The organism is Neopusillimonas maritima, from assembly GCF_003576595.1.
GTDB lineage: Bacteria > Pseudomonadota > Gammaproteobacteria > Burkholderiales > Burkholderiaceae_B > Neopusillimonas > Neopusillimonas maritima.
Window position 1 is genome coordinate 530,035 of the sequence record NZ_NQOU01000001.1, and the last position, 57,671, is coordinate 587,705.

Genomic DNA, 57,671 nt, shown 5'->3' on the forward strand with positions numbered 1-57,671 from the left:
TTCTTGAAGAAATCAAACCTTTTTCTGATTGCCGCGTGCTGGCCATGGACATGGACTCAACGCTCATTAATATTGAATGTATCGATGAAATTGCGGATATGGTTGGCCGTAAGCCGGAAGTTGCCGCGATTACAGAAGCTGCCATGCGAGGTGAAATAAAAGACTTTGCCGAAAGCCTGCGACGTCGCGTGGCTTTACTTCAGGGCGTTTCCGTTCGTGATCTGGACAAGGTGTTTGAAGAGCGGTTGCGCCTGAATGCCGGCGCCGAAAAACTTATTCAAACAGCTCAGGCGGCAGGGCTGAAAACCATGCTGGTATCCGGTGGCTTCACGCTCTATACCGAGCGCCTGAAAGAAAAGTTGGGTCTGGATTTCGCTTTTGCCAACACGCTTGAAATAGAACAGGGAAAACTCACTGGGAAGGTTCTGGGCGATATTGTTGACGCACAAGGCAAGGCAGACCACTTAACGTGGCTGGCCAAAGAGACACAAGCCGAGCCTTCACAGATCATTGCGCTGGGAGACGGGGCAAATGATTTAAAGATGCTGGCGCTATCGTATTATTCTGTTGCTTATCGTGCCAAACCCATTGTTCGGCAACAAACGCGTTTCAGTTTGAACGTAAGCGGCCTTGACGCCGTACTGAACTGGTTCAAGCACTAATTCTAGTTAGCGACGACGCAGCAGATAACGATAAACGTAACCGGGGTAAGCCATAACCAAAAAAAGGCTTAACGTAATCACGTAGAATTCCCAGTTTTGCTGAAACACATTGCCCATGCTGGCCTCAAAGGCAAAGGCCAGCAAACCAATCAGGCAATAAAAAACCAAAACTTCACACAAGCGAAGCAAAAATGGCTTAACGCCACTTTTGTGCATCCGCCGCCCTGGGTAGGCCAACACCGCCCCAAACAGCACACTCATTACGACCACGCGCAAGATCAGACCAAGAGGCCCAGCAATACTTCTGCCAATCCAGACCCATGTAATCCAGGCGAAGGCCGCTAAAACAGCAAAAAACAGCAAAGACTCCAGCCAACGAAGCGGCCCATTTGGGAATCGACCGCCGGGAGCCGCCCAAGGCACCACCAGATAAGAGCGCTCGACGAGAAACGGCAAATTCGCTGTTACCAGTGACAAGCCCACTAAAAGCACAATGGCGAGCGTAAGATCCATAGCCGGCAGCTTCCGTTAAATTGTTACGTTACGTTCAGGCAAAACGACACGCTTAAAACCCGAGCGAGCTATCGATAACCGCAACGCATAAGGCCATTAAACCACCCGGCAAAATACCCAAAACCAGAATGGCCAGGCCGTTAACCGACATTAATGTACTGGATACCGTTCCTGTCGGTACAGCGGGCGCCCCCTCCTCAGGTTCGTCGAAGTACGCTACCTTTACAACACGCAAATAGTAAAACGCCCCAATAAGCGAGAACAGTACGGCAATGACAGCAACAATCACATGACCTGCTCCGATTAAGGCCTGCAGTACGGTCAGCTTGGCATAGAATCCCGCCAGTGGAGGAATACCCGCCAATGAAAACATGGCAAGCAAAAGAATCCCGGCCAATAAAGGGCTACGCTGGTTCAACCCCTTCAAGTCGGAAATTTCTTCACACTCAAAGCCCTGGCGACTCAGCAATAAAATAATCCCGAACGAGGCAAGCGTTGTGAGCACGTACACCAACATATAAAACAACGCAGCGCCGTAAGCTTCGGTAGAGACCAGCGGTTGATCTTGAGTCACACCCGAAAGCAAGCCCAGAAACACAAAGCCCATATGCGAAATGGTTGAGTACGCCAGCATGCGTTTAAAGTTGGTTTGCACAATGGCCGTAAGATTACCAATGGCCAGCGACAATACAGCCAAAATCAGTAACATCGGCTGCCAGTCACTCGACAAACCGTGCAGGCTGTCGACCAGCAAACGCATCACAATGGCAAAAGCGGCAATTTTTGGCGCAGCGCCTACGATCAGGGTTACGGAGGTAGGTGCGCCCTGATAAACATCGGGCACCCACATATGAAATGGTACTGCCCCCAATTTAAACGCCAAACCCGCTACAACGAAAACCAGCCCGAACACCAAGGGCAGCGTTTCAGCTTGATCACTTTCGATAACCTGCGCAATGCCTGCCAAATCGAGATTACCGGTGGCACCGTATAACATCGACAAACCGTAAAGCAATATGCCGGACGCCAGCGAGCCCAACACGAAATACTTCATGGCGGATTCCGTCGATTGAATGTGGTCACGACGCAATGCTATCAGCGCATACAAAGCGAACGACATCAACTCAATGCCTAGATAGACGGTCAACAAATTACCGGCCGAAATCATCACCATTTGCCCTAACAGGGCAAACAGCGTCAGCGTGTAGAACTCCCCTCCACGCGCCATCATGTCGCGCTTTTCGGCATACTCCCGCCCATAGATAAGCGTTACGGCAACAGCAATGTAAGAAGCAATCTTAAGAAAATGCGACAGATCATCGACGACATACAAACCGCTGAATGTCGCCCCTTCAAAGCCCTGCATCCACTGATAGGCACTGACAACCGTCAGCACCCCCAAAGTGCACAGCGTCAACCCATAAGTACGTAACCGGGTCTGGCTGTCGCTGAACGCATCGATCAGCAATACGGCCATGGCCAGAATCAAGAGCAGAATCTCGGGTAATGCCATAGAGAACAGAAATTGATATTGCATAATGATTCAGGCCTACAGTTTCGAAACAGAGACATGTTGCAGCAGTGCCTCAACCGAGACATGCATGACATCGGTAAACGGCTTCGGATAAATGCCCATGTAAAGCACGGCGACCGCCATCACACCCAGAATGAGGAATTCGCGCGCATTCAGATCCGACATGCCGCGTACCTCTTCGTTGGTAATGTCACCAAAAGCCACGCGCTTGACCATCCATAATGAATACGCAGCGCCAAGAATCAACGCAGTGGCCGCCAGCAAGCCAATCCAGAAGTTGTATTCAACCGCGCCCATAATGACGGTAAATTCGCCGACAAAACCACTGGTTGCAGGCAACCCGGCATTGGCCATGGAAAACAACACAAACAAGGTGACAAAACGCGGCATGACATTCACTACACCGCCGTACGCGTCGATGCGACGTGTATGCATGCGGTCGTAAAGTACGCCAATACAAAGGAACATCGCACCTGAAACGAAACCATGCGAGATCATTTGAACAATGGCCCCTTCAACACCGGCGGTATTGAAAATGAAAAAGCCCAGGGTCACAAAGCCCATATGCGCCACCGAAGAGTACGCCACCAGTTTTTTCATGTCGTCTTGCACAATGGCGACCAGGCCAATGTATATCACTGCAATCAACGACAGTGAAATCATGAGCCAGGCGAGATCTTGCGATGCATCGGGCGCGATCGGCAGCGAAAAGCGCAAGAAACCATAAGCGCCCAGCTTCAACATGATGGCGGCCAGCACTACCGACCCCCCCGTCGGTGCTTCAACGTGCGCATCGGGTAGCCAGGTATGTACCGGCCACATCGGCACTTTCACAGCGAAGGCAGCCAGCAATGCCAGGAAGATCAGCACTTGAGGGGTATAGGCCAGCGGCAGTTGATGCCAGGTTTGAATATCGAAAGAGCCTCCCGAGGCATGCCACAAATAGATGAAAGCAACCAGTGTCAGTAATGAACCCAACAAGGTATACAGAAAAAACTTGAATGCCGCATATACCCGATTCGGACCGCCCCATGCCCCGATAATGATGTACATGGGTATCAGGGTGGCTTCGAAGAAAACATAAAACAGCAGACCGTCGAGCGCGGCAAACACACCCACCATCAAACCCGACAAAATCAGGAATGCAGCCATATACTGCGCCACTTTGCGCGTAATGACTTCCCAACCGGCCACCACCACAATAATAGTAATAAACGCGGTCAACAGCACAAACCACAGGGAGATTCCATCGATGCCGAGGTGGTAATTAACGGCAAACGTTTCAATCCATGGTGATTTTTCCACGAACTGCATGTCGGATGTGTTGTTGTTGAAACCGGCATACAAGGGCAACGTGACCAGAAAGCCCAGAACAGCACCCGCCAATGACAGCCAGCGCGTCAGGCCGGGCCGGTCGTCGCGGCCCAGCAGCAGCACCAGAAGGCCTGCCACTATGGGCACAAAAATCGACAAGGTAAGCCAAGGAAGAGAGGAAGACGCCATATCGCTAGCCATCAGTGAACCATCAGCACAAAATAGGTTAGAAACGCCAGAATGCCGATAATCATGGCAAACGCGTAGTGATAAATGTAGCCGGACTGGATATGCCGGCTAACGGCCGCCACCATGCCAACCACATGGGCACTGCCATTAACCAGCACACCATCGATGAAGCCGCGGTCACCCTTCTGCCATAAGCCCCGACCCAGGCACCGCGCGCCGCGCATAATAACCTGCTCGTTGAACCAGTCGGCATAGTATTTGTTTTCCAGCACTGTGTTCAGCCCGGAAAGCTTCGACTTGATGGCTGCCGGCACGGCAGGATTGACCATGTAGCAATACCAGCAAATAACGAAGCCTGCGACCACCAACCAGAATGGCAGCGTGATAAAACCGTGTAAACCATAAGCCAGCCAGCCGTGCCAGCCTTCAGCCAGATCCGCCATTGCTGGGTGCGACGGCAGGTTTGCAATAACACCACTAAAGTAGCCGTTGAACAACAAGGGGTCGACAAACCAGATACCCGCAATTACCGATGGAATCGCCAGCAATACCAGCGGTAGCGTTACCACCCAGGGCGACTCGTGAGGTGGGCCGCCATGATGCCCGTGATTGCCATGATCATGACTGCCATGGCCGTGGTCGCCTTGCGTGTCAAAGCGTTCTTTACCGTGAAACACCAAGAAGTAAACCCGGAAAGAATATAGCGAAGTCACCAATACGCCAATCAGGGTTGCGTAGTAGGCAAAGCCCGCGCCCCACACATTTGCCGCGCCGGCGGCTTCGATAATGTGTTCCTTCGAGTAGTAACCTGAAAAGAACGGGGTACCCACCAGGGCTAGCGTCCCCATCAGGAAAGTAATCCAGGTAATCGGCATGTATTTACGCAGGCCACCCATGTTGCGAACATCCTGATCGTGATGCATGCCGATAATGACAGAGCCCGCACCCAGGAACAGCAGCGCTTTGAAAAAAGCGTGCGTCATTAAGTGGAAAATGGCAACCGAGTATGCTGATGCACCCAGGGCAACTGTCATGTAGCCCAGCTGGGAAAGCGTGGAATAAGCGACAACGCGCTTGATGTCATTCTGGATAATCCCCAGAATACCCAGGAACAGGGCACCGATCGCACCAATGACGATGATGAATGACAAAGCCGTATCGGAAAGTTCGAATACCGGCGAAAAGCGCGCCACCATAAAAATGCCGGCCGTCACCATGGTTGCTGCATGAATCAATGCCGAAATGGGCGTGGGGCCTTCCATTGAGTCGGGCAACCAGGAGTGCAAGGGAACCTGGGCAGACTTACCCATCGCGCCAATAAACAGGCAAATACACGCCACCGTAACAAGCGACCAATCGGTGCCGGGGAACGACGTTTCCGCCAGTGAACCTGCCTGTGAGAAAACCTGGTCGTAATTCATGCTGCCGGTATAGGCAAACAGCAAGCCAATACCCAAAATAAAACCAAAATCGCCGACACGGTTAATGAGAAACGCTTTCATATTGGCGAAAATAGCGGTTGGCCGGGTATACCAGAAACCAATCAGCAAATACGACACCAAGCCCACCGCTTCCCAACCGAAGAACAGCTGCAGCATATTGTTGGCCATAACCAGCATGAGCATGGAAAAGGTGAACAATGAAATGTAGGCGAAAAAGCGCTGGTAACCCGGGTCATCTGCCATATAACCAATGGTGTAAATGTGCACCATGAGTGAAACTGACGTGACGACCACCATCATCAGGGCGGTCAGGCTATCGATTAAAAAGCCGATTTCGATAGCGGTGCCGCCAATGGCATTCCATGTGTATACGGCGCCATTAAAGGTTTCCCCATTCAGTACCTGGAACAGCACCACAACCGAGCCAATGAACGAAATAAGCACACCCAGAATGGTGATGCTATGGGCAGCCGAGCGACCCACCTGACGCCCCAGAAACCCTGTACCGAAAAGACCCGCCAATATCGCCCCCACCAATGGAGCCAAGGCAACAACAAGATATAAAGTGGTTGAACTCATAGTTATTTATTCCATCAACCGTTCAGGTGATCCAGTTCTTCAACATTGATGGTGTTCAGGTTACGGAACAACAACACCAAAATAGCCAGGCCGATCGCCGCTTCTGCGGCGGCGACGGTAAGAATGAAGAACACGAAGACCTGACCCGAGGCTTCGCCCAGCCAGGTGGAAAACGCCACAAAATTAATATTGGCCGACAATAGAATCAGCTCGATGGACATGAGCAGAATCAACAAATTACGTCGATTCACAAAAAAACCAAAAATACCGATGCAGAAAAGAATGGCTGCCAGAACCAGATAGTGGGCCAAGGTAATGGTCATTATTTTTCCCCCTGGTCGCGCGACTCATCGACCTTTTCAGTTTGAGACGGCAGGTTAACCAGACGCACCCGATCTTTGGCCCGCACTTTTACCTGCTGCGATGGATTGCTGTACTTCACATCGCGTCGACGGCGCAGGGTAAGTGCAATTGCCGCAACCATGCCGACCAACAAAATAACCGCACCAACCTCAACGGCGAAAAAATATTGGCCGTACATGAGCTCGCCCAGCGAAGCGGTATTGTTGTAACCCGCTTGTTGCGCCGCCGGGCCGCCGGTGTCGCCCCATGTGGTAATAAGCACAAAGGCCATTTCCAGCACCATGATCGACCCGATAATCAGACCCATGGGTAAATACGCTTTTACTCCGCGGCGGAGATTTTCCATTCGCACATCAAGCATCATGACGACGAACAGGAAAAGCACCATCACCGCACCCACATAAACCAGCACAAGCAACAAGCCAAGGAATTCCGCACCAATCAGAATCCACAACATTGCAGCAGTAAAGAATGCCAGAATCAGATTCAATACAGCGGTAACCGGGCTTGCAGCGGTAATAACGCGAAACGCAGCGACCACCAGAACAACGGCCAGCAAATAAAACAGGACAGTAGCAAATGTCATAAGAGTCAGTCCTGAAAATCAGCGATAAGGCGCGTCTTCGGATCGACGGCGCGCAATTTCAGATTCGTAGCGATCACCAATCGCCAACAACATGTCTTTGGTGTAGTACAGGTCGCCCCGCTTTTCACCGTGGTATTCATGAATATGGGTTTCCACAATGGAATCCACCGGACAGCTTTCTTCGCAAAACCCACAGAAAATACATTTGGCCAGATCAATGTCGTAGCGACTGGTACGACGGGAGCCGTCGTCTCGCTCTTCAGACTCAATCGTAATGGCCAGGGCGGGGCACACCGATTCGCACAACTTGCAGGCAATACAACGCTCTTCACCGTTCGGATAACGACGCAACGCATGCAACCCGCGAAAGCGCGGTGAAGCAGGCGTTTTTTCCTGCGGATAGCGCAATGTCACTTTCCGTTTGAAAAAATTCTTGCCGGTTAACCGCATGCCTTTAAGCATTTCGGTAAGCATTAAACTGCCGAAAAAATCTTTAATCGCTTCCATATCTAGCCCCAGTTAACCCTTTATTGCCAAATATTCCACGGCGTTTGCATCCAGATCGCCACCACGACCAGCCAGACACCCGTCAATGGAATAAATACTTTCCAGCCCAGGCGCATAATTTGGTCGTAGCGATAACGGGGAAACGTTGCACGGAACCATATGAATAGGGAAACCACGAAAAAGGTCTTGAGACCCAACCACAACCAGCCGGGAATCCAGGTGAAGGGTGCGATATCAATAATGGGAAGCCAGCCACCCAGAAACATGATAGAAGCCGTAGCCGACAGCAGAATCATATTGGCGTACTCACCCAGGAAGAACAGCGCGAAAGCCGTACCCGAATACTCCACCATGTGACCCGCAACAATTTCCGACTCACCTTCGACGACATCGAATGGGTGCCGATTGGTTTCCGCCACACAAGACACCACGTAAATAACAAATAGCGGCAGCAGTGGCAGCCAGTTCCACGACAGGAAGTTCAGCCCCATGTCGGCAAACAGGCCACGGTCTTGACCCAACACAATATTGCTTAAATTCAGCGAACCCGATACCAGCAGTACCGTAACCAGCACGAACCCGATTGCCAGTTCATACGACACCATTTGAGCCGCTGCCCGCATTGCGCCCAAAAAAGCGTATTTCGAATTCGATGCCCACCCTGCGACAATAACGCCGTAAACCCCCACCGACGTAATAGCCATCAGGTAAAGCAAGCCCGCATTAATATCGGAAAGTACGAGCTCGGGCCCAAACGGAATGATGGCCCAGGCGGCCAAAGCCGGCATTAGCGTGACAACCGGCGCCAGAATAAACAAAATCTTATTCGCCTGACTGGGAACCACCAGTTCTTTTGTGAGCAATTTAAAAACGTCGGCAAACGGTTGCAGTAGCCCACGCGGCCCCACCCGTGTAGGGCCCAAGCGAATATGCATGGCACCGATCATTTTCCGTTCCCAATAGGTAAGGTAGGCAACGCAAAGAATGATCGGAACGGCGATCACCACAATTTTTACCAGCGTCCAAACCACATACCACGCAGTTGGCCCGATCAGACCCGCCCCAAACTCGTTAATTGTGTTCAGCCATTCCATTTAGGCACGCTCCAACGTAACTTGGCCAAAGGCACTACCCAGGTCAACGGTTTGCGGAAACGCTGTAGCAACACGTACAGTACCCGGCGCCACGGCGTCGTCTGCCTGTACTTGCAAAACCACCTGCCCGGTTTCTGAACGAACCCGCGCGGCATCGCCTGCTTGCAAACCATATTGCTTCAATGTTTCCACATGCGCGCGCAAAACGGGCGGACGGGAAGCCGGCGTTTCCTGCAAAGGTTTGGCGCGACGAACAATTGAGTCACTGCGATACACCGGCACATCGGCCACGCGCTCAAGCCCCTCGACCTCATTGACCAAGGCCGGCGCAATACGAACTTCGTTAGATAGCCTTTCATGCGCGTTGGGCGACAACACGGCATCCCGCACTGCCTCTGATGTCTCTTCGTCGAAACCCGACAATTCGAATAAGTTACCCAGAACACGCAACACTTTCCAGGCTGGACGCGTTTCACCGAATGGCGCCGCTGTGCCACGGAAGCTTTGCGCACGCCCCTCTGCATTCACAAACGTGCCCGACGTTTCTGTGTAGGGAGAAACCGGCAACATAACATCGGCCCAATCAGCAGCCGCATTGGCGTAAGGGGTAAGCGCCACGTTGAACTCTGCCTGCTTCAGGGTTTGCACAGCTTGCCGGCCGTTATCGGCATCAAACAGGGGTTCAGCGTGCATGACAACATACGCTTTTAATGGCTTGCTTAGCATTTGCGCAGCCGTTTGCGCGCCGACGGCCGGTACAGCCCCTGCCAAATAACCACCTACCGTGTTACCACCGGTTGTTAGCAACCCAAGACGCCCTTTCGCCAGCCGTGCAACCTCTTGTGCATTGGCCGCAATCTGAGAAGCAAAAGGCGAAGTGACCGCGGTGTTACCCAACAAAATGGCAACACGTTGACCTGAAGCCAACATTTCGGCAACACGTTTTGCCGCGTCCGAGATTTTGACACCCGCGAAAGCCTGAGCAGGTGATTCACCGGCAGACTCAGCCAATGCCACCGCGACTTCCGCCAGCGCGTTGGGCAGAGCTGAAGGCTTTACTTCAAAATGCGACGCGACATTAATGAGCGGATCGTCGTAGGCGCTACCAATAAATGCGATCTGGGTACCCGTTTTGGCGGCCTGACGCAGGCGCTGCGCCATGAGAGGCTGATCTTTGCGGATAAAACTGCCCACAACCAAAACACGATCCAGCGTATTCAACTCGGCAACCGGCATGCCAAGCCAAGGGGCGCCCTGGAATGCCTGGACAAAATCCGTATCGTTATAGCGCAGACGAAAATCAATATTTTCCGAACCAAGGCTGCGCGTAAGTCGGGCCAATAGCGATAACTCTTCCACCGTAGCCAGTTCACTGCCCAATGCGCCGATTTGATTCGCACCGTGTTGGTCGCGTACTTTGTTCAGGCCTTTCACTACAGCCTGCAACGCATCGCCCCAAGACGCTTCCGACCAATTGCCGTCGGCGTCTTTCACCATGGGATGCGCCAGGCGATCGCCGGCATACAAACCGGTATAGGCAAAACGATCACGGTCGGAAATCCAGCACTCGTTAACCTCTTCATTTTCGAAGGGAACGACGCGCATCACCTGATCGTTCTTCACTTGTACAACAAGGTTCGCACCCAGGCTGTCGTGCGGGCTCACCGACCGGCGACGCGCCAGCTCCCATGTACGCGCCGAATAGCGGAACGGCTTGGACGTCAGTGCCCCAACCGGGCAGATGTCAATCATGTTGCCCGACAACTCGGACTCGACCGCCCGCCCCACGAAGCTGGTGATTTCGGAGTGCTCTCCCCGGTTAATCATGCCCAACTCCATCATGCCGCCGATTTCCTGACCGAAGCGCACACAACGGGTGCAATGAATACAGCGCGGCATTTCTTCTGCGGAAATGAGCGGCCCCATCTCTTTATGAAAGACCACGCGCTTCTCTTCTTTATAGCGCGAAGCCGACTCGCCGTAGCCCACCGACAAATCTTGCAATTGGCATTCACCGCCCTGATCGCAAATAGGGCAATCGAGAGGGTGATTGATCAGCAGGAACTCCATAACGCTTTCTTGTGCCGCCACCGCTTTTTCCGACGCGGTGTGAACAACCATGCCGTTGGAGGCCGGCGTGGCACAAGCGGGCATGGGTTTGGGGGCTTTTTCAACCTCAACCAAACACATGCGGCAGTTGGCCGCAATAGACAATTTCTTGTGATAGCAAAAATGCGGCACATACAGCCCGAGCTTATTGGCCGCATGCATAACCATGCTGCCTTCGGGCACTTCAACTTTTTTGCCGTCGATGGTGAGTTCAACCATTAGCGTATCCTGACCCTACAAATATTTGGACACCACACAGCTTTTATGCTCGATGTGGTGTGCGAACTCGTCGCGGAAATGCTTGATAAAGCTGCGAACGGGCATGGCTGCAGCATCACCCAGCGCACAAATCGTGCGACCCATGATGTTATGCGCAACGGAATCAAGAACCTCAAGATCTTCCGGACGCCCTTGACCGTGCTCAATGCGATGCACCATGCGATACAACCAACCCGTACCCTCGCGACACGGTGTGCACTGCCCGCAGCTTTCTTCATAGTAAAAATAAGACAGGCGCATCAAAGATTTCACCATGCAGCGGGTTTCGTCCATGACGATGACGGCCCCCGAACCCAGCATCGAGCCGGCTTTGGCAATGCCGTCGTAATCCATGGTGGTTTCCATCATGACGTCGCCCGGCACCACCGGAGCACTCGACCCTCCGGGAATCACCGCTTTGATTTTACGCCCGCCACGCATGCCGCCTGCCAACTTTAAAAGCTCTGAAAACGGCGTGCCCATTGGAACTTCATAATTCCCCGGTAATTCGACGTCGCCCGACACAGAAAACAACTTTGTGCCGCCATTATTGGGGATGCCGGTTTCCAGATAGGCTTGACCGCTGTTGCGGAAAATCCAGGGCACCGCAGCGAACGTTTCCGTATTGTTGATGGTGGTGGGCTTGCCGTATAAGCCATAGCTGGCTGGGAAAGGCGGTTTGAAACGTGGCTGACCTTTCTTGCCTTCCAACGACTCCAGCAGTGCGGTTTCTTCCCCGCAAATATAAGCGCCATAACCATGGAATGCGTGCAACTGGAAACTGAAATTGCTGCCCAGGATTTTGTCGCCCAGAAAACCGGCTTTACGCGCTTCTTCCAGCGCTTCTTCGAAACGATCATATATTTCGAAAATTTCGCCGTGAATATAGTTGTAGCCCACGCTGCAACCCATGGCGTAAGCCGCAATAGCCATACCTTCAATGACAATATGTGGGTTAAAGCGAAGGATATCGCGGTCTTTGAACGTACCCGGTTCGCCTTCGTCTGAGTTACACACCAGATATTTCTGACCAGGTAGGTTGCGGGGCATGAAGCTCCACTTCAAACCAGTGGGGAAGCCCGCCCCCCCACGACCGCGCAAACCAGAGGTTTTAACTTCTTCAATGACGTCTTCCGGTGACATGCCGGAGGACAAAATTTTGCGCAAGGCTTCATACCCGCCCCGCTTGACGTAATCTTCCAGGCGCCAATTCGTGCCATCGAGACCGGCCACGATTTGCGGGCTGATATGACGATCATGAAAAATCATACTGCGCGACAAATCGTTGTTGGGCGCAATATCGAGGCCTTCCGAAAATTTTTGCAAAATAGCGGCGGTGCTCATTGCGCCCCCCCGTTCTGTTTCAATTCATTGATCATGGCATCGATCTTTTCCGGCATCATGCGCACACACATGTGCTTGTTGTTCACCAACATGACCGGGGAATCTCCACAAGCGCCCATGCACTCACCCTCAACCAATGAGAAGAGACCGTCTTGCGTTGTTTCATGAAAACCGATACCCAACGTTTTCTTCAAATGCTCCGCTGCGCTAACCCCGTCGCGCAAGGCACAGGGCAAATTAGTGCACACGGATATTTTGAAACGACCAGGAAGCTGGGTATCGAACATATTGTAGAACGTTGCCACCTCTTGAACAGCAATAGGTGGAACCTGCAAATAACGGGCAACATCTTCAATAACGTCGATAGAAACCCAGCCTTTCTCGTCTTGGGCTATGGCCAATGCAGCCATAATGGCTGATTGCTTCTGTTCTTCGGGGAACTTGATCAGTTCCCGGTCAATTTTCTGATAGGCTTTTTCGGAAAGCAGCATAGTTTGATCCGGTCGTTACCTTGGCTTGCGCCCGTTAGCGGTCAATTTCACCAAACACAATATCGAGCGTGCCGATAATGGTTACCGCATCGGCAATCATGTGCCCACGTGACATTTCATCAAGCGCTTGCAAATGCGCAAACCCCGGCGCACGAATTTTCAAGCGATACGGCTTATTGGCCCCATCGGAAATCATGTAAATACCAAATTCGCCTTTGGGATGTTCAACCGCACTGTAGGCCTCGCCACGCGGCACATGCATCCCTTCGGAAAACAACTTGAAATGGTGAATGAGATCTTCCATCCCGGTTTTCATTTCCTCGCGCGAAGGCGGCGCGACTTTGTGGTTGTCGACGATGACCGGGCCGGGATTATTGCGCAACCACTCAACGCACTGGCGAATAATGCGATTACTTTCACGCATTTCAGCCACACGCACCAGATAACGATCGTAGCTGTCGCCGTTCACACCTACCGGTATGTCGAAATCGAGGCGATCGTACACTTCATAAGGTTGCGTGCGACGCAAATCCCACTCCACACCGGAACCACGCAGCATAGGCCCGGTAAAGCCCAGCGCTTTGGCGCGATCCGGGTCGACTACACCGACGCCCACCAAACGCTGCTTCCATATACGATTATCTGTTAACAGCGTTTCGTATTCATCAATACAGGTTGGGAAACGATTGGTGAAATCTTCAATGAAGTCGAGCAATGAGCCGGAACGTGCATCGTTCATGGCTTTTAATTCTTTGGCGCTGCGGTATTGGCTGCTTTCACCATATTGCGGCATGGTGTCAGGCAGATCGCGATACACGCCGCCCGGGCGATAGTATGCCGCATGCATGCGCGCACCGGACACGGCTTCGTAACAATCCATTAGGTCTTCACGCTCGCGGAACGTATAAAGAAATACCGCCATGGCACCCACATCGAGCGCATGCGAGCCGAGAGACATTAAATGATTCAGAATCCGGGTGATTTCGTCGAACATGACCCGGATATACTGCGCGCGCAATGGCACCTCTATGCCGGCCAGCTTTTCAATCGCCATCACATAGGCGTGCTCATTGCACATCATGGAAACGTAATCAAGACGATCCATGTAAGGCAAGCTTTGCAAATACGTTTTATGCTCGGCCAGTTTTTCGGTGGCACGATGCAGCAAACCAATGTGAGGATCGGCGCGCTGAATAACTTCACCGTCGAGCTCAAGAACCAGGCGCAACACGCCGTGTGCCGCAGGGTGCTGAGGCCCGAAGTTCAGGGTGTAATTCTTGATTTCAGCCATGTTATCGCTCTACTCCGTAGCCCTCTTCACGCACGATACGCGGCGTAATTTCGCGCGGCTCAATGGAAACCGGCTGATAAATCACCCGTTTCTGCTCGGTGTCGTAACGCATTTCAACGTTGCCCGACAGAGGGAAATCTTTGCGGAAGGGATGCCCGATAAACCCGTAATCGGTAAGAATGCGCCGCAAATCAGGGTGACCTTCGAACACAATGCCATACAAATCGAATGCTTCGCGCTCGAACCAGTTCACCGAAGGCCAGACATTGAACAGCGTATCTATCACGGGGAATTCATCGTTTTGCACCCATGTACGAACTCGCAACCGCCAATTGTGCGCAACAGACAGCAGGTGGATCACAACGGCATAACGTTGCGGAAACTTGGGCGGCGCAACCTGCGCGGCGGGTTCGCCGTAAGTGGCGTAATCGACCCCGCATAAATCGATGCATAGTTCAAAAGACAATGCCGGCGTATCACGCAAAGCCGTACAGACATCTACCCACTGGCCCGCCGGGACATCAAGAGTGAGCTCGTTCAACGCTTCCTTCAGGGAACAGTTTTGGGCAAACTGTGTCTGCAGGTGATTTTTCAGAGTTTCAAGCCGGGTCATAATAAATTCGTCGGACGATTTAAAGGGGCGCGCAAATTAGCGGGCGATGGTGTTGGTGAGGCGAATTTTATTTTGCATTTGCAAAAGCCCGTAAACCAGCGCTTCCGCTGTGGGGGGACACCCCGGCACATAAACATCGACCGGGACTATTCGATCGCAGCCCCTGACGACGGAATAAGAATAGTGATAATAGCCGCCCCCGTTCGCACAGGAGCCCATGGAAACCACCCAACGCGGCTCGGGCATTTGGTCGTAAACCTTGCGCAAGGCAGGTGCCATTTTGTTGCACAAAGTGCCGGCCACGATCATGAGGTCGGACTGGCGCGGACTGGGGCGAAAAATAATACCGAATTGGTCAAGGTCGTAGCGCGCCGCGCCGGCGTGCATCATTTCCACGGCACAGCAAGCCAGGCCGAATGTCATTGGCCATAGAGAACCGGTTTTCGCCCAGTTCAAAAACTTGTCTGCATTGGTCGTGATAAAGCCTTCTTTCAGAATGCCGTCGATTGCCATGATTTAGCCCATATAACGATAAATGCCGTATGCCGGCCTTAACAAACCTGCCACGCAAGCCTCGACTACTCCCAGTCGAGCGCGCCCTTCTTCCACTCGTAAAGGAAACCAACGGTGAGCACCGCCAGAAACACCATTACAGTCCAGAACCCCGCCATGCCAAGGGCATCGTTTGCAATTGCCCAAGGGAAAAGAAAGGCGATTTCAAGGTCGAACAAAATAAAGAGAATGGCAACCAGGTAATAACGCACGTCGAACTTCATGCGTGAGTCATCAAAAGCTTCGAAACCACACTCGTAAGGAGACAGCTTCTCGGCATCGGGGCGATGAGGCCCCAACACGCGCCCAACCGTTAAAAGCGCAAAGCCGATGCCCGTGGCAACGATAATAAACAGCAGAACGGGAAAATACTCTTGCAGGTTCATGCCATGCGTCCAACCGTGATAAGTAAACTTTTGGATTGTATCATTTTGCGAACGCACATTTGGGGGTTAACCCTGTTTTGATACAAAACAGCGAAGCAAAACAAAAGCCACCCCGAAAGAGTATATAGTGAATTTTGTGTACTTCTGTCGGTGAGTGAGTGAATGCCCCATGAGCAATGGTTTTTGGGGCATTTTCATTTTTACACGGTGTGTAATTTGGTGTGTAAAAATAGGAGCACTTGTTCCAAGGGCTCTGCCCTCTCGCCGCAAGCGGCGATTCACCCGAGGTATTTCACGACCAGCGATGTGATCGAGTGAGAGCACAGATACAGATAACTTCCTCGGGGATGCTTAAAAGTGAGCAATGGTCGTACCACCATACTCATACTGTAGCTGGAGATTGCCACATTAAATTGGCCGCCCGTCGCTCTGGTCGCAAAGCGAACATTCGAAGTGGTGCCCAGAGCGCCATCTTCCAGCCGTAAAAGGCCAGGGATTTCGTTGAGACCGAAACCCAGCTACTGCGCCGTTTTCACAAACTTCAGCCTATCAAACTCGCCAGTTACTACGCGTCTGTTAAGTAAAAGTATTTGAAGGCTTCTCGATCACTCTACCTTTAGATTTTGCTGGTATTGCAGCATTTGCTCCATCATCAGCTGCATTTGATCCATGCGCTCCTGCATCATCTGAATTTGTTGCTCGTTAGACAGACTACCACCATTCTTTGATTTACCGCCGCCGTTCATCATGTGCTGACCTCCCATCATGCCGTTTTGTCCACGCATCATGCCGGGGCCCATCATACCGTGATGCATAAAACCCATTTGCTCTTGCATCGCCTCCCTGTGTTCTCGCATCAATCGTTGCCGTTCTTGCGGTGAAGCTTCATCAGGAATGCGTTGCATCAGCTGGTTCATGTGAGACCAGTTCTGGTGCATCTGTTGCATTTGCTCCTGATCCATCATCATGCCAGGACCATGCCCTTGCCATGAGCCTTGATCACCATGCGCTAGCACGAATGCAGGAAAAACCAACAACGCAGCGGTTGCTGTAAGTCCTTTAAATGAAATCATAAAGTTTACCCTCGAAATAAAATTAGACGTCCACATCATCGCACTTATCATTGTAGATCTTTATCCAGACAAACGCCGATTTTGACGACTACTAGTGTAGATTAGTTATTGACCCTGTAGTGGCTACAGGGTTTTAAATTGCATCATTTGTACGAAAACCGGAGCCGAGAAAATGAGCAAACCCTGCAATGGGCAGTGTGGTAGTGAAGACTCTGTCGTAGATGACAAGTTTCAGGGACGCGCCACCGCCGAAACAGGTAGCCAGCTAAGCACCTACAAAATACCAAAAATGGATTGTCCCTCGGAAGAGCGAATGATTCGAATGGCACTGACTGGCGTTGAAAACATTCAGTCGCTGTCATTCGATTTATCGGGTCGTACATTGGAAATTATCCACCATGGAGAAACCGGTCCTATTACCAGCAAACTGGAAAACCTGGGCTTGGGTGCTTCCTTGCAGCGGACAGAAGACGCCAGCGCTGAATCCGTCAGAGCGGCTGAATCTTCTAAGGCCAACGAAAGCGAAGAATCCGGCACTTTATGGATACTGCTGGCAATCAACGGCCTGATGTTTCTGGTCGAGATGACGATGGGCCTGATCGCCCAGTCCGCTGGCCTGATTGCAGACTCGCTAGACATGCTTGCCGATGCCGCCGTCTACGGTCTCGCACTTTACGCCGTTGGGCACGGCATCAAAATGCAGGTCAGAGCGGCCCATGTGGCAGGCATCCTCCAGCTTATCCTTGCCGTCGGTGTACTGGTTGAGGTTGGCAGGCGTTTTCTGTTCGGCAGTGATCCCCAGTCGTCAATGATGATGACCGTCGCCTCTGTTGCTCTCGTTGCCAACATCAGCTGCCTTCTTCTGATCGCAAAACACCGTGAAGGCGGTGCTCACATGAAAGCCAGCTGGATCTTTTCGGCCAATGATGTGGTTATCAATCTGGGAGTTATCCTTGCGGGGCTTCTTGTTGCCTGGACCGGTTCAAACTATCCGGATCTGGTTATTGGCGGCGTTGTGGGAGGCATTGTATTCATTGGTGCCAAGCGCATCCTTGCACTAAAAGGATAATTCGATGTCTGAACACCGTGCTAGTTTTTCTACGTTTATCTTTCTCGGCTTTTCCACACTGGTAGCGCTGGCCGACCAGCTTATTAAATGGCTCGTCCAGCAATCCATGGCTTACGGGCAATCGGTTGAGATCACTCCTTTCTTTAATTGGGTGCACGTATGGAATAAAGGCGCTGCCTTTAGTCTCTTCGCCGATGGCGGGGGCTGGCAGCGATATTTTTTTATTGCGATAGCCGTTGTCGTCTCGGCTGTTCTGGTCAAATTGATGCGGGACAGCCATAAGCGAACAGAAGCCCTGGCCTATGCGATGGTACTTGGCGGTGCATTCGGAAATGTCATCGACCGAGTTTTCCGAGGCTACGTTGTCGATTACCTGGATTTCCATTGGCAATCTTGGCATTGGCCGGCGTTCAACCTTGCCGACGTGTTCATCCTCCTGAGCGTGGCCATGATTTTGGTCACGGGCTTCACAGCCGAGAAAGGTGCCGGGAATAACATGGAAAATCGCCAGAATGGCTAGTTTTCGCGCGGTCGCAACACTCGCTAAGCCCTCTGAGCCAGGCTTAGCGAGTGTTGCGACTACGTTTAATTGAACAGCAACGACCAAGGAGAAAACAATGGGCCACGAGCATGCTCACATGTCACCGGATACTAAGGATAAGAGAGTTGCAGTAGCTATCTGGGCGAACGGTATCCTAACCTTGGCTCAGATCGCTGGAGGGATCTTCGCTGGCAGCTTGGCGCTGATAGCCGACGCTATACACAACTTTTCGGATATGGCGTCACTATTTATCGCATTTGCGGCGCGGAAGATTGCACGCCGCCCGGCCGACTCGAAGATGACCTTTGGCTACGGGAGAATTGAGGTTGTTGCGGCACTCATAAATTACACCACTTTGATAATGATCGGGGCATATTTGATCTACGAAGGTGGCATGCGATTCATAGATCCCCCGGAAATCAAGGGGTGGTGGGTAGTTTGGCTTGGCATTATCGCATTGGTAGTGGATGGTTTGACCGCGCTGCTTACTTACTCCATGCAAAAGGACAGCGTCAACATCCGTGCGCTGTTTCTACACAACTTGTCTGATGCGTTTGCGTCAATTGCAGTCGTTGTAGGCGGCGCCCTGATTCTCCTGTACGACATGCGTTGGGTTGATCCCGCGATCACAATTGGTATCGCAAGCTATATTCTCTACCTGGGTCTAACGGAAATCGGCGGAACCATCCGGACACTCATGCTGGGTAGTCCATTGGATATCGACACAGATTCTGTCATCGAGGCTTTATCAAACGTAGAAGGCGTTTTAGACCTTCACCACGTACATTTCTGGCAGATGGGTGAGCATGATGCCTCCCTCGACGCCCATGTGGTGGTCGAAATAAGTGCCTGGAATGAACTTGAAAAAGTCAAGGGTGGGATAAAACGAACTTTGGAAAACGAGTTCGGCATCACTCATTCAACATTGGAGTTTGAACATCCTGATCACAGTCACAAAGATGCCCATACTTATGGCCATGGCTAGCAGGGCTGCTGAAAAGGGTACCGTGTGGCAGATATGCTGCGAATGGCCGACCTTCCACTCGGTTACGAGCACGCCATGCGAGACGTAATTGAACGCCACCAGGTCTGGGCCTACCTCATCGCTGTTGTTTTCGGACTGTCTGTGGATTGGACATCGTCCCTCGGTGACAGTGTGCCGGATTACTTAATCTGGGGGTTGCTCGGAGTTCTGCTCTACGCCACATTTACTCAAACACCGTTGACCCACCTGTCTGATATGTTCCGGGACCGTCGGTTCATGGGTGCCTTGCTCACCGGAAATTTTCTGGTCATGCCGGCGATCACTGCCTTGCTGATATTGGCGCTGCCGGACAATGACGCGCTGAAGTTGGGAGTGCTTCTGGTATTGCTGATGCCCTGTACCGACTGGTTTGTCACCTTCACTCACCTAGGCAAGGGGGACAGCACCCGAGCCATTGCGGCAACACCGGTTCTGCTGATTGCTCAACTGGGTCTTCTTCCACTTTACCTCTGGCTTTTCATGGGTAATCAGTTCGACGTGAATCTTGAGCTTGGGCGGCACCTCCTGCCGGCCTTTGGCGGGCTGATTATTGTCCCGCTTATCCTGGCATTTCTGACTGAAAAATGGGCCGAAAACTCCAGAAAAGCCATCGGGTTCATTCGCTTCATGGGTCTGATGCCGGTCCCTCTGCTGACAGTCGTACTGTTCATCATCTCAATGACACAGGTCAGCCAGATCGACAGTACCGGCTCACTTATCTGGCCCTTGATGATTCTGTTTCCGGCCTATCTTCTAGCTGCGGCTCTGGTTGGAAAGGCTCTGCGCCGGGTCTTTCGATTACCGGTAGAAACCGGTCGCACCGTCATCTTCAGCCTAGGAACACGCAACTCCTTCGTGGTTTTACCTTTGGCACTGTCAATGCCAGAGGCCTGGGCTGTGGCCGTCGTGGTGATTGTCGTCCAGTCTTTGTTGGAACTGTTTGGAATGATGCTTTATCTGCGGTGGGTGCCTAGTCGGCTGCTACCGGACACCTGAATAATCTGAAACCCGTAAACTCATTTAAAATAGGAAGATCTCCCGTGCAAACCCGAACCCTGGTCATCAGTCTCCTTCTTTTTTGTCTGGTTGTCTTTGCTGGTGCTTTTGTTATTTACGATCGCTCCCAGGGCACTAATGAACCCGCCGTTGTTGAAAAAACGCCACTGGTGAGGGATTACTCTCCCGTTATTGGCCCTGAGGACGCGCCGGTAACCATTGTCGAGTTCTTCGACCCATCCTGCGAAGGTTGTCGCGCCATGCATCCCTATGTGAAACAGATTCAGGCTGCCTACCCGGACAACGTGCGTCTGGTACTGCGCTACGTATTGTTTCACAAAGGCTCGGAAGAGGCCGTCAGAATTCTGGAAACCGCCCGTGAACAGGGAATCTATGAACCGGTGCTTGACGCTGTTATGGAAGCACAGCCGAAATGGCACGATGATCCAAAGGTCACCGCAGCATGGGATGCGGCGGCGTCAGCCGGGCTTGACGTAGAAGCCGCCCGGGCCGGTATGAACTCACCCGAGATTGACGGCATTATTCAACAGGATGCTGCGGACGTTAAGGCGGTTGGAATTTCCGGAACCCCAACATTCTACGTTAACGGAGACATCTTGAGCCGCCTGGGGCCTCAGGAACTGTACGACCTGGTGACATCCAAGGTAGAGTCACTGGAATAACAACAAAACCGGCAACGCTATGTCACTGCTTGACTACCTTCTACCCTACGATTTCTCGCCGCTGACCGTGCTGAGCTACATGCTCGTGATGGGGTTCTATGGCGTCGGGCTAATTCGGATGCCGGATTAGGATCGGCCTGGCTCGCTACGGATTTTTGCGTTCACCCTGGGGGTGCTGATCTGTTATGCGGTGATGCAGACGCGCTTCGATTACTACGCGCAATACATGTTCTTCGTCCATCGGGGCCAGCATCTGATTCTTCATCACATCGGGCCTATCCTTATCGCCCTGTCCAACCCTTTACCGGTCATGCGGTTCTGGTTTGAAAAAATCCGCCCGGGCTGGAGGCGCGCGCTACGGCCTCTGGGTTGGGTTTATCAGGTTCTGCAACAGCCCTTTATCGCCCTTTTCCTATTTGTTGGGCTCATTTATTTCTGGCTGTGGCCATCGATCCATTTCGACGCCATGCTCAGCCGGGAGCTGTACTGGGTCATGAACTGGAGCATGTTGCTGGATGGTCTTCTCTTCTGGTGGTTGATCTTTGACCCAAGACCGCCGGCGATCACCTCATCGTTGGGGTATGGCAGACGCATGTTGGTTCTGGCTGCCGCGGGTGTGCTTCAGATGTTTCTTGGGGCGTGGATCGTGTTCTCACGTGACATGGTCTATGACGTTTACGAAGTCTGTGGCAGGGCCTGGCCGCTGGATCCAGAAGTCGACCAGCTTCTGGGCGGCATGCTGACCTATATTCCTCCGGCCATGATGAGCATTCTTGGCATTCTTCTGATGCTCCGGCGAGCCATGCATCAGGACGGAAAATATACCAACCAATCCAAACAACTTGAGGAAACAGCGTCATGAGAACTCGCTTCTGGCGACAGCCAACATCATATCGGCGACCTTAACGCTGATAGCATCCCTATTGCTGACTGGTTGCTTTGGCAATGACGAGGAAGACTGGAACGGTAAAAACATCAGTGGCTTGATGCCTGAGCTGGAATTCGACCTGATCAATAGCCAGGGCAAGTCTGTATCTGGCGATGATTACAGTGGCCGCGTGAGAATGCTGTTTTTCGGGTTCACCTCGTGCCCCGATGTTTGCCCGACCGCCCTGCAAAAACTCAATCAGGTAACCAGTGGCCTGGACCCCGAGCTTCAGGATGAAGTACTCACTTTGTTCGTGAGTGTCGATCCGAAACGTGACACGCCCGAGCGCCTCGCAAAATACGTGGATTTCTTCGGTGACAATATTGTAGGGCTCACTGGAAAAGAACCCCAGCTTCGTGAACTGGCAAAACGATATAGGACAACCTTCGGTTATGACGAACCTGACGCTGATGGAAATTATGCGGTGTCACACAGCAGCGCGATTTATGTATTTGATCGCGAAGGTAACCCTCGCCTTTTAATGCGGCCCGATTTGAGCGGGGAAGAAATTCGGCATGACCTCGCTGCTCTTATTCAGGAGGATGCCTGAGTTAACGAAGCTTGCCATTGGAAAGTAATGCTTAGCTGCTGCGGAATACGGCAGCAGCCCGTGACTCAAGATTTGATTGTCGGATGCTTATGTTCATCTTTTGCCGGGCTTCACATATCCAGTTTTTTTGGCCTTTGGAAAGCTGGGGGCAGGTCAATCGGGGTAAACATCGGCTTAGCCCATTATCGCTAACTCTATACCGGAATTAGTTGGCACCTGAAAGTTGCTCCATCAACCATGATGAATCAAAGGCCAATGACGAGCTTGGAACCTTCGGGGGGGAGAAGGAAGGCCTGACTCGAATGTTCGCTTTTGTTTATGAGCTGATTTCGAGGTATTTGACGACCAGCGATGATCGTTTAAGATGAAGTTGCGGTACAGGGAGAGGTCCCGATGGCCGCGACCGGCGATGAGGGGGCGTGCCATTAATGGCTTACCCCCGAATCCCTCTCTTGCAGCAGCTCCCTCAAGAAACTCGCCCGCCTGGTGGCATTGCTTACCGATTTTACGATGGACGCAAAATCACTAGCCTGCCCGACAATATGTATCTCTGCCTCGGCACGGGTAATCGCCGTGTAAAGCCACGCACGGTCTGAGATACGCCCCGTCTGGACTGCCACGATGATTCTCGGGAACTGGCTCCCTTGAGCCTTGTGGAGCGTGATTCCGTAGCCAAGCTCCATGCAATCGAAGACTTCATCCGTAATTGAAATGGCTTCGCCGGTATCCAGCGTCACGACACCAAATGTTTCCTGGCCGTCCTTGGTGTCGCGCTCTGTTGAGGATAATACGCCAAGAGACCCATTCTGAATGCCGATGTTGTACTTGTTCCTGGTGAAGAGGATCGGGTCGCCCACTCTGATATCGAGGAAGAATTCATCGCCATGCAGTCTAAACTGCAAGCACTCCCCATCGGGATTGATCAGCTTTTGGCACTCACGGTTCACCTCGCCAACTAGAGCCTTGGTGGCTCCGATGATCTGAGTGTTATAGGGTGACTCCGCATACAAGGATTTGCACTTATCGACCATCTTCTGCGGAGGCGTCTCGTGGAACGTGATTGCGCCAACCGATAACGCAGGAGGCACCTCACCCCGATTGATGGTGGCCGAGTATTCCGGGATGCCCGTTGAGTCTTCCTGGCGTTTGACGATGTTCAACTCAACCGTAGCGATTGCACCGGACTCAACGATGTCTGAGAGGACTTTGCCGCAGCCGATGGCTGGTAGCTGGTTCGGATCGCCGGTCAGGATGATGCGTACCGAAGGATCGAGGTGCGTAACAATCCGATACATGGTCGGCAGGTCGGTCATACTGGCTTCGTCGATGACCAGGAGATGCTGCGCCTGATCCAGTGACGGCGAGATCGGCTCTTCCCGCAACAGGCGAGCAATTGTCATGGTGAAGAATCCGATGCTCTCGTGCAGTCGCATAGCAGCTCGCCCCGACAGAGCGACGGCATGAACCTGATAGCCTAGTGCGGCATAGGCTTTGAGCACGGCACGAAGGACCGTGGTTTTACCCGTACCGGCACCACCCGTAATGCAGGACACCGCATTGGTAAGGCTCAACTCGACCGCTTGGACCTGCTGCTCGGTCAGGTCGTAGGGCAACTCCTGAACGGCCTCGGTGAGCGCCTTGAAGACGGATTCATCTTCATTCTTGATGGCGGCCAGGGCCTTGAGCCGCTTCGCAACGACCGACTCCATCATGATTTGGGCGGTAGGGTGGTAGGTGCCGGTCTCTGGCCTGAGAATGAACTGGCCGTTGCGATAACCGCTGGCGAACGCCTCTGCGACCAGAGCTTTATCGCCCAGAAGCTTGGTCACCTCGGGCCTGAGCGCCGGATGGGAGGCGTAGGTGTGCCCCTTTTCTACCTCTTTTCGTATCGCGCTTTCTAACGCAGCTGCGAGCCGCACCGGTGCCGATTTATCCATGCCCATTTTTTCAGCAATCGCATCGATATCGGGAAAAGGCATTCCGAATCCGAGCAATGCGTAGGGATTGGTCTTGAGTACCTCAACGGTTCGATTATCGTGGTACTTTAGAATGCGTTGCTGGATGCTCAGCGGCACTCCCAGAGAAGCCAGCCAATTCGCATGCGCAAGGTTTTTGTACTTGGCGTAGCCGTTGTATAGCGCGGTTACTGAAACCTCGCTAAGAACCTCCCTGAGACGGCCTCTGTGCTCGGAGGTATTGGATTGGAGCATGGGGTGCAGGTCACTGCCAAAAACGTTCCAGAGGGCGCGTGCTTTGGCCTCACCGATACCGGTGAACTCCTTTTCATTGGCAATGAAACGGATCAGCGCCTCGCCCGTTTCCGGCAGCGTGCACTCCATCTCAGCTGGGGCGTCATACAAATGTTGCTGAAGCTTATAATCGCCTGCCTGAACGGTCTCCAGCGTCCTTACGCCACGCACTCGCCATTGCTGACCAACGGACGGCTTGATAGGCAGGGACTGGTTTTCGCATCGGATGCTGACGATGTATTTGCCCGAGTTGATCTTGTAACTGTCAGTCTTGAGGGGAACGCCCGTGAAGATCGTGTATTTATAGCCGTTATGCTGGCAGCTGGTGACACGGAAATACTCTTCATGCATCGGGCGCTACTCCGAACTCTGTGAGGACTTCGGACAGTTCACCGTAACGTTTTAGCTTGGCTTCGAGGGTTGCCACCCGGGCCTTTAGTTCAATGTTTTCCTGCTCCAGCACTGAGAGCCTTCTCGATTCCATGGCTCTTTTGTTAACGCTGGGATCATAGCGTTTGGGTTCTGATCGCTGGGCCTGGGCGGTTTCGGTCAGTTCTGGCAGAACACCCCGATCACGCAGGTTCTGCTCCAGATTCTCCAGCGCCGTTTTGATGGCCGGATTCTGGCGCAACGCGCTCTTTCCGATGCCTATGGCTTTAGCCACTTCGCCACGGTTTAACTGGCCCCGAAAGACGATCTGCTTAAAGTCGTCATCCGTTTGGGTGGCCACCCAGCTCTGAAAGGCACTCAGGTTCTGACGTGCTCTTTCCTGACCATTACTCATCCATTTCCCCCAGGATCTTCTTGAGCCCGGTCAGGAAGCCACGAGGCAGGATTTCCGTACCCAGCTCATCTTTCACTTGGCCCAATGCGTTCGCTCTAAATCCGAGTTTCTCCAACCATTCCTCAGTGCAGACGGTTTGCAACGCCTTGATCTCGTTTTCCGAACAGATTCCCTTTAACGAGGGCAGCAGCTCCACACTGGCTTCTGACTGGGGTTCCCCATAGGTCGTGGGACGCTTATCAATCACGATCTCGGTTGTGCTCTTGAGCATGTTCGCTTCGCTTCTGTAGCGATCCCGCTCCCGAATGATTTGCCCAAAGAGGGCACGCACCGCCGCGTCCTCAATGCGCTCCAGCAGTTGGTGGTCCTGGCTCATTCTCTTGGGTGGCCCGACCGGTGGTTTCTTCGTGGTGGTCTTTGCCTTGGCGGCCCAGGCTTCGACTAGATCCCGATAATGCTTGTTTGCAGTGGCACGAATCGACTGATAGCCCACACCGCCATCCTCCTCGGATACGCGCCCGATAGTGGTGATGGAAAAGTCCCGAGCACCGGAGTCGAAGTAGACGCTCAACGTTTCGTGAAGCTTATCCAGAGAAGCCTTCGTCTTCGCGGTCTTGCCGTCTTTAAGGGTGTCCAGAACCGCATCGACATCAATGTTCATTCGGACACCTCCAAGGCCGGAATGCGCTTCAGAGCGCCCGACGACAGCGTGATCGGGGTTATTTGTTTGACGGCTTCAAATCCGGATTTCAGTAGCCCATCGTTCTCCAGGTACTCTTGCGCTTCGATGTAATTAGTCGCGATTCGGTAGCCTTCCATCCTGTCGTCTGGGTCCGCGATCTTAGCCATCTTTCGAATGAGCGCGTTACCCACAATCAACTGCGTGTTTTCGTCCATTTCCAGGAAGACGGGCTTGTACCCGGAGCGGGCCATCATGCGACTCAAGGCGTTGGTGCGCTTGGCAATCGCAGGCGTCTTGCGCAGGTCATCGTGCAGGTCGGGATAGAATTCAGCGTCCTCACAGAGCAAAGACAGGTGCAGCAATTCCGAGTCGGTTTCGATGAATTTCATGCTGACGTTGAGGTCTTCCGCAGACCCTACGGCGACCAGCTTTTGACGGTCATCGTCCTCCGTTCGCTCATTTTCGATCTGGACCACTTTGTTGATCAAATTGAAGATCGCGATGTAGTCCTTGGCGTATTCATCTGCCTCCACGCGCTGCTTTTCGTACCGGCGCTCCAGCGCCTGAAGTTCGCTGTGCTTGAGGAACGGCTTGCCGGCTTCCTCGGCGAGGTACAAATCATCCTTCAGGGCCTCTAATTGGCCCTCAATCTCGACGGCCAGTTCAGCCGCCTGGTGCGCCTTGTAGCTGACCTGATTGAACTTAGAGTTGAGTGCAGGAAGGTAAGTCGCGTCGGTGATGTGCCAGCGACAGCGGGGGCAGTTTTCAGGGCCATGGGGTACCGGGCCATAAATCCTTGAGTACACATGTTCTGAATCTTTCATAAGGGGGCCGCCGTTCCAGCAACCGCCCACGGTGGATAGCTCATCCGAGCGCACGGTGTTACCGCCGACCAGGCACACGCCCGTGGCCCGTTCCTCCCAGCCAATGGGATTCCGGTTGGCAAGTACGGACTCAACAGAATTGTACTGGTCGTTGTGAAAGGCTGCGCGGAGGGGGATCTGCCTCATCTCGGCGTCTGCAAGGAAGTTTCGGAGCGAGCCTTCACCCCTTTCAGACAGCGCTGCGTCTGCCTCTTTCATTTTCTCGGCCATCACTGAGGGCGTGATCTTGTTGTAATAGATCGTCATTAACAGCCGGGTATGACCGGCCAGAAGCTTGGAGATCACCGGCAACGGCAGATCGGTGTCCATGGTGTAGCAGGTGATCAGCGATACGCGGAGGCTGTGCAGCGGGTAGTCCGTTGCCGACTTGACTGATTCTTGACCCTCGTAGTCCTCGCCGTAGTCTTTCACAAACCGAAGGCGGTCGCCGTTCTTCATCGTCAGGCCTGACTTGAACAGATCTCCTTCCAGTTTCAACAACAGGCGGTACCAAGGATTAAAAACAGAATTTTTGGAGATCGGGAGCACGGAATTTCGGTCTCGAAACAGAAACGCGAACTCGCCCATTTCGGCTAATTGCTTCCTGGATTTGGCTGCGCCAACGTGTTTTCTTTGAAGCTCTGTACCACCGATCAACCGGTCGATGGGGTTATATTTTTCCTGCCAGTTGCGGAGTTTTTCCAGCCAATACAGCAGTTCTTCGTGCTGCCACGGGATAGTATACCCTCGCTGAATCTCCTCTTTGTTTTGGTCGGCGGTTTTGTTGGTGGACACGTACAGCCCGGTGGTATAGCTCTCCGTCATCGAGTCATAAATGCGCCGGAAGACGCCTTTCTGATAGGGGCGTTTCGGGGTCCCGTACCTCAATGGATGCTTGATGTTCTCGACCCAATGACCGCGCTCGTAACGCCAGGTATCGCCTTCGCCGGAGTCCAGAAACCGCACTTGGTAAGAACGAAGCGGCAGATGGAGCTTGGTAAATAGAAACATCGCCATCGCTGGCGACCAAATTTCATGAATCTCAACGCTCTTATTGTTCCTGTTAATAATCCGTGTACGGGCAACGCAATCCGGATCGTCGGAATCAATGACCTCCGAAGGCACTTCCATCCACGCCTGATTGCCAGACTGAAGGTAGTCGATAGCCCACTGCCAGTCCCGGAAATCAAAGCCGATCCATGGCGTTTTATTCCCAGGGTCATCGGTTGGATAGGGGCAGAGGATGTGCCTGGCTTGCTGGATATAGCGATAGGGTAACGGGCTGTGGACGGTTTCGGTGTTTGATGTATTGTTCTTGATTTTATCGAGCGGATTCAGGAACAGGGGCCGCTCGACGCCGTTATCATCCTCGACACTCAAATGGTGCTGGAGGATGTAGTCACATAAATCGACCATGAACGCAACGTATTGATGATTATTGGCAGTCGTTCCACTGCTAACCAGAAAGGCCTCAAGCTCTTCACTGGACACCTTGTGGCCGCTCGGATGGCCCTTGAACATTGTGACCACGTCAGCGGCATACGGGGCTTTTGCGTTCAGGTAAAGAAACAATTTTCTTATACCCTCCAAACGCTTACTAACGCCTTTGTCTTGCGTTTTTAGCCATTCAACGGCGTACTGCTGCCATTGCAGCCAGTCGTGCCCGAGTTCCTCAGTCACCCACCCCAGCGTCAGATCCGTGGTGTAGCCTTTCCTTCCTGATTTTTTGGTCATGTTATCGTTTCCCTAACCGCGGATTCTTGCCGGTGAAGTGGCCGTTTGGATCGATGTCTTCAAAACCGTGTTCTGCCAGGGTCTTCCAGTCGAAAGACGCGGGTGTCTTCTCCTTATCCGATCCCAACTGAAGTCGCTGTGATGCCTGAGATAGAGCCTCTGAAACTTTTGCACTGGACGGTTGGGTGTAAACCTCCTGGGATTCCAGCCTTCTATGATGCAGGCATTTTTTCCGGATGAGCGGATCAATGCCCGCATCGGTCAATCGGCGACCGTAGTTGTGTCGATGACCGTGTGGGTCCAGGCCTTCGGCCTTGTTGGGTTCCAGGCCGATTCGACGCAGTCCCGCTGCATAGCTGTAATTGAGGGCGTTGTAAGTGTAGGGATTCCCCAAATGCGGAGCCTTGAAATTGATAAAGGCATAGGGGTGATGACAGTCCACGCCCGCCCGATAGACCAGATACTGTCGCCATAGGGCCATGAAGACCCGTGCAAAGTCTTGTGGAAAAAAATACGCCTCTAGGTAACCGTCTTTATGGTCAAACTGCTTTGCCTTCCAGCCAAGATGCTGAGTGCCTTGCATCTCCAGGCGCGGTATGCGCCCGTATTTTTCCTTAAGGTACGCCTTGCGTGTCGTTATTCCTTTTCTGGATTTCCAGTTGTTTGGCGCTATTCCTTCTAATTCGTTGTGAATCCTGACGATGGCCCGGTTCGGATCATCGGGGTCCTCGAAGACATCCGTGACCCACAACAAAAGGGCCTCGCTACGCCGGAATCCAGCACCATGCATCAGGAGGGCTATGAGCTTATCTCTTAGCGCAACGCGAGGGTCTTTCGTTTTACCCAGGCCCTTCAGGTAGAAGTCTTCAAACTTTCCCGCAGGGAAGGCAATGGCATCGTCGTTGGTTTTTGCCAACGGTGTTCTGCCTTTAATGCTGCGGGCTCTCTTGACGGTATTGTTGATCGACTTGTCTTTGATGTGCCCGAGGAAGTCATTCTGATTTCGCCTGAACCACGCTGCGAACAGAATGCGCTCCTCATGGCGAGTGGCTTTACGCAGGGTATTTAGGGGCTTGCCCAGGCCTTTTTCAGAAACCCAGTCCGTGAATTCCGTCAGATTGTATATGTGCTTACCAACTGACCCGACTGAGGCAGGTATCCAATACAGTCCGGAAGTATCTAGTCCATCTTCGCCAACTGTGCCGCTGTATAGCCTCCTGACAAAGACCGAAAACAGCTCCTCGGGATCGTCGAACATGCCTGTGTTGGCATCCATGAACTCAATGAGGAGCATGATAGACTGAAGTCGCTTATTGATGGTTGAAAGCGAGACACCATTCAAATGGAGGTTAAGGACATAATCGGTGACGGATTCCAACACGCCTTCGTCTGACAGAATGACCGGAATCTCCGTGGTCACTCCGCTACTGTCCTCAACGATTTTTGCCTTCACTTTAGTGGCGAACATCCCTATTCCTTACACTGATTACATGTTTTTTCCTACATACTAATTATATTCTTAGGCAAAAAACAACCCCCTGATCGGGGGTTGTTTATCAAAATTACACCCTTTTATGTCCTATACGGAACCGAAAGGTGGCTTTTGTCTTTTACAACGCGTTCAGATTTGAAGCGAGATACAACTTCAAATTAGAACTGGTGACGCAGACCAACAGCGAACTGAGTAGCTTTCAGGTCGTCCTGGAAGTTGACGTTGTCAGCATAGGAACCCAAAGCGTAGATGTTGGTACGCTTGGACAGCTTGTAGCTGTAGCCAACGCTGTATACGTTTTGCTTGTCTTCACCCCAGTTGTAGATACCAGCGTTGCTGGGATCAGACATCATCCAGCTGGCCATGAGTTTGCCGGCTGAACCAACAGGAGCGCTCAGACCCAAAGCGTAGGAATTCACTTTCAGGTTGTCGTTAACAGCGAACGAGTTCAACTCAAGGCTAGTTTTGGCAGGGTTGCTTGAGCTGGGGTCAGGGATGTTACCCGAGAAGTTGCCCAAGTAGCTGTTGCTACCCAAGCTGGAGTTGGCGGAGAACCAACCGTTACGAGTTTGACCACCCGCAGCGTGAACTTTAACAACTTCAAAGTCATAGCTCAGTGCCAAGTTCCATGACTTAACCGTTACACCATCGTCAGCCGCAGTAAAGTTACCAGTAGACTTGTTTTTGAACTGGTCGTATACCAAAGCGGCAGCCAATGGGCCATTGGAATAACGAAGACCAGTTGTCCAGGAGCGAACATTAGGCTCTGCACCGCCAGACTGCTTGAATTCCTGATTGCCGCTGGCGTTGAAGGAATAGCCCAAACCAAACTGGAAGCCGGAGAAATTAGGGGTTTGATACATGATCATGTTGTCGAGGCGGTGGTTGCGGGCAGCACTAAATGCCGAACCCACGCGAGCTTGACCGAAAGAAGTCCCGAAGGGGCTGGCAACACCGGCGAAGTATTTCGAGGCGATATTGGTTTGACGACCAAAGTCGAGACGACCCCAGGAATCGGACATTAAACCAACAGTAGCCTGGCGACCGAACAAACGACCACCCTGACCGGATTCACCTGTACCCAGGTCGAAACCGCTTTCCAATTGGAAAACCGCCTTCAGACCTTCACCCAGATCTTCGGTACCCTTCAAGCCCCAGCGGTTGCCGGAGTTGATACCGCTGACCATACCAGTGTTTGTGCCTTTAACGTCGGCGCCGGCAGCATCGGTACCTTTGAATTGCTGGTAACCAAAACCACCGTCAACGCGGCCGTACAGCGTAACGGAAGTTTCAGCTTGTACCGCACCTGCAGCGAAGCCGGCGATCAACGCGGCTGTAAGCAGATTTTTTTTCATGAGTAAATCTCCGTAGATTTGAGTTGAGTGGCAACCCGGTCATTGCCCAGTTGCCTTGTTGAACTCCGCGATGGGAAGTTGAAGAGTATTCCAACAAAAATCCCGACTTCTTGCCATCACAAACACGCAAAAACCCGGTTCTTTCTGTTTTTGTGTTGCTACCCGACAACAAAAGTGATCAAAAAATGATCAAAACAAAGGGTTTTCACTGATCTGAATAACCCTAGGAAAATTTTTTCCAAAAGAATAAAAAAGCCAACTTTAAACCGATGTTTTATTTTAAATAGAATTGTTAAATATTTGTTTCATTTAATATTTTCTAATTATAAATTCTGTACCGTACAGTACAAGTATAAGACATAAAAGAGACTGTCACTTTAGAAAAACGTGTAATAACAATCGACTACGGGATAGTTCTAATACCAAAATCAAAACTGAAACATTTTTGTCATATTTCAACGGCTCTCTAAAGGGTGCGCAAGTGGTGATCCCATGCTACCGATTGATCACTTTTTAACACTTTGGGCGCTGCCATACCGGGGCGCCAGTGAGCCCACCGACCAAACCCGCTATTCACGATGAATCCCCCCTGTGAAGCCGGCGCCACACCACACCCGTCGGGTAGATCGTGCATCGCAAGAAACGTCTTGCTTGCGGCATCCCAATAGGCCACCACTCCCCCCACCGGGCTACTTGCTGCGACAACACGGGTGATGGGGTCGAACGCGATTGAACCCACATAATGTTGCATGGCATGCCAGATTTCGTCGTCGGCTTGCACCCACTCAAGGGAGCCCGACCCGCTGTGATAACCCACCAAAGGTATCTGATGCGCACGACTTCCTTGATACTGGCAGCCAAACCACGCAGATTGCTGATGATCCAACACCACGTGCCTGATAGATTGCTGATGTTGGCGAGCGGGTAAAACGTGGCGCGACAGTATTTGGCCGTTGGACACATCCAAATAGGCCAATGAAGCTTGCATGGTGTCTCGATTCAACACCAGTTTGTCGTAATCCGGATGCGTCAACAAGCCGCCATTGGCAACACATAAACGGTGTTGCTTTACATCAAGAATTATTTCGTGGGGGCCGATACCTGCAGACGCCCACTCCCCCACTCTGTCGAATCCGCCGGAGGATGGGTTCAACCGATAAAGACCAATCACGCCACGCCCGGCCTCAAAATCGTTCTCAGCCGCATACAGTAATTGCCCATCTGCTGAAAACGCACCATGGCCCGAAAAGTGGCGCCCTTGTGGGGTATGAAAAACCCGTGCCGGCTCGTTCAATTTGCCGGGATCACAGGAAAATATCACAGCTTGCGTACCTGGCTGTCGCGCAAACGCCACCACTGTGCCGCTGCTTGAGTCAAGCGCAAAACTGTGTCCCCGCCCTGACAGCCTGACGGAGCGTAAGACTTGGCCCCCTTCCGTTAGCAGCACCGCCTCATAATTGCCGCCCAACTTACGTGCCGCCAGATACAGTGGTCCGCGTAACGCAGAGCCGGGCTCCACCGCCGCCCCGACCGCGCGCTGCGGTGCCACAGCGGCCACAAATGCCAAGCCCAGCCATTGTCTTCGGTTAATCCCCATCGAGTGCGTTAAACCCTACGTTGACACCTAACACCGACGCAAGATCGGCATCGGTTAAATCTTTCGCATTATCAACAATACGTCCCAAAAGCATCCACTCCTGTCGCAAGGAAGGCGACGGAACTGCTTCATCTGCCAGAGGCAACGTGTTAGCCTGTTGCGCTGCGCGGCCCAGTTCAGCTTCAATTTGATCCACAATCCATTCCTGATCAGCAGGCAACAAGTCGGGGGCAAGCACAAAGGTCCGCATCCCCCTCAGTGAAGCCGCGATCGCGGGGCCGGTTAAACCGCTGCGCCAATACGGCGCCTTCTTGACCGCCACTTTTGACTCAGACCCCATTAACGGCGGGGCAAGTTGAATATCGCGCACAAACTGCAAGCCTGTCGATAACGCCTTGACGCCTTCCGACAAAATCTCCTGATTGCTGCGATAGACCGGATTATTTTCCGCAGGCTTAACAAAACGCTGCGCATACTCGCCATCGGGTAATAACCACGCCTCACTTAACTCACCGGCTACCGACGCAATGTTTTTCGTGAGATCAGCGGCATAACGGCACAGCGGCCTGCGCTCATCTGCCGACAAGGAATGATTCAACACGCCTTTATCCCGATACAAAACATATTCCAGTGCCGGAAGCCCTTGAACCGCAACACTCGACTGACCGATCGGCACGGCAGGCTCTTCACCCTGAAATTGCTGCAGCGTTCCCGAAACCTGTCGCAGCATGACACCACGGGGGTCAGGCCAAAAACTCAAACGTTCGTAGCGATTATCTTCAACCAAAGGGCCAAACCGCAGGAAGGCTACACCCGACCATGCTTTAACGACCGACTCAAAACCCGAAGACGTTTTGTGCAGCCACGCCGGATCCGCCTCGATGCACCCCTGTTCAAAATGCTGCTGCAAATTACGTGACTGTTGCGCCAAATGCTGAAAACCAGGCGCAATCGCGCGTTCAACCCACAGCCGGCCAACCTCGCTGCCGGCAACTGACGCAGAGTGCTTTTCACCACCTTGCGCCGACGCGGATTTCACGCCCATATAACTTAATACCGCCACCATGCAAAACGCCGTCACCCGTGCGGCGCAAGCGTGTGCCTTCGTCTCAACGCGCTTCATAAAGACTCCAGGAATTTCAATAAATTGTCGCGATCTTCCGGCGTCATGGCGGCCACGCGGTCTCGCGCGGCTTGTGCCTCGCCGCCATGCCACATAATGGCCTCGAGTAACGTTCGAGCTCTCCCGTCGTGCAGCCAGGTCGCGTTCGGATTAACCGTTTTAGTAAGCCCAATACCCCACAAAGGCGGGGTACGCCATTCCCGCGCCCATGCGCCTCCTTCATCGGCAAGGCCCGGCCCCATATCGTGCAGCAACATATCGGTATACGGCCAAATCAGTTGGAACTGATGGGCAGGATGCGTTGCATCGCGGCGCGTGACATATTTAGGCACATGGCAGGCCACGCAGTTGGCTTCGTAAAACAACTTTTTCCCGGCCAACACCCGCACATCATTCACATTTCTACGTTGAGGCAACGCCAGGTTTTCGGAATACCGGCTGACGAAATCCAGCAGCTCACCCGGTACCTCATGCGCCCCCTGACTATTTTGAACACCATGCGGCATCTTGAAACACGCCTTTTGAGCAAACGTGCATTCGCCATACGGTGACGGCACCAGAGGAGTGGACAAGCCCATATCGGCGGAGAACGCCACCGCCGCCTGCTGCTTAACGGTAGGCTGCTCGGCTTTCCAACCGAAACGACCCAAGGCTTTTTTTCCTGTCTCAAGGTCTTCAACCCAACGTACACGCCCGGTAACACCGTCTTTTTTTGCCTCCGGGCGATTGATATTGCGAAGAATATCGTTAGGATGAATCGCCTCAAGCAGACCTAACCCAATCATTGGCGAAGCCAACCGAGGCGATAAACGCACATCTTCGTGTAGCGCGCCATATGCCAAGTCGGTTAGCTCGTAAACCGGTTTCATCAACTCAACTGTTTCGCCGCCGTTCAAAGTAACTTCCTGCGATTCATACCCAATCTGCAAATCCCCCTCTCGACTTAATCCGGGAACAGCAAAAGGCTGAAACTGATGACCATAAACAGGGTCGGGTGCCTCCAATGCCTCAATCACGGAGTCGACCGCCTCGTTCTGATTATGCGCCAATGACAAACGTATCAATAAGGCCATATTCCCCGTAAGCGCTTCGGGGTCAAACCCCGGCACCGTACCTCGGCCATCTTTGACATGGCACGCTTGACATGATCGGGCGTTAAATAGCGGCCCCAATCCGTCGGATGCGAGCGTAGACGAGGGCGACGAAACCCAGTCTTTGCGAAACAAACCGTTCCCGACAAGAAACTGTTGGCGCTCTTCAAAACTTAAGTTGGCAGCCGGATGGGAAAAAATATCGGCATTCACCCGCTTATCAACTGTTCCCGCGCCACCTTGCATGACCTCAAACGACTCCGCTTGCGAGAAGTCTTCAGTGAATTCGGTGACCGCCTGAACCCGTTCATAAGACGCATCAGACAAATCGGGTCGAGCCTGATCAGACACGGCCTGCTGCGATTGGCTGTACGCCGGCCCTCCGATTGCAAGACAGAATGCAAGCAACAGAGACCGGCCACTCATGGCATAGTGCGCGAACTGCGTCATGAGTCGTCTGCTATTGGAAGACGGCCGAGGGGCCGTCAAGACTGTCAGAACCCTCGATTTGAACACCACCCAGGTCAAGCAAAGCAATAACCCGCTCAATACTACGCGTTTGCGCAACAAGATGATCCACCACCGACTGCACTACAGCGTTACCTTCGGCGTTGCCTGACGCAATCATTTGATCGTACGTTTCTACGTGTTTCGCGCGTTCACGCATGATTTCCATTGCAGCCAACGTGGCCGACAGTCGCGAGCGCATTTCTTCGTCCAACTTGGGGTCATGTTGGCGTACCAAATCGCTTAACGACGGGCCTTCTGTGAGTGTGCCGTCAATCGCAAGATACTCGCCCAAATAAACGTTTTGCATCCCTAATTGGTTGTAGTAGTGTGAATTATGGGTGTTGTCCGAGAAACAATCGTGCTCTTCTTCCGGATCATGAAGAATCAAACCCAGTTTGATGCGTTCACCCGCCAGCTCTCCGTAAGAAAGACTACCCAGCCCGGTCAGCATGGCGATCAGACCCGCTTTAGGATCCGACACAACCGCTTCACGCGCCTGGCCCTGATCCTGCCAATACGTCACCATTTGCTCGAGATCGGACACCAGCATGTCGGTTACCACCCGTAAGTATTGGGCGCGACGCTCACAATTTCCATTGGTGCAGTTTTCAATGCTGTAATCCGTGTAGGGGCGATTACCCGAGTGTCGCTCTTGTGGGGTGCCACTGCGCCCTTCCGGAGCCGGCCCCGTGCCATTCAAGTCTTGCCCCCAAAGTAAAAACTCAACAGCGTGATAGCCCGTTGCAACGTTCGCCTCGTTGCCATCTGCTTCATGCAATACATTACGCAATAAATCAGGGGTGATTTCCGATGCGTTTACTGATTGCCCACCAATTTTCAACTGCGGATTAGCAATGACATTCACCACATAATAGGCATTTAAATCGGAGTCAGTGCCATACGACGCATCAACATAATCAATCATGCCCTCGTCAAGCGGCCAGGCATTCACCTTGCCTTCCCAGGCATCCACAATGGGGTTGCCGAAACGATATGCCTCAGTTTGCTGATAAGGTACACGCGAGTCGATCCAGGCTTGGCGCGCCGCCGCCATCGTCTCGGCACTGGGTTTTTCCAAAAGCAAATTGATCGACGCCTGAAGATCGCGTGCAGAATCCAGTGCATCTGTATAGGCAGCGTGCGCAATGTCTGCATAGGTTTTGGTTACAGCTTCGGGTGTGGCGGCCCACGAGGCGGACGAAACCATCAACAGCACCGCTCCAAACACATGCCCCAACTTGGATAACTTAATCATGCTTTATCTCGCCCTTAACCGTTGTTTTCAATTTCAATACTGAGATTGTAAACGATTTGCATTTACTAATCAGCATCTAAGCCGGTTCATCAACGGTGAATGAAAGCGCCACGCGAAAAAAAACCGCAACCTTCAGGGTACCTACCCGGACTGGTTACGGTTTTTTAAAATTCTGGTGCGACGGCGGGACTCGAATAGTCAGCATTCATGCGGTCTACAGAGGGCCTCATCTCAATAAGCACCCAAACAGGTACCCAAAATCTTTTGCTTGCTGTTAGCCAAGCTAATCAGCCTGCTGTATTTTCGCCCACAGCACATGCTGACGCAAGCTTTCTGAATCACCATTCCCACAGGCTTCTCTATGAACGAATCTCTGTCTGAGGTCATCCGTATCCGGGTGACCCCGTCCCATGCTGCGCGTCTGGGTGAGGCTGCCGCTCTCTCCGGACTGTCCCTCTCTAACTATATAAGGCGACGATTGTCCGCTGACGACACGCTGCAGGAAGAACTGACGCTATTACGTCAGATCGTCGCCGACCTGGGCCATCTGCGCGACACCCGCTTGGCCGCAGTCGAATCCGCCCATCTGTTACGGGCCATGGCCAAGCCAGAGCACCTTGCCATCGCACAACAAACGCTACAGCAGCAACGCTAACCTTCCCCGGCCTGACCACGGCCACCTGCTTTACCATCCCCCGGAGACACCCTCATGCAACCCCTTCCCGTCCTGCGGGCTGGGACGCTGGCGCTTGCCTGCGTTTTAGCTCCCGCTACCCATGCCACCGGCACCATCGAACTGCTTACCGGCATCCCCCGTCTGGCTTGTGAAGCGACACTTTGTCTGTCGTCTAGCTTGCGTCCTGGTGAATGCAACCTTTCCCTAAATCATTACTTTCGTATTAAAAAATTCAACAAGCGCGGGCTGGACTGGACTGCTACGGTCGCAGCAAGACGCGATTTTCTATCTGAGTGTCCGGCAGCCAGCGATCCGGGCATACCAGAACGCATAGATGCGATTTCACGCGGAGCTGGGAAATGCGATGCGGAATTTCTGAACCGCAGCTATGCGGCCACCGCTTATAAATGGCGCGAACGCGGCTACAACTACTGGAGCGGCGACAGCGCGGAGCCGGTTTACGAAGTCCACCCACTACCCACTGTCACGCTCAGCCAACTTCCCACCTACTGCGTCGCCTACAACGATCACGCCTGGACGCATGAACTATCTGTTCGCTATGTCGGCAAACCCGCCATGGGCGGGCTCTGGGTAAAGGCTGAGGACTACGAGGCCGCACAAACCGAGTGGAACGCCAAACATGATGGGCTTTGGGCCAGCGGCTGGAATTTCTCGCTCACTGATCCAAGGCAACGACCCGACTACTGAGGAAACCCACTATGATCGCAGAGGCCTAAGCTAGGCTGGATCGTCAAGCAGGCACTTCAAGCCTTGCCAACCTGGAGGTGACTCATTAATAAGTCCATGGGTGCCCATAGTGATTGGGCTCACGTCTCCCACCACATCGCTGAAGATCGAAGAGTGCTCCTCCGCAAACCACCGTAAAGATTGGAACTCGCAAGCCACCCTGAGAAATAGCTGCTCACTTATGCGAAAAACTCCCTTCATCATGTCATTTGGATCAACACAAATCTGCAATGCGTAATTGCCATCCATCAGTACAGTCGCATCTATGCCGTTGGCCTTGAAATGGGATTTCAATGTTGATGGCCAATTAAACTGCCCCTCTTTTGGCCAACAGAATTGACCCACCTGCCGGTGGCTGCAAAGCCATGAAACGTGTAGCGTTCCTGCCATATAAAAGGCAACGGGAGCGCATCATTGAAGGAGTGGGTAGTGATTCATAAAATCAAAGGGTTGTATGACGAGGGCCGCGGGCTGTCGCTGCGGGCTATCAGCCTTGAGCTGGATATCTCGCGCAACACGGTGCGTAAGTATGTGCAGATGGACGAGACGCAGATCAGTGCCTACCAAGGCGACCGGTCGCGCCATAAGCGCCTGGATGCGCATCGGGATTTCCTGATTCATCAGCTTAAGCGCTTCCCGAAGTTAAGTGCCGTCAAGCTGGCACGTCGGCTCCAGGAGCGCGGCGGAGAGCTTGAGGTGTCCTCGCGCAGCATTCGTCGCTATGTGCAGACATTAAAGGAACAGGTCGCTACAGGCCAGCTACGCTATTACGAACCCGTGCCTCAGTCCGTGCCCGGAATTCAATGCCAGGTTGATCCAGGCGAACTGCGCGGCGTACTCATTGGAGGACAAGAACGTACCGTTCACTTCGTCGTGTTCGTACTGTCGTGCTCACGCTTGATGTATGTGGGCCTCGCCTTCAAGCCATTGGATACCGCTGCCTTTATTCAATTGCACGACGAGGCGTTTCGTTATTTCGGCGGCATACCCGAGGAATGTGTGTACGATCAAACCAAGTTGGTGGTGCTCAGCGAGCAGTACCGGGAACTGACCCTCAACCCGCGTTTCCATGAGTTCGCCACGACAGCGGGTTTCCGCATCCATGCCTGCGAAGGCTATGACCCGGAGAGCAAAGGTAAAGTGGAAGCTGGCGTCAAATACGTCAAGCAAGACGGTCTATACGGCGAAGAGTTTGCCAGCGAGCAGGACTTGCGTCAGCACATGCAGCACTGGCTCGAGACGGTTGCTAATGCACGGGTTCATGGGACGACGGGGCGGGTGCCACGGGAACACTTCGAACAAGACGAACGTCAGCACTTACGGTCATATCTGGCCCCGGCCAGCCTGACCGACCAGGGCACCCGTGCCCAGACTCGGCGCGCCGATAAGACGGGGCTCATCTCCTGGAAGTCCAACAAGTATTCCGTGCCCATGGCTTGGCAGCAGGCCAATGTTGGCGTCGCTGAGCACGGCAATGATCTGACTATTACGGACCTGGAAACGGGCGATGCGATTGCCGTCCATGAACTGTGTTCCGAGAAGGGTCGAACCGTCAAGAACACGCACCATTATCGGAATCATGCCCAACGTATCGTCGATTTGGAGCAGGCCATTGCGGCCCTCATACCGCATGAGACCGCCGCTGCTTTATGCGCAGTGCTCAAATGAATCGACCAGGGTTTACTAGACACATTTTTGCCTCATAATATCGACTGATGGAGATCATTATGAGCAGGGCTCGATTTACAGAAGAATTCAAGATTGCAGCGGTCAAACAGGTGGCCGATCACGGCCGTCCGGTTGCGGAGGTCGCCGCCCGTCTGGGCGTATCGACCCACAGCATGTATGCGTGGTTAAAGCGCTATAACACGTCGCCCGAGCAGCGCCAGCAAGACAGCGCCGAGGCCACCGAGATCAAGCGGTTGCGCACCGAGGTCAAGCGACTCACTGAAGAGCGAGACATCTTAAAAAAAGCCGCCGCGTACTTTGCCAAGGAGTCCGGCTGAAGTACGCGTTTATCGAGCAGCATTCGACTCAGTATGCGGTGCGACGGCTTTGCGCCGTGCTCCAAGTGCATCACAGCGGTTATTACGCATGGCGGCGCAATGCTCACAGTCAGCGCCACCATGAAGACCAACGGTTATTGGCATTAGTGAAGGCGTCTTGGCTGGAGAGCGCACGCGTGTATGGCTACCGTAAGGTGCATCATGATTTACGTGCATTGGGTGAATCCTGTAGCCGGCACCGCGTGGCACGCTTGATGCGCATCCACGGCTGGCGCGCTCAGGTCGGGTACCGTCGTCGACCGGGTTCGTATGGTGGTATCCCGCATAGCGTTGCCGCCAACATTCTGGACCGCCAATTCGATGTTGCCGCGCCTAACACCGCCTGGGTAACGGACATCACCTACATCCGTACCCATGAGGGGTGGTTGTATCTGGCCGTTGTATTGGATTTGTTCTCACGCCAAGTGGTCGGTTGGTCGATGGATTCGCGTATGAGTAAAGATCTGGTTTTACAGGCCTTACTTGCGGCGGTCTGGCGGCGCAAGCCAAAGCAACGCGTCATGGTGCATTCGGACCGCGGCAGCCAATACGCTTCGGATACGTACCAGACTCTGCTGACCCAATACGGTATACGCTGCAGCATGAGCCGAAAAGGCAACTGCTGGGACAATGCTGTCATGGAGCGCTTCTTCCTGAACCTGAAAATGGAACGCGTCTGGCAGCGCGATTATGCCAACCATGTCGAGGCCGAAAAGGATGTGACGCACTACATTGTTGGCTTTTATAACGTGCAGCGTTTGCACTCGACGCTCGGATACATCGCACCCGTTGATTATGAACTACAGAACAACGTAGAAAAACCTATCGCAGTGTCTGAAATTGCTTGACCACTACACACTGCCATAGCCGCTCATGCCACCCAGCCCGGAACCCTCTACGCCTACCTCGGGAAGGACGGCATGTTCCGGTCCAGGGACGGTGGCATCGAGTGGGTGAAAGTAGACAGCGGACCCCAGGAGCCAGTGCAGGCATTCCTGCACTCGGACATGCCCGGCAGCATGGAAAGTGGCTGGCTGTTCGCGGGTACAACCCGCGGCGTCGCCCGCTCCATGGACTGTTTCTGCTTCTGGGGCGATGCCGGTGACCTGCGCGGCACCGTGTCCGCCATCAGCTATGATCCTGCGGCTCCGGAAAACGTTTACGCCGTAGTCGAGGGGCAGCTTCATCACAGTACCGATGGCGGTGAAACCTGGACAAGTCTTAAGGCCCCCCAAACCGTAACAGCGCTTGCCTTCTCGTCGACACAAGGACTTGTGGTGGGCACCGCAAACGGGAACCTGCTTGCCCGAAGCACCGCTGGCGAATGGACGCCTGTCCATGATTAAGTGGATTGTCTCCGTGGCCCTGCTCACTGCGCCGGCCTTTGCCGGCGGCTCAGGCGGGCCCGGGGCTTCTGAGATTGCATCGGCGGAAGTCGCCCAGGGCAGACAGATCTATGAGCAATACTGCGCTGCTTGTCACGGGTGGCAGGGAGAAGGCGGTGCCAACTGGAAGAAGCCGGATGAGAAAGGGGAAATGCCCCCGCCACCTCATGATGACACCGGTCACACCTGGCGCCACAGCGATGCCATGTTGTTCAAGATGATTGCGGAAGGCTGGCGACACCCGTTCAACAAAACTGAACGGCTAACCATGCCGGCGTTCGGGGAGAGTCTGACTGACCAGGAAATTGGCGCAGTAATCGAGTACCTAAAGACCCTCTGGACGGATGAACAACGGGAGTACCAGCAGACAGAAAGCCAGTAGCCTAACCCCACTGCCCGGAGAACCACTGATGGCGCTCTTGGCGACTAAGGCCACGAATCGACAGCAAGCATTGTGGTGGCGCATCCCAGCGCCCAAACCGTAATGCTGTATCTTGCGGTGTATTCGCTTACACGAGAAAGAACTGGGCGCCCAAGCCGATAATAAGCGTGGCCGAAAACGCCATTATAACCACAACTCCATGCCATGGTTCGGTTGCAACGGATGCCGACTCCCCTGACCTGCCCATCGGCACGATGATCCGCAGGTACACCGCCAGCGACAGCACGCTGTTGATAATTGCCACCACAGCCAGCCAGGTAAACTGGGCATCAATGGTAGCGCCAAAGAGCATAAACTTGCCAACGAAACCAGCCAGCGGCGGTATGCCGACCAGCGACAGCAGGAAAATCACCATTGCGATTCCCATAAGCGGCCGCGCACGTCCCAGTCCGGCAAAATCGTTCAGACTGCGCCCGGTTGCGGCGGCAACGGCGAAAGCGCCCAGATTCATGGCCGCATAGGCAGCGGCAAACAGAATGATTGAAGGCAAGGCCAGCTCACTGGAGCTCACCGCCAGGATGCCCAGAAGGAAATAGCCTGACTGGGCAATCGACGAATAGGCCAGTAGCCGGACAATATTGTCCTGCACCAGTGCAGCAAGATAGCCGTAGGTCATGCTCAGCACGGCCAGGCCCGCCATGACCGCAGCCCAGCCGGTTTCCGGCGGCAGGTCACGAACCACCTGAGTCAGCGCAAACAGGGCGCCAATCTTGGGCACGACCGACAGGTAGGCGGCAATCGACAGCGGCGCGCCCTCGTAGGCGTCGGGTGCCCAGAAGTGGAACGGAACCAGCGATGCCTTGTAGCCCAGACCCACAACCACAGCCACGAACCCTAGAATGACAGCCAGCGGCATGGTGTCGATGCCCGGCAGATCGGCGAGTAGCGTAGAGCCGGAGGCGCCAAACCAGTAGCTCAGGCCGAAAATCATGATCGATGTGGTGACCGAAGCGAACACAAAGAATTTCATGGCCGCTTCGGTCGCCCGGTCGGTGTCCGGATAGGCGACCAGGGCGAAGGTGGCCAAACCGGTCAGCAACGTACCCAGCACCAGAAACATGGTGTCCCCTGCCCCCGCCAGCACCAGGGCGCCGAGAGTGGAAAAGATCAGCAGGCTGTAGACCGTACCCTCGCGGGCGCTCCCCCGGACATCCACCCGCGCCAGCAACATCGTAAGCACCGTAGCCGGCAGCAGGATGAGCTTGGCCCAGATGCTTAACGTGTCGATCCGGAAGCTGCCGCCAAATACCGTTGTGTCTGTGCCGAGCAGGCGCAGGGTTAGCCCGGTGCCAACGACCAGGCCGATGACGGCAATGATCAGCGAAATCCGGGGCCGGCGCAGCATCTCCGCGATCAGGGCACCGACAGCCGTCAACAGAACGGCAATTTCCGGAATGATTAATGCGAGATCACGACCCATTACAGCACCAGTGCCAATGTGGTCCGATGAATAACGTCCAACACCCAGGACGGCGCCGCGCCAGTGGCAACGGTGAGCACCAGCAGGGGCGCCACCGCAAGAATTTCGCGCGGGCTCAGATCCGGCATTTTGTTCCAGCGATCCCGGGGCTCACCCAGAAAGGTTTCACGCAGTGCCTTCAGAAAGGTTCCGGCGATAATGGCAATACCCAGAATCACCACAACCGCGATGGGAGTGGTGCCCAGGGTGGCGAGAAATATCTGGAACTCTGCCGGGAAGTGCGCCAGGCCGGGGAGACCCAGAGACGCGAAAGCCGCCAGCACAAAGGACCAGCCAAGCAATGGAACCGTTTTGAGCAAGCCGCCAAACTCCCCCATTTCGCGGGTATGGGCGCGCTCCTGAATCATGCCCACCAGGAAGAACAGGGCACCGGTGACCAGGCCGTGACTGAACATCTGCAGCACGGCTCCATCCAGCGCGACGGCACGCACCGACGGGTCCAGAGTCAGTGCGGCAACGGCAACGCCGACAATGACGTAGCCCATGTGGTTGATTGAGGTATAGGCCACCAGGCGCTTGAGATCAGTTTGTGCCAGGGCGGCAAAGGCACCGTAGATTGCGCTGACGACACCGAAAAACAAAACAACGATGCCGGCATCGCGGAGGGCGTCAGGGGTCATTTGCAGGGCGAACCGCACCAGCCCGTATGTGCCGAACTTCAGCATGATACCCGCCAGGATGACGCTACCAACGGTCGGTGCCTGCACGTGTGCCGCAGGTAACCAGGTATGCAGGGGTATCGCAGGAATCTTGACCGCGAAGGTAATCAGCATGGCGATCAACGCCCACATGGCCGCCGCCCCCTCGAGGGGAGGGTTGGCAATCCACGCCCGCATATCGAAGGTGGGGTCGGGGCTGCCGAGGTAAAGCCCCAGAATCGCGAGTAACAGTGGCAGGCTGCCCAACAGGGTGTAGATAAAGAACATCAGGGCGGCCCGCTGCCGGTCTTCATGTCCCCATCCGGCAATCATGAAATACATCGACACCAGGGAAACTTCGAAGAAGACGTAGAACAGAATGCCGTCCAGGGCGGTAAAAGTACCGATTGCAGCGGTTTCCAGAAGCAGGATCAGAGCTACGTAGGCACGTGGTCGGTCGCGAAGCGACGACGTGTAGATGAAAGAAACCAGGAAAAGCACGGCACTCAGCAGCACCAGCGGCAGGCTGATGCCATCAACCCCGACCCGGTAGGCGGCGCCAATGGCCGGCATCCATACCAGCTCTTCGACCTGGGAAAAGCCGTCACCACTCACGCCCTGAAGCCACATGGCCAGAGCGCCGACCAGGGTCAGGGCGGCACTGGCGATCGCTATGCTGTGCACCGTCCGTGCCGTCGGCTTCGGCAAACACAGAATCAACACAGCGCCGACGAGTGGCAAAAACAGGGTCAGAGATACGAGTGGTAACATGAGTACAGGGTTCCTTTAGACACTCAGTGAAGCTGAAAACAGGATGGCCAGGAGCACAGCGGTGGCTACGGCGCTGATCGCCAGGCTATGATGGATCAGGCCGCTTTGCAGGGTTCTCGCCCGCGCGCCGAGGTCCCGCACACCGGCCACCAGGGCGAAGATCAGGCCGTCTATACCACGCTCATCCCCGCCCCGAACCCAGCGACCCACCGCCAGATTGGCGCGGCCGACGCCAAGCACGGCCAGATACAAACGTTGTTCCAGTCGCTCGCCCCCACGGGCAATGCTGAGAGCTGTATGACCAATGGCAAGCGCGGCCGCGTACAGATGATCCTCCAGACGGTCACAGCCCCGGGCAACAGCCATTGCGGGCCGGCCTATCCAGGCGGTAAGCCCGCCCGCAACTTCCAAACCCGATTCTGCCCATTGATGGGCAGGTCCAAGCAGGCGCTGGACCGGCACCAGCCAGCCCAGGGCCAGCCCGACCAATGCGGCGACCAGCCCGAGCACTATGGCGACGGTACCTGCGGTTTCCGGAGCGGGCAGATCAAGTATTGTTTCCAGGGGACCAAAGGCCAGACCCAGGCCAGCGGCGGGAATTGCCAGCCCCCAGATGCCAGCGCGCATCCAGCCAGTACCTTCTACCGACCGGCTGTCGCCCGTGCTCTGCCAGAGCACCCGTAGAGCCCGGGCCACATAGGCGCCGGTAAGTAGAGTGCCCGCCAGGGCCAGAGGGCCGAGCCAGGCGGCGCCTTGCCCCGACAGCGCGGCAGCAATTACCGCATCCTTGGAAAAGAACCCGCTCAGCGGTGGAATGCCCGCCAGTGCCAGCGCTGCCAGCGCAAAGCCGGCAAAGGCCCAGGGCCTGGCGCGGCCAACGCCTTTCAACTGATCAAAAGCGGTACCCTCGCGGGCATGTTGAAAGTCACCGGCAGCAAGAAACAGGGTGCTTTTAATGGCAGCATGGGCGAGAAAGTGCAACAGCGCGGCCATCGGAACCCCGGCGCCCACAGCAATCAGCATCAGGCCGTACTGACTGGCCGTGGAAGCCGCCAGCAGGCGTTTGAGATCACGTTCAGCCAGCGCAATGACCCCGGCTGCCACCGTGGTGACACCACCCACAAGCCCTATAGCGAAAAGCGCTTCAGGACTCAGCAGCGTCGCAGACCGGATTAGCAGAATGGCGCCCGCCGCCACCAGCGTGGCCGAGTGCAGCAGCGCCGAGACCGGTGTCGGGCCGGCCATGGCGCGCATCAGCCAGTCCTGCAGGGGAACCTGGGCCGACTTGCCCATGGCCGCCAGCAATAACAGCAGCCCGGCGGCGGTCGAGGCATTACCGCCAGCTTCCAGAGAGGCGGCAATCTCACTGGTACCCGACGACCCGATGAGTATGAATATCGCCACATAAAGCCCGAGATCGGCGCTGCGGGTATAGAGAAAAGCACGGCTGGCTGCGTTTGCGGCTTCCGGCCGCTGGAACCAGAAGCCGATCAGCAGGTAACTGCAGAGGCCGATGAGTTCCCAAGCCGCCAACAACAGAACCCAGTCGCCAGCCAGCACCAACGCCTGCATCGCCGCCAGGAACAGCGACATTACGGCATAAAAGCGCGCCTGGCCGGACTCCCGCTTCATATAGCCGATGGCATAAACCAGAACGAAGGTTCCGACCGTGGCCACTGCCACACTCAGCAGTGCCGTCATCGGACCCGAAACCAGGCGCAAGGGCATGTCCGGCAGCCCGGGTAGAAGCAGGGTTTCGGCCTGGCCGTCAAGGGCTCCGGCCAGCAGCCGGACACCGCCTGCCAGGCTGAGCGTCGCGCCAGCCAGGGCCAGCGCAGCGCTGCCACGGCGCAGTATCAACACGGCCAGGGTGACGATCAGCGGCGGCAGTATCGGCAGAAGTACTGCACTCATCCTTTCAGGTCCTCCGCTTCTTCCATCTCGACCGAGCCCTTGGCCCGGAAACGCGCAATGGCAACGCCAAAGCCGACCGCCATCTCCAATGCCATAACCGTCATCACCACCAGCACAAACATCTGGCCGGAATAGGCTTCCGGATGCAGAAAGCGCCAGAAAGCCACCAGATTCACCATGGCGCCTGCCAGCATCAGCTCCACGCCCATCATGATCATCACCAGATTGGTCTGTGACAGCGCGCCATAGATACCGATACCGAACAGGATGGCGCCGGTCAGAAGCGCTACTATCAGAACTACGGTCATTCCGAGGCCTCCTTGTCGTCTTTACCCGCCAGGTTTTTCACAGGTATTGCCACCGCCGTGGCGGCAATCATTGCGGTCAGGATGGTGATACCGGCGGTCTCAAAGATCATCATCGAGCGCCCGAGCAGTTCCATGCCCAGCGCCCGTGTCTGCGCTTGCGCGTCCACCACCTGCTCCGCTGCGGGGCCCCAGTCGGACAGCAGCGCAACGGCGATGGCGACAACGGCGGCACTCACCCCGGCACCTATCGAGAAGCGCTTCTGGTGGCTCATATCCATACCGCCAAGCCCGCCGGGATCCATCATGAACATCACCATGAAGATGGCCATGATGCTCATCTCGGTGGCCATCATCATGATCTGCAGCACGCCCAGGAATTCGGTTTGCATCGCCAGGAACAGGCAGCCGACGGCGGTCATCGAAAACAGCAGTGCCAGTGCGGAACGCATCATGGACGAGGTGCGAAACACCACCACGCCGAAGCCAATGGCAGCCAGCCCGAAAACGGCAACGAAAAAAGCCTGTGCGTACATCAAGGAACCACCAGAATCAGTAAACCGACAATAATGATATTAACCAGCGCCAGGGGAATCCCGAGAACCCAGCACCACCGCATCAGATCCGCCTCGCGAATGCGTGGCAGGTAGCGACCGGCCAGCAGCATCGACACGGCCACGGCCAGGGTCTTGATCAGGCTCCAGGCCCAGGGTGGCAGCAGCGGGCCGTACCAGCCACCAAGGTAGAACACCGTGGTCGCGGAGGCCAGGGTAACCACCAGCGTCAGGCGAGCCAGGCGCAACACTGCCAGGCGGACGCCGGTGTACTCGGCATCCACACCGCCGCCAAGCTCCCCCTCCGCGGTGGGCAGATCGAATGGCGCGCGAAACGCAAGCGCCATGGCGGCAATGAAGAACAGCACGAAGCCCAGGGGCTGGTAGACAATGTTCCACAGGCTCTCCTGGGAACTAACGATCGCAGTGTTCACCAGAGACTCAGCGCGCATGGCCACGGCCGTGATCGGCATGACAATAAGCATGGAATAGGCAATAAGCTGGCCCAGAAAGCGCCAGCCGCCGATCATCGCGTAGGCGCCATCCGGCCCCCAGCCCGCCATGATCACCGCGACCAGCACATAGGCCAGGGCCGCATTGATGAAGAGCCCGCCGGTGCCGAGGTCTGCGATGACCAGATCCGGCGCCAGCGGCAGGACCGCCATACCAAGCACCGCCACAACCAATAGCAGCACCGGCGCCGCCTCGAAAAAGACCCTGTCTGGCGAGCGCGGTACAATGGATTCACGACCGAGGTGAGCCAGGCCGCTGTATAGTGGCGCGGCCGGACTCAGGCGGCCCGTTGTGATCCAGCCCTCAATCACGGCCAGCAGCCAGGCGCTGCCAAGCAAGGCGAGCAAGACGATAACGACGGTCACGAGATTACCTCCCAGGGCGAAAGGTCCAGTGACCCGACTGCCAGCAGCGCGTCGCCCAGCTCCCGGCCCTCAACAAGCTTCGGGACCAGATCGATATGGTGACTACAGGCAGTGTCCAGTTTGTAGGACTTCACCTTTCCACGCTCCAGCTTCAGACTTAACCGGGCCTCGCCGCGCGGGGTGTCAACGGTTGCCTCACCGGCTCCTGACACATCGCCAATGTTGCGCAGGGATGCCAGCTCGGGCTCGCCGCTCGACCTGATAAATTCGAGGCTGGCCGAAATTTCGGCCAGACGTTGCCACAGACGTGCCCAGGCATCTCCGCCTTCATCCGCAGCACGCGCTACCGGGCCGCGCAGAGCAGAAGATTCCGGTGGTAGTAGGCCGATACCCTTCAGCCGTGATTTGAGCAAAGGCGTTCTTTCAAGACGGGTACCCAATGCGCGCAGCGCTGGCTCCAGCTCAGCAAGCCTGTTCCGATCAGCGTCTCTGACTTGCAGTTGCAGAGTGGAAGTCCGCTGGGTCAGCCAGGCGAATCCGAGCTGACGTCCCAGCTGAGCCAGCCAACCCAGATGGCTAGCGATGCGCTCACGCTCAAGTCCGCTGTTCCTGGCCTGAGTGGTCGCCTGATCGTCATTCAGCCCAGCCCCTTGCTCGATCGCAAGACATGCCAGCAGACGGTAGCTCACCGGCGCCAGCGGCATTGCCGAGGCCAGATGCTCGATAAAGGTCCCGGCATTTATCTGTTCGCTTTCTTCGCTTTCTTCATTCCCTTCAACCTCTTCGGCCTCAGTGGTCATACCCACCAGGGAGGTCGCCCGCCCTTCGGTTACGCCATCGCCGTCGAGCGTCAGCGTCAACTTCAGACCACCGGGCAAGCCAGGAAAGACCGGGCCGAATGGCACCTCAAGCCAGTCCATCTGCAGGCCGTCGGCGCTGCGGGGCAGGTCTTTAGTGACTTCAATCATCGACATGAATCCCGAGGCACCATGATCGTGTCCACTGTGATCGTGTTCACCTTGATCATGCCCGGAATGTTCATGTTCTGAGTGGTCGTCAGATTCGCCATGTTGATGTTCGTGATCATGATGGTGCTGATGATCGTGGTGATGCTCATGATCGTGGCCAGAGCTCTCCTCGGAGTCGCCCTCATCTTCAGCGTCCTCACGGACTACCAGATCCATCCCGCACTTGGGGCAGCTGCCCGGCCCGTCCCGGACGATCTCCGGGTGCATGGGACAGGTATATTCGGTCCCGGTATTTTCCTGTGCATGGTCGTGCTCGTGATCGTGGCCGCCCTCAGGGGTAGATTCCCCGGCTTCGCGCGCTACCAGGTCCATGCCGCATTTGGGGCAACTGCCCGGCTCGTCTTCAACGACCTCCGGGTGCATGGGGCAGACATACTCGATTCTGGCATGCAGAACATCGGCGTCAAAATCCTCCGGCGATTCCGCAAAGGCACCGTCGACAAATGCGCGCTGTAGTTTACCTACGGCTTCGGTCAGCTTCTCTTGCGACAGACCTGCGGAAATATCGGCACCGGGTAAAGTTGATGGTGTCTGCCCACCTACCATGAGAATGGCTCGCGGCCGTGGCATCTGGGCGTAGAGCACGGCCACAGCATCGCCCATTTTTTCTGACAGCTCACCGACGATCAGGAGTACGCTGGCATCGCGCGGCGTGGTGCTGATGAGCAAGCCTGCAGCGGGTACGTCCAGACCATGTGCCAGCGCAACCTCCGGACCGGGAACGACCAGGCAACTCAGGTTACGGGCCAGTGCCCGGGAAACCAGCTTGTGCAAAAATGACGGCCGCTTCTGCCGTGCGCCCGTTGCGTTTATTGCCGGATCAGAACTCATTGCCGCCTGAAAGCCCCTTGGCTCCATCCGTAAAGCAGGCCAAGAAACAGAATGGCCAGAAACACGCCCATATCAAGCAACGCAACCATTCCCACTTCCTTGTACACAACTGCCCACGGGTACATGAAAGCCATCTCCATATCGAAGGCCAGAAACAGCAACGCGTAACCGTAGTACCGGGCGTGATAGCGCCCCCACACCGGATCCCGAGACAAGACTCCGGAACTCGCCGGCACATCCTTGCCCGACTCCTTACGTGTCGGGCCTATCGCGCGGGCGAGCGTATACAGACAGAAAACGCTGCCAACAATGCCGATTGCCAGCGCCAGCAACAGGGCGTATTGCTCCAGAAGGCTCATGTTCTATTCTCCGGACTTTCCGTTCCAGTTAGCCTGCCACTCACTGAACGCAAGAAAATAAAGCAGGAAAAGGTTCACTAAAGGAATTACTATCAGCAGCCCCAGTGCACCCGGATACCCAATACGCTGGCATATACGCCAGGCCGGAATAATGGCCACGATTGCGAAAACCAGCATCCACAGCCAGTGCCCTCCCCACATTGTGTGACCATACATATTGCCTTCCATCATGTGCTTATCCTCCGTATCTGATATTTATGACTAGTGATGGTGTTCATGGCCTGAGCCTGCAGCTTCTCCGGACTTTTTAAGGAAGATCTGTTCCGCCACTGCAATAACAATCATGGTGACAACGGCAACCCCGATGACAAAGGGATCGGTATTCAGTTTGACCCAGACAAACCCGCCGAGTGCCAGCAGATCCAGCAGGATGGCCATGGTTGGCACCCATGCCCTGGCGTTCACATCTGCACGCAAATACCGAAGAACGCCCCAGTGGATCGCAATGTCCATAATCAGGTAGAACACGATACCCAGCGCCGCAATGCGTGAAAGATCAAAAAAGGCGGTCAGTATCACCCCCAGAACCACAGTGTAGACCAGCGTGTGTTTCTGGATGCTGCCTGGCATGCCGAAGTGGCTGTGCGGGACCAGTTTCATTTCGGAGAGCATGGCCAACATGCGCGATACAGCGAAAATGCTGGCAAGAATGCCTCCGGCAGTGGCCATCATCGCGATGGCAATGGTGAACCACACGGCGTACTGCCCAAGCGCCGGTCGCGCGGCTGCGGCAAGAGAATAGTCCCGGGTTTCGATGATTTCAGCCAGTGACAGATTGCTGGAGACAGCAAAACCGACCAGGGTATAAATCACCACGCAGGCCGCGATGGAAATAACAATGGCACGCCCTACGTTGCGTTTGGGGTCTTTTACTTCCGCACCACTATTGGTAATCGTCGTGAAGCCCTTGAAGGCCAGGATTCCCAGCGCCGTCGCACCCAGGAAGTTGCCCATGGTTCCGGCTTCTTCCGGGCTGGAGAAATCCACCGAGACGCTGTCAGCGACCCAGATACCTACAACTCCGAAAATCAGAATACCCCCGATCTTCAGAATGCCAATGACGGAGGCCACACCCTCAACCATCCGGTTGCCAAGCAGGTTAATCAGAAACGCGGCAATGATCAGTGACACCCCGAGAACAGGCACCATGCGCCCGCTTTCATCGCCACCAAACAGCTGCATGGTGTAGGAGCCGAAGGTCCGGGCCAGAAAACTCTGGGCGATCACCATGGAAAAATACATCAGTAGCGCATTGAACGCGGTTGGCAGGCGGTTGCCGTAGGCTTTGTGCAGGTACATACCAATGCCACCCGCAGACGGCCAGGTATTGGAGATCTTGATATAGGAATAGGCGCTGAAACTGGCGACCAGGGCCGCCGCGAGAAACGCCAGCGGGAAAAGCGCACCCGTCATCTGCGCCATCTGCCCGGTCAGGGCAAAAATACCGGCGCCGATCATGACACCGGTACCCAGCATGACGGTTCCCGACAGGGTGAGACTGCCTTTCTTATACTGGGTATTTCTGTCCTGCTCCCTGCTCATTTGGACCTCCTGTCCTTTCATAGCTAGAGTACCATGGCTAAACATTTAAATTGAGTGCAAATACATTAAATAAGAAACAAAACGGGCGAGGGAAATACCCCAGCCCGTTTAGAGACGGATCAGAAAGCGATGCGGGCGCCGATCACGGCGAACCAGTCTTCCGCACTTCCGCCTCCGGCTTCGGCAAAGTCAGCGGTATCGCCGTACTTTCGCTCATGCACCACACCAACGTAGGGTGAGAAGGAACGATCGATCAGGTCATAGCCCAGCCGCAGGCCGGTTTCAGTGGAAGCCAGTCCTTTACCAACTCCGATTTCCCGATCCTCACTGAACGCCACAGTGGCATCCAGCGTTGCCGAAAGTATACAGTAATTGGTCAAAAGCAACTCGTATTCGGCATCCAGTTCGGCAGATGTGTCGCCCTCATCGCTGAGATAGAGGTTGGCATCAATCTCGAACCATTGCGGTGCCAGCCCGGCAACGCCCAGAACTGCGTAGGTACGGTTTGGCCCCTCAGGCGTGTCGAATCGAACACCCGCCTTGGCGTCAAAGAAGTCGGAAATAGGAATCTGCCCAACCAACTGGTTTTCCAGCGTCTCGAAGGCCTGCTCTTCAATCTCGTATTCGCCTGTTGTAAGCAACCGGACTTTCAGGTCATCAGTGCCATAGAAAGCGTCCGCATTCCAGACTCCCAACTCCTCATCATCGTCGCTGTAGCGGTACTCAAACTCCTCGAACTGAATACCCCATGTTGTCAGTGGTTTCTTACGGGCGGTGGTGTCAGAGATCATTTCTTGTGCTACCAACGTAGTCGGGAAAATGATCGAACCAAGCAGGCTGATAGTTATCAAAGATCGGGTACAACTCATGCGTCACTTCCTTCTTCGTACTTAGCGTCTGCCTTTGCCTGCGTCGAATCAGGGCCGCCCTCAACGATCACTTTTCTGAACATGCCCGCTGAAGCGTGGTAAGACAGATGACAGTGGAAGGCCCACTGCCCAGGTTCATCTACCTCAGTTTCCATATAAACCGTAGTTCCAGGCTGCACGCTGACCGTATGCTTGATCGGGTTCCACTGACCTGCGCCAACATCAAGTATCGACCACATACCGTGCAGGTGCATGGGGTGTGTCATCATCGTCTCATTCACAAACTTGAAGCGAACACGCTCACCATATTGCAGTCGAATAGGATCCGCGTCTTCGTACTTAACGCCGTTTATGCTCCAAATGTAGCGTTCCATGTTACCGGTCAGGCGGAGCTCGATTTCCCGCGTCGGCTCTCGAAGTTCGTACCGCGGGTCCTGCGCCTTCAAGTCTGCGTAGGACAGGAACTTGCCGCCATTAGACGCCGTTGGCATCAGACCACTGCCCTTCGCGTAGAAGGGGTCAGTAATACTGTGGGTGCCAGATGTTGCTGGATTAGCTATCCTCGACACACCTGGTACCGAAAGGCCTTCCGGAGCACCTGACCCGCACTCTGATCGACGTCGCTGACCTGTCTTTCCCTGGACCTGTCGGTGCGCCGGGAGACCTGACGGTGAGGTCTTACCTCATCGATGCTTGTGACCCAAGAAGGGCCTGAACGTCTATCTCTTTACTGTCATGTCCGCGCAATCGACTGTGGTAAGCCCATCAGCATTAATTGCCTGGAGGCCTTCCATGAGTTTGCAAGTTGATAACAGTTCTACCGTTGTCGGTGGGGTGGACACCCATAAGGAGTTGCACGTTGCCGCCATTGTTGACCACCATGATCGTCTGCTGGGTAGCGCCAGCTTTCCCACGACCCGACATGGCTATAAAACCATGCTCGCATGGATGCGTTCCTATGGCACACTCAGTCGGGTCGGCGTCGAATGTACTGGTACCTACGGTGCCGGTTTGCTGCGTTATTTACAGCAGGCGGGCATTACCGTTCTTGAAGTGACCGCACCCGATAAATCTGTGCGTCGCAAGCGTGGCAAGGATGACACGATCGATGCAGAAAATGCGGCTCATGCCGCCTACGCAGGTCGACGTACCGTCACGCCCAAGACACGCGATGGCATGATTGAATCCTTGCGTGTTTTAAAAGTGTGCCGCAAAACCGCTATTGCGGCCCGCCGCATTGCTTTGCAAATGATTCAAATGCAAATTATCTCCACTCCAGACGAGCTGCGCGAACCACTGCGTAAGATGACACGAATGCAGCTCCTCCGAACATTGGCAGCTTGGCGCCCTGACCTGAGTGGCTATCGAGACGTCACGACGGCATACCGGATTGCGTTCAAATCGCTCGCCCGTCGTTATCTCGAACTGCACGATGAAATCGCAGACTTGGATGTCATGATCAAGGCGATCGTGGACGATCTGGCACCGGAGCTCGTCGCTCGTCAAGGCGTAGGGTATGAGTCCGCCTCGCAGTTGCTGATTACGGCGGGCGATAACCCGGCACGTTTACGCTCTGAAGCGAGCTTCGCCGCACTGTGCGGTGTGAGCCCTATCCCGGCATCGTCCGGCATGACGCAGCGTCATCGTCTCAACCGGGGCGGTGACCGAGCGGCCAATAGCGCCTTGCACATCATCGCCATTGGCCGATTGCGCTTGGACCCGAGGACGCAGGAATATGTGGTGAAGCGCACCGGGCAAGGCCTATCCAAATTGGAAGCCTTACGATGTTTGAAACGCTACATTGCACGAGAGGTGTTTTATATTTTGCGAAGCCGCAACCAAGCGATTAATCAGGTACAAATAGCGGCTTGACAATTAGAAGGGCGTCAGTAAAAGAATGCTTCCGAGCGTCCTCCGTTTCTTGCTGTTGCTGAGTCTCTGCAAGCGTCAGCGTTTCGCGCTCCATCCTGAGATGGTCGTATAGGCCTACAGCAGATTCACCCATACGAATTCGCTGATGCAATTGCGCAGCCGTTTGATGCGCTGCTGCGATACCCATGTCAGGATAGATACCGACGACTTTCTTACCTCGCCGACCTTCCGGCTCACGATACCTGACTTGCCATTGCTTGACGCCGCTTGGCAGTACGAGGAGGAACAAGCCCTGGCCCGAGGCGAGGGCATATGCTGTTTTACGTGGCTTCGCCTTACTGGCCGCCAGTTCCGTCAGTTGTTGAGCAAGCTTAGGCATCGATTTAATCTCACATTGGGCATGATTTGGGTACCTGCATTATAAGTACCCAAACGAGTACCCAAAAACCCGGCATTTACTGAAACCCTATGAGACACCCTGAACGCAAAAAACCCGCATGAAGCTAATGCTTATGCGGGTTTCAGGTACTTTATCAGTCGTTATGAAACAGTCTGATTTTGAATCTTGGTGCCGACGGCGAGACTCGAACTCGCACAGCTCTCGCCACTACCCCCTCAAGATAGCGTGTCTACCAATTCCACCACGTCGGCTAAATTGCTTGTTAGCAAAGCACGCTATTTTAGCATGCTTTTAACAATTTATTCTGTTGCTGCGTTAGAAGCGGGTACCTCAGGCACCTCGGCAGACGACGTGCCGTCTGTTCCGGCGTTGGGCGTTGCAGGTACCTGGGAACCCATGCCGGGAACTTCAGAGCCTGTGGCAGGCACTTCGGAACCGGCACCCGGCGCTTGAGGAACCGCAGGACCTTCCACCGGCGCCTCTTCTTCATAGCCCTGCATGATACCCGAGTCGAGAATGGAGTCGCCCGTACGGTGCGACACCCAGGCCAGGCCGATTGTTGAGGCAAAGAAAATAACCGCCGCCCATTTGGTCATGCGCGACAAAAAGTTCGCCGCTCCCGTTGCGCCAAAGACACTGCCGGCCGAACCACTACCGAAAGCGGCCCCCATGTCGGCGCCTTTACCTTGCTGCAACAGCACCAACACAATAATGCTTAGCGAGGAAATTACCTGAATCGCCAGAAGAAAAGAAGACAACCATTCCATTTTGAAATTACTCCGGGCCCTTAGGCCGCCGCTATACGTAAAAATTCTTCCGCCACCAACGATGCGCCACCCACCAGCGCGCCATCGATATCCGGCATGGCAAACAAACTTGCCGCGTTGGCAGCCTTAACACTGCCGCCATACAAAACCTGCACCTGCTCTGCGCCCAGTTCGCGCAACGCCGCGCGGATCAGCGCATGCACTTCCTGTGCCTGCTCGGGTGTTGCCGTACGCCCGGTGCCAATAGCCCAAACCGGTTCGTAAGCAATAACCATTTTCGCCACCGCTTGTGGGCCCAACGCCAAAACCGGCTTTAACTGAGCCGCAATAACATCGGCCGTTTCACCCGCCTCTTGCTCTTGCAGGGTTTCCCCAATACAAACAACCGGAACCAAACCCGCCTGCAGGGCAGCTTGTGCTTTTTGTGCCACCAACTCACTTGACTCACCATGATAGCTGCGACGCTCGGAATGGCCAACCAGCACCCAGCGGCAATTGAAGTCGCTCAACATGGCTGTACTGACTTCACCCGTGTAGGCACCCGATGCGTGCACGCTCACATCTTGGGCGCCCCAGGACACCTTACTGGTTTCCAACAAAGCCTGGGCCTGGGCCAGATAGGGGAACGGCACACATACCGCCACATCCGCACTAACGTCGGCACCGGCGCGCAGCGCTTCCA

55 protein-coding genes, 1 tRNA gene and 1 pseudogene (2 of these 57 only partly in view) are annotated in these 57,671 nt (G+C 54.5%); 15 read left to right on the forward strand and 42 right to left on the reverse strand.

Annotated elements, in window-relative coordinates:
* On the forward strand, window positions 1-662 hold the 3' portion of the coding sequence (gene serB, locus CJO09_RS02605; RefSeq protein WP_119440951.1) for a phosphoserine phosphatase SerB. 184 nt of this gene lie to the left of the window's left edge; the window shows 662 of its 846 coding nt (coding positions 185-846); the start codon falls outside the window, past its left edge; the stop codon is at window positions 660-662.
* Between the two features lie 6 nt (window positions 663-668).
* Here the strand turns inward: serB and CJO09_RS02610 are convergent, their stop codons facing one another.
* From CJO09_RS02610 to CJO09_RS02685, 16 genes are all read right to left on the reverse strand, one after another.
* Window positions 669-1,175 (reverse strand): DUF2818 family protein, encoded by a 507-nt coding sequence (locus tag CJO09_RS02610; RefSeq protein ID WP_119440952.1) that lies wholly within the window; start codon window positions 1,173-1,175, stop codon window positions 669-671.
* Window positions 1,176-1,227: 52 nt separating this feature from the next.
* The gene (gene nuoN / locus CJO09_RS02615; protein ID WP_119440953.1) at window positions 1,228-2,712 is read right to left on the reverse strand and encodes an NADH-quinone oxidoreductase subunit NuoN; all 1,485 of its coding nucleotides are present in this window, start codon (window positions 2,710-2,712) and stop codon (window positions 1,228-1,230) included.
* Window positions 2,713-2,724: 12 nt separating this feature from the next.
* On the reverse strand, window positions 2,725-4,227 hold the full coding sequence (locus CJO09_RS02620; RefSeq protein WP_119440954.1) for an NADH-quinone oxidoreductase subunit M: 1,503 nt from the start codon (window positions 4,225-4,227) through the stop codon (window positions 2,725-2,727).
* Window positions 4,224-6,233 (reverse strand): NADH-quinone oxidoreductase subunit L, encoded by a 2,010-nt coding sequence (nuoL, locus tag CJO09_RS02625; protein WP_119440955.1) that lies wholly within the window; start codon window positions 6,231-6,233, stop codon window positions 4,224-4,226. The genes CJO09_RS02620 and nuoL overlap by 4 nt, the downstream gene beginning before the upstream one ends.
* Before the next feature lie 14 nt (window positions 6,234-6,247).
* Window positions 6,248-6,556 carry an NADH-quinone oxidoreductase subunit NuoK gene (gene nuoK / locus CJO09_RS02630; protein ID WP_119440956.1) on the reverse strand — a complete coding sequence of 103 codons (309 nt, stop codon included), beginning with the start codon at window positions 6,554-6,556 and terminating at the stop codon, window positions 6,248-6,250.
* Entirely contained in the window at window positions 6,556-7,182 is a 627-nt protein-coding gene (locus CJO09_RS02635; RefSeq protein ID WP_119440957.1) for an NADH-quinone oxidoreductase subunit J, read from the reverse strand. The genes nuoK (CJO09_RS02630) and CJO09_RS02635 overlap by 1 nt, the downstream gene beginning before the upstream one ends.
* Window positions 7,183-7,200: 18 nt before the next feature.
* A complete protein-coding gene (nuoI, locus tag CJO09_RS02640) occupies window positions 7,201-7,689 on the reverse strand; it encodes an NADH-quinone oxidoreductase subunit NuoI (protein WP_119440958.1) in 489 nt (162 codons plus the stop codon).
* A 20-nt stretch (window positions 7,690-7,709) separates the two neighbouring features.
* The gene (gene nuoH / locus CJO09_RS02645) at window positions 7,710-8,783 is read right to left on the reverse strand and encodes an NADH-quinone oxidoreductase subunit NuoH (RefSeq protein ID WP_119440959.1); all 1,074 of its coding nucleotides are present in this window, start codon (window positions 8,781-8,783) and stop codon (window positions 7,710-7,712) included.
* Window positions 8,784-11,111, reverse strand: a complete 2,328-nt coding sequence (gene nuoG / locus CJO09_RS02650; RefSeq protein WP_119440960.1) for an NADH-quinone oxidoreductase subunit NuoG — start codon at window positions 11,109-11,111, stop codon at window positions 8,784-8,786.
* Window positions 11,112-11,126: 15 nt separating this feature from the next.
* Window positions 11,127-12,494, reverse strand: a complete 1,368-nt coding sequence (nuoF, locus tag CJO09_RS02655; protein ID WP_119440961.1) for an NADH-quinone oxidoreductase subunit NuoF — start codon at window positions 12,492-12,494, stop codon at window positions 11,127-11,129.
* Window positions 12,491-12,985, reverse strand: a complete 495-nt coding sequence (gene nuoE, locus CJO09_RS02660) for an NADH-quinone oxidoreductase subunit NuoE (RefSeq protein ID WP_114419848.1) — start codon at window positions 12,983-12,985, stop codon at window positions 12,491-12,493. Before nuoE ends, nuoF begins: the two co-directional genes overlap by 4 nt.
* Window positions 12,986-13,019: 34 nt before the next feature.
* Window positions 13,020-14,276: an NADH-quinone oxidoreductase subunit D gene (locus tag CJO09_RS02665; protein ID WP_114419850.1), complete on the reverse strand. Its 1,257-nt coding sequence runs from the start codon at window positions 14,274-14,276 to the stop codon at window positions 13,020-13,022.
* Between the two features lies 1 nt (window position 14,277).
* Window positions 14,278-14,889 carry an NADH-quinone oxidoreductase subunit C gene (locus CJO09_RS02670; RefSeq protein ID WP_119440962.1) on the reverse strand — a complete coding sequence of 204 codons (612 nt, stop codon included), beginning with the start codon at window positions 14,887-14,889 and terminating at the stop codon, window positions 14,278-14,280.
* A gap of 36 nt (window positions 14,890-14,925) precedes the next feature.
* Window positions 14,926-15,402, reverse strand: coding sequence for a NuoB/complex I 20 kDa subunit family protein (locus CJO09_RS02675; protein WP_119440963.1), 477 nt, complete (start codon window positions 15,400-15,402; stop codon window positions 14,926-14,928).
* A gap of 65 nt (window positions 15,403-15,467) precedes the next feature.
* Complete coding sequence (locus CJO09_RS02680) at window positions 15,468-15,827, reverse strand: NADH-quinone oxidoreductase subunit A (RefSeq protein ID WP_119440964.1); 360 nt, start codon at window positions 15,825-15,827, stop codon at window positions 15,468-15,470.
* Window positions 15,828-16,432: 605 nt separating this feature from the next.
* On the reverse strand, window positions 16,433-16,900 hold the full coding sequence (locus tag CJO09_RS02685; protein WP_041343552.1) for a hypothetical protein: 468 nt from the start codon (window positions 16,898-16,900) through the stop codon (window positions 16,433-16,435).
* A gap of 172 nt (window positions 16,901-17,072) precedes the next feature.
* Between CJO09_RS02685 and CJO09_RS02690 the strand changes: the two genes are divergently transcribed.
* From CJO09_RS02690 to CJO09_RS02720, 7 genes are all read left to right on the forward strand, one after another.
* Window positions 17,073-17,969: a cation efflux transmembrane domain-containing protein gene (locus CJO09_RS02690; RefSeq protein ID WP_011786686.1), complete on the forward strand. Its 897-nt coding sequence runs from the start codon at window positions 17,073-17,075 to the stop codon at window positions 17,967-17,969.
* A 4-nt stretch (window positions 17,970-17,973) separates the two neighbouring features.
* On the forward strand, window positions 17,974-18,489 hold the full coding sequence (gene lspA / locus CJO09_RS02695; RefSeq protein WP_011786687.1) for a signal peptidase II: 516 nt from the start codon (window positions 17,974-17,976) through the stop codon (window positions 18,487-18,489).
* Between the two features lie 97 nt (window positions 18,490-18,586).
* Window positions 18,587-19,495 (forward strand): cation diffusion facilitator family transporter, encoded by a 909-nt coding sequence (locus CJO09_RS02700; protein ID WP_008169406.1) that lies wholly within the window; start codon window positions 18,587-18,589, stop codon window positions 19,493-19,495.
* Window positions 19,496-19,528: 33 nt separating this feature from the next.
* Window positions 19,529-20,530, forward strand: coding sequence for an arsenic resistance protein (locus tag CJO09_RS02705; RefSeq protein WP_245961226.1), 1,002 nt, complete (start codon window positions 19,529-19,531; stop codon window positions 20,528-20,530).
* A gap of 44 nt (window positions 20,531-20,574) precedes the next feature.
* Window positions 20,575-21,213 carry a DsbA family protein gene (locus CJO09_RS02710; protein WP_011786689.1) on the forward strand — a complete coding sequence of 213 codons (639 nt, stop codon included), beginning with the start codon at window positions 20,575-20,577 and terminating at the stop codon, window positions 21,211-21,213.
* Window positions 21,214-21,364: 151 nt separating this feature from the next.
* Window positions 21,365-22,075 (forward strand): cytochrome c oxidase assembly protein, encoded by a 711-nt coding sequence (locus tag CJO09_RS02715; protein WP_281270739.1) that lies wholly within the window; start codon window positions 21,365-21,367, stop codon window positions 22,073-22,075.
* Window positions 22,076-22,136: 61 nt separating this feature from the next.
* Window positions 22,137-22,691, forward strand: coding sequence for an SCO family protein (locus tag CJO09_RS02720; RefSeq protein WP_218961014.1), 555 nt, complete (start codon window positions 22,137-22,139; stop codon window positions 22,689-22,691).
* 425 nt (window positions 22,692-23,116) lie between these two features.
* Here CJO09_RS02720 and CJO09_RS02725 read toward each other — a convergent pair whose 3' ends face one another.
* The 10 genes from CJO09_RS02725 to CJO09_RS02770 form a co-directional block, all read right to left on the reverse strand.
* Complete coding sequence (locus tag CJO09_RS02725) at window positions 23,117-25,291, reverse strand: AAA family ATPase (protein ID WP_071547861.1); 2,175 nt, start codon at window positions 25,289-25,291, stop codon at window positions 23,117-23,119.
* Window positions 25,284-25,724, reverse strand: coding sequence for a VPA1267 family protein (locus CJO09_RS02730; protein ID WP_119440965.1), 441 nt, complete (start codon window positions 25,722-25,724; stop codon window positions 25,284-25,286). Before CJO09_RS02730 ends, CJO09_RS02725 begins: the two co-directional genes overlap by 8 nt.
* Window positions 25,717-26,385 (reverse strand): gamma-mobile-trio protein GmtX, encoded by a 669-nt coding sequence (gmtX, locus tag CJO09_RS02735; protein ID WP_119440966.1) that lies wholly within the window; start codon window positions 26,383-26,385, stop codon window positions 25,717-25,719. The genes CJO09_RS02730 and gmtX overlap by 8 nt, the downstream gene beginning before the upstream one ends.
* A complete protein-coding gene (gene gmtZ / locus CJO09_RS02740) occupies window positions 26,382-29,003 on the reverse strand; it encodes a gamma-mobile-trio integrase GmtZ (RefSeq protein ID WP_119440967.1) in 2,622 nt (873 codons plus the stop codon). Before gmtZ ends, gmtX begins: the two co-directional genes overlap by 4 nt.
* A gap of 1 nt (window position 29,004) precedes the next feature.
* Window positions 29,005-30,471, reverse strand: a complete 1,467-nt coding sequence (gene gmtY, locus CJO09_RS02745) for a gamma-mobile-trio recombinase GmtY (RefSeq protein ID WP_119440968.1) — start codon at window positions 30,469-30,471, stop codon at window positions 29,005-29,007.
* A 182-nt stretch (window positions 30,472-30,653) separates the two neighbouring features.
* A complete protein-coding gene (locus CJO09_RS02750) occupies window positions 30,654-31,850 on the reverse strand; it encodes a porin (RefSeq protein WP_119440969.1) in 1,197 nt (398 codons plus the stop codon).
* 466 nt (window positions 31,851-32,316) lie between these two features.
* Window positions 32,317-33,447: a DUF1513 domain-containing protein gene (locus CJO09_RS02755; protein ID WP_119440970.1), complete on the reverse strand. Its 1,131-nt coding sequence runs from the start codon at window positions 33,445-33,447 to the stop codon at window positions 32,317-32,319.
* Entirely contained in the window at window positions 33,437-34,570 is a 1,134-nt protein-coding gene (locus tag CJO09_RS02760; protein WP_119440971.1) for an imelysin family protein, read from the reverse strand. Before CJO09_RS02760 ends, CJO09_RS02755 begins: the two co-directional genes overlap by 11 nt.
* On the reverse strand, window positions 34,567-36,111 hold the full coding sequence (locus tag CJO09_RS02765; RefSeq protein WP_245961205.1) for a di-heme oxidoreductase family protein: 1,545 nt from the start codon (window positions 36,109-36,111) through the stop codon (window positions 34,567-34,569). The genes CJO09_RS02760 and CJO09_RS02765 overlap by 4 nt, the downstream gene beginning before the upstream one ends.
* 10 nt (window positions 36,112-36,121) lie before the next feature.
* The gene (locus CJO09_RS02770) at window positions 36,122-37,378 is read right to left on the reverse strand and encodes an imelysin family protein (protein WP_245961227.1); all 1,257 of its coding nucleotides are present in this window, start codon (window positions 37,376-37,378) and stop codon (window positions 36,122-36,124) included.
* 409 nt (window positions 37,379-37,787) lie between these two features.
* On the opposite strand from CJO09_RS02770, the gene CJO09_RS02775 reads away from it, so the two are divergent.
* The 6 genes and pseudogenes from CJO09_RS02775 to CJO09_RS02805 all read left to right on the forward strand — a co-directional run bounded on the left by CJO09_RS02775 (window position 37,788) and on the right by CJO09_RS02805 (window position 42,661).
* Complete coding sequence (locus tag CJO09_RS02775; protein WP_119440973.1) at window positions 37,788-38,081, forward strand: plasmid mobilization protein; 294 nt, start codon at window positions 37,788-37,790, stop codon at window positions 38,079-38,081.
* A gap of 54 nt (window positions 38,082-38,135) precedes the next feature.
* Window positions 38,136-38,810: a TrbM/KikA/MpfK family conjugal transfer protein gene (locus CJO09_RS02780; protein ID WP_119440974.1), complete on the forward strand. Its 675-nt coding sequence runs from the start codon at window positions 38,136-38,138 to the stop codon at window positions 38,808-38,810.
* A 468-nt stretch (window positions 38,811-39,278) separates the two neighbouring features.
* Window positions 39,279-40,514: pseudogene (gene istA, locus CJO09_RS02790) on the forward strand (IS21 family transposase); the annotation flags it as partial.
* A gap of 62 nt (window positions 40,515-40,576) precedes the next feature.
* Window positions 40,577-41,742 (forward strand): IS3 family transposase gene (locus tag CJO09_RS02795; RefSeq protein WP_391523625.1). Its coding sequence is split into 2 segments (ribosomal slippage): window positions 40,577-40,820 and window positions 40,820-41,742, totalling 1,167 coding nucleotides; the frame shifts between segments, so codons are not numbered across the junction.
* Window positions 41,743-41,814: 72 nt separating this feature from the next.
* Window positions 41,815-42,240: a WD40/YVTN/BNR-like repeat-containing protein gene (locus CJO09_RS02800; protein WP_218961016.1), complete on the forward strand. Its 426-nt coding sequence runs from the start codon at window positions 41,815-41,817 to the stop codon at window positions 42,238-42,240.
* Window positions 42,233-42,661 (forward strand): c-type cytochrome, encoded by a 429-nt coding sequence (locus CJO09_RS02805; RefSeq protein ID WP_119440977.1) that lies wholly within the window; start codon window positions 42,233-42,235, stop codon window positions 42,659-42,661. Before CJO09_RS02800 ends, CJO09_RS02805 begins: the two co-directional genes overlap by 8 nt.
* Window positions 42,662-42,788: 127 nt before the next feature.
* Here CJO09_RS02805 and CJO09_RS02810 read toward each other — a convergent pair whose 3' ends face one another.
* From CJO09_RS02810 to CJO09_RS02870, 12 genes are all read right to left on the reverse strand, one after another.
* Window positions 42,789-44,141 (reverse strand): NADH-quinone oxidoreductase subunit N, encoded by a 1,353-nt coding sequence (locus CJO09_RS02810; protein WP_119440978.1) that lies wholly within the window; start codon window positions 44,139-44,141, stop codon window positions 42,789-42,791.
* Window positions 44,141-45,610 carry a complex I subunit 4 family protein gene (locus CJO09_RS02815; RefSeq protein WP_119440979.1) on the reverse strand — a complete coding sequence of 490 codons (1,470 nt, stop codon included), beginning with the start codon at window positions 45,608-45,610 and terminating at the stop codon, window positions 44,141-44,143. The genes CJO09_RS02810 and CJO09_RS02815 overlap by 1 nt, the downstream gene beginning before the upstream one ends.
* A 15-nt stretch (window positions 45,611-45,625) precedes the next feature.
* Window positions 45,626-47,524, reverse strand: a complete 1,899-nt coding sequence (locus CJO09_RS02820) for an NADH-quinone oxidoreductase subunit 5 family protein (protein WP_074210964.1) — start codon at window positions 47,522-47,524, stop codon at window positions 45,626-45,628.
* Window positions 47,521-47,832: an NADH-quinone oxidoreductase subunit NuoK gene (gene nuoK / locus CJO09_RS02825; protein WP_119440980.1), complete on the reverse strand. Its 312-nt coding sequence runs from the start codon at window positions 47,830-47,832 to the stop codon at window positions 47,521-47,523. Before nuoK (CJO09_RS02825) ends, CJO09_RS02820 begins: the two co-directional genes overlap by 4 nt.
* The gene (locus tag CJO09_RS02830; protein WP_119440981.1) at window positions 47,829-48,365 is read right to left on the reverse strand and encodes an NADH-quinone oxidoreductase subunit J family protein; all 537 of its coding nucleotides are present in this window, start codon (window positions 48,363-48,365) and stop codon (window positions 47,829-47,831) included. The genes nuoK (CJO09_RS02825) and CJO09_RS02830 overlap by 4 nt, the downstream gene beginning before the upstream one ends.
* Complete coding sequence (locus CJO09_RS02835) at window positions 48,365-49,261, reverse strand: complex I subunit 1/NuoH family protein (RefSeq protein WP_119440982.1); 897 nt, start codon at window positions 49,259-49,261, stop codon at window positions 48,365-48,367. The genes CJO09_RS02830 and CJO09_RS02835 overlap by 1 nt, the downstream gene beginning before the upstream one ends.
* Window positions 49,258-51,120, reverse strand: coding sequence for a heavy metal-binding domain-containing protein (locus CJO09_RS15675; RefSeq protein ID WP_218961018.1), 1,863 nt, complete (start codon window positions 51,118-51,120; stop codon window positions 49,258-49,260). Before CJO09_RS15675 ends, CJO09_RS02835 begins: the two co-directional genes overlap by 4 nt.
* A complete protein-coding gene (locus CJO09_RS02850) occupies window positions 51,117-51,479 on the reverse strand; it encodes an NADH-quinone oxidoreductase subunit A (RefSeq protein ID WP_119440983.1) in 363 nt (120 codons plus the stop codon). Before CJO09_RS02850 ends, CJO09_RS15675 begins: the two co-directional genes overlap by 4 nt.
* 3 nt (window positions 51,480-51,482) lie before the next feature.
* Window positions 51,483-51,710, reverse strand: a complete 228-nt coding sequence (locus tag CJO09_RS02855; protein WP_119440984.1) for a hypothetical protein — start codon at window positions 51,708-51,710, stop codon at window positions 51,483-51,485.
* Between the two features lie 30 nt (window positions 51,711-51,740).
* The gene (locus CJO09_RS02860) at window positions 51,741-53,081 is read right to left on the reverse strand and encodes an APC family permease (RefSeq protein WP_119440985.1); all 1,341 of its coding nucleotides are present in this window, start codon (window positions 53,079-53,081) and stop codon (window positions 51,741-51,743) included.
* Window positions 53,082-53,200: 119 nt separating this feature from the next.
* Window positions 53,201-53,950: a copper resistance protein B gene (locus tag CJO09_RS02865; protein WP_119440986.1), complete on the reverse strand. Its 750-nt coding sequence runs from the start codon at window positions 53,948-53,950 to the stop codon at window positions 53,201-53,203.
* On the reverse strand, window positions 53,947-54,441 hold the full coding sequence (locus tag CJO09_RS02870; RefSeq protein ID WP_218961019.1) for a multicopper oxidase domain-containing protein: 495 nt from the start codon (window positions 54,439-54,441) through the stop codon (window positions 53,947-53,949). Before CJO09_RS02870 ends, CJO09_RS02865 begins: the two co-directional genes overlap by 4 nt.
* A gap of 301 nt (window positions 54,442-54,742) precedes the next feature.
* Here CJO09_RS02870 and CJO09_RS02875 point away from each other — a divergent pair, with 301 nt between their 5' ends.
* A complete protein-coding gene (locus CJO09_RS02875) occupies window positions 54,743-55,822 on the forward strand; it encodes an IS110 family RNA-guided transposase (RefSeq protein WP_119440987.1) in 1,080 nt (359 codons plus the stop codon).
* Here CJO09_RS02875 and CJO09_RS02880 read toward each other — a convergent pair.
* The 4 genes from CJO09_RS02880 to tpiA all read right to left on the reverse strand — a co-directional run.
* Window positions 55,797-56,201: an Arm DNA-binding domain-containing protein gene (locus tag CJO09_RS02880; RefSeq protein ID WP_119440988.1), complete on the reverse strand. Its 405-nt coding sequence runs from the start codon at window positions 56,199-56,201 to the stop codon at window positions 55,797-55,799. The two genes, CJO09_RS02875 and CJO09_RS02880, sit on opposite strands and share 26 nt — an antisense overlap.
* A 187-nt stretch (window positions 56,202-56,388) precedes the next feature.
* Window positions 56,389-56,473, reverse strand: a tRNA-Leu gene (locus CJO09_RS02885).
* Between the two features lie 48 nt (window positions 56,474-56,521).
* Window positions 56,522-56,989 carry a preprotein translocase subunit SecG gene (gene secG / locus CJO09_RS02890; protein WP_119440989.1) on the reverse strand — a complete coding sequence of 156 codons (468 nt, stop codon included), beginning with the start codon at window positions 56,987-56,989 and terminating at the stop codon, window positions 56,522-56,524.
* A gap of 20 nt (window positions 56,990-57,009) precedes the next feature.
* Window positions 57,010-57,671, reverse strand: partial view of a triose-phosphate isomerase gene (tpiA, locus tag CJO09_RS02895; protein ID WP_119440990.1) — the 3' portion only. It continues 82 nt past the right edge of the window; the window shows 662 of its 744 coding nt (coding positions 83-744); its start codon lies off the right edge, out of view — the gene reads right to left on this strand; it ends in the stop codon at window positions 57,010-57,012.

Excerpts from the sequence above, each read along its gene's own strand:
- CJO09_RS02610 (WP_119440952.1), bottom strand. The coding sequence starts at position 1,175 with ATGGATCTTACGCTCGCCATTGTGCTTTTAGTGGGCTTGTCACTGGTA.
- nuoN (WP_119440953.1), bottom strand. The coding sequence starts at position 2,712 with ATGCAATATCAATTTCTGTTCTCTATGGCATTACCCGAGATTCTGCTC.
- nuoL (WP_119440955.1), bottom strand. The coding sequence starts at position 6,233 with ATGAGTTCAACCACTTTATATCTTGTTGTTGCCTTGGCTCCATTGGTG.
- nuoK (WP_119440956.1), bottom strand. The coding sequence starts at position 6,556 with ATGACCATTACCTTGGCCCACTATCTGGTTCTGGCAGCCATTCTTTTC.
- CJO09_RS02635 (WP_119440957.1), bottom strand. The coding sequence starts at position 7,182 with ATGACATTTGCTACTGTCCTGTTTTATTTGCTGGCCGTTGTTCTGGTG.
- nuoI (WP_119440958.1), bottom strand. The coding sequence starts at position 7,689 with ATGGAAGCGATTAAAGATTTTTTCGGCAGTTTAATGCTTACCGAAATG.
- nuoH (WP_119440959.1), bottom strand. The coding sequence starts at position 8,783 with ATGGAATGGCTGAACACAATTAACGAGTTTGGGGCGGGTCTGATCGGG.
- nuoG (WP_119440960.1), bottom strand. The coding sequence starts at position 11,111 with ATGGTTGAACTCACCATCGACGGCAAAAAAGTTGAAGTGCCCGAAGGC.
- nuoF (WP_119440961.1), bottom strand. The coding sequence starts at position 12,494 with ATGAGCACCGCCGCTATTTTGCAAAAATTTTCGGAAGGCCTCGATATT.
- nuoE (WP_114419848.1), bottom strand. The coding sequence starts at position 12,985 with ATGCTGCTTTCCGAAAAAGCCTATCAGAAAATTGACCGGGAACTGATC.
- CJO09_RS02665 (WP_114419850.1), bottom strand. The coding sequence starts at position 14,276 with ATGGCTGAAATCAAGAATTACACCCTGAACTTCGGGCCTCAGCACCCT.
- CJO09_RS02670 (WP_119440962.1), bottom strand. The coding sequence starts at position 14,889 with ATGACCCGGCTTGAAACTCTGAAAAATCACCTGCAGACACAGTTTGCC.
- CJO09_RS02675 (WP_119440963.1), bottom strand. The coding sequence starts at position 15,402 with ATGGCAATCGACGGCATTCTGAAAGAAGGCTTTATCACGACCAATGCA.
- CJO09_RS02680 (WP_119440964.1), bottom strand. The coding sequence starts at position 15,827 with ATGAACCTGCAAGAGTATTTTCCCGTTCTGCTGTTTATTATCGTTGCC.
- CJO09_RS02685 (WP_041343552.1), bottom strand. The coding sequence starts at position 16,900 with ATGATTTCATTTAAAGGACTTACAGCAACCGCTGCGTTGTTGGTTTTT.
- CJO09_RS02690 (WP_011786686.1), top strand. The coding sequence starts at position 17,073 with ATGAGCAAACCCTGCAATGGGCAGTGTGGTAGTGAAGACTCTGTCGTA.
- lspA (WP_011786687.1), top strand. The coding sequence starts at position 17,974 with ATGTCTGAACACCGTGCTAGTTTTTCTACGTTTATCTTTCTCGGCTTT.
- CJO09_RS02700 (WP_008169406.1), top strand. The coding sequence starts at position 18,587 with ATGGGCCACGAGCATGCTCACATGTCACCGGATACTAAGGATAAGAGA.
- CJO09_RS02705 (WP_245961226.1), top strand. The coding sequence starts at position 19,529 with ATGCTGCGAATGGCCGACCTTCCACTCGGTTACGAGCACGCCATGCGA.
- CJO09_RS02725 (WP_071547861.1), bottom strand. The coding sequence starts at position 25,291 with ATGCATGAAGAGTATTTCCGTGTCACCAGCTGCCAGCATAACGGCTAT.
- CJO09_RS02730 (WP_119440965.1), bottom strand. The coding sequence starts at position 25,724 with ATGAGTAATGGTCAGGAAAGAGCACGTCAGAACCTGAGTGCCTTTCAG.
- gmtX (WP_119440966.1), bottom strand. The coding sequence starts at position 26,385 with ATGAACATTGATGTCGATGCGGTTCTGGACACCCTTAAAGACGGCAAG.
- gmtZ (WP_119440967.1), bottom strand. The coding sequence starts at position 29,003 with ATGACCAAAAAATCAGGAAGGAAAGGCTACACCACGGATCTGACGCTG.
- gmtY (WP_119440968.1), bottom strand. The coding sequence starts at position 30,471 with ATGTTCGCCACTAAAGTGAAGGCAAAAATCGTTGAGGACAGTAGCGGA.
- CJO09_RS02750 (WP_119440969.1), bottom strand. The coding sequence starts at position 31,850 with ATGAAAAAAAATCTGCTTACAGCCGCGTTGATCGCCGGCTTCGCTGCA.
- CJO09_RS02755 (WP_119440970.1), bottom strand. The coding sequence starts at position 33,447 with ATGGGGATTAACCGAAGACAATGGCTGGGCTTGGCATTTGTGGCCGCT.
- CJO09_RS02760 (WP_119440971.1), bottom strand. The coding sequence starts at position 34,570 with ATGAAGCGCGTTGAGACGAAGGCACACGCTTGCGCCGCACGGGTGACG.
- CJO09_RS02765 (WP_245961205.1), bottom strand. The coding sequence starts at position 36,111 with ATGACGCAGTTCGCGCACTATGCCATGAGTGGCCGGTCTCTGTTGCTT.
- CJO09_RS02770 (WP_245961227.1), bottom strand. The coding sequence starts at position 37,378 with ATGGTTTCGTCCGCCTCGTGGGCCGCCACACCCGAAGCTGTAACCAAA.
- CJO09_RS02775 (WP_119440973.1), top strand. The coding sequence starts at position 37,788 with ATGAACGAATCTCTGTCTGAGGTCATCCGTATCCGGGTGACCCCGTCC.
- CJO09_RS02780 (WP_119440974.1), top strand. The coding sequence starts at position 38,136 with ATGCAACCCCTTCCCGTCCTGCGGGCTGGGACGCTGGCGCTTGCCTGC.
- CJO09_RS02800 (WP_218961016.1), top strand. The coding sequence starts at position 41,815 with ATGTTCCGGTCCAGGGACGGTGGCATCGAGTGGGTGAAAGTAGACAGC.
- CJO09_RS02805 (WP_119440977.1), top strand. The coding sequence starts at position 42,233 with ATGATTAAGTGGATTGTCTCCGTGGCCCTGCTCACTGCGCCGGCCTTT.
- CJO09_RS02810 (WP_119440978.1), bottom strand. The coding sequence starts at position 44,141 with ATGGGTCGTGATCTCGCATTAATCATTCCGGAAATTGCCGTTCTGTTG.
- CJO09_RS02815 (WP_119440979.1), bottom strand. The coding sequence starts at position 45,610 with ATGTTACCACTCGTATCTCTGACCCTGTTTTTGCCACTCGTCGGCGCT.
- CJO09_RS02820 (WP_074210964.1), bottom strand. The coding sequence starts at position 47,524 with ATGAGTGCAGTACTTCTGCCGATACTGCCGCCGCTGATCGTCACCCTG.
- nuoK (WP_119440980.1), bottom strand. The coding sequence starts at position 47,832 with ATGACCGTAGTTCTGATAGTAGCGCTTCTGACCGGCGCCATCCTGTTC.
- CJO09_RS02830 (WP_119440981.1), bottom strand. The coding sequence starts at position 48,365 with ATGTACGCACAGGCTTTTTTCGTTGCCGTTTTCGGGCTGGCTGCCATT.
- CJO09_RS15675 (WP_218961018.1), bottom strand. The coding sequence starts at position 51,120 with ATGAGTTCTGATCCGGCAATAAACGCAACGGGCGCACGGCAGAAGCGG.
- CJO09_RS02850 (WP_119440983.1), bottom strand. The coding sequence starts at position 51,479 with ATGAGCCTTCTGGAGCAATACGCCCTGTTGCTGGCGCTGGCAATCGGC.
- CJO09_RS02855 (WP_119440984.1), bottom strand. The coding sequence starts at position 51,710 with ATGATGGAAGGCAATATGTATGGTCACACAATGTGGGGAGGGCACTGG.
- CJO09_RS02860 (WP_119440985.1), bottom strand. The coding sequence starts at position 53,081 with ATGAGCAGGGAGCAGGACAGAAATACCCAGTATAAGAAAGGCAGTCTC.
- CJO09_RS02865 (WP_119440986.1), bottom strand. The coding sequence starts at position 53,950 with ATGAGTTGTACCCGATCTTTGATAACTATCAGCCTGCTTGGTTCGATC.
- CJO09_RS02870 (WP_218961019.1), bottom strand. The coding sequence starts at position 54,441 with ATGCCAACGGCGTCTAATGGCGGCAAGTTCCTGTCCTACGCAGACTTG.
- CJO09_RS02875 (WP_119440987.1), top strand. The coding sequence starts at position 54,743 with ATGAGTTTGCAAGTTGATAACAGTTCTACCGTTGTCGGTGGGGTGGAC.
- CJO09_RS02880 (WP_119440988.1), bottom strand. The coding sequence starts at position 56,201 with ATGCCTAAGCTTGCTCAACAACTGACGGAACTGGCGGCCAGTAAGGCG.
- secG (WP_119440989.1), bottom strand. The coding sequence starts at position 56,989 with ATGGAATGGTTGTCTTCTTTTCTTCTGGCGATTCAGGTAATTTCCTCG.